The following is a 57,671-nucleotide window of genomic DNA, read 5'->3' on the forward strand; positions in this document are numbered from 1 at the left end:
TAAAAGCTAATAGTAATTTAATCAAAGGCAAGGGAAAAGAAAATAAGAGGTAGTCAAAGTTTTTCTATATATGTCTAGCTTTGTCTAGTTTATTGGTTACTAGTAAATAGCTCCCAATCTAAAGTCTAAAATAGTCACGGTCATTACACTAGTCAATCAACAGGGTTTAAGTATAGTAACAGCGTAATTTTGCGGTGAAAGATACTTTTTAGCTAATTTTTGCAGTTCTTGGGCATCAAAGGACAAAATTTGCTGGGGATAGGTAACGGCTAACTCCACTTGGGAGATCGTATTGTAGTAACCATAAAGCCCAGTGAGTTGATTTGGTGTTTCCGTAGAAAAGGCATACTCATTACACAGCAATCTGCGGATGCGAGCAAGTTCTGGCTCGGTAATCTCTGTATTTTGCAATTTATCCAAATGAGCGCAAATCAAGAACTCAACACGCTCCAAATATTCAGGCTCCAACCAAGCAGTGATTGTAAATAAACTTGATTCTTGTTGCAGGGAAACATTACTACAAATTCCCTGTACCAGTTGTTTTTCTTCCCGCAAATCGCTGACTAAGCGGGAAGTCCGTCCTTCTGCTAGTAACACCGATAGTAATTCTAAACCATAGGATGTGCGGAGTTCCTCTGCTCCTGGTGCTGTCCATGCTATCAGTAACCGCCCTTGCTCTAGCCGGGGTAAAATCAACTCATGGCGGCGAATTCCTGTAATGATTGGCTCTTGCACCTCAACGCACTGGGGACAATCAGCGCGAGGGGCAAAATCTGCAAATGTGCGATTTACCAGTTCCCAAGCCGGCTGTTGAGCAATTCCCCCCACAATCACCACCGTCATGTTTTCCGGTTGGTAGTGGGCGCGGTGAAAGCAGCGCATAGCTTCTGGTGACTGCTGCATGAGTTCTTGCTCAGTACCCAGCACAGAACGTCCGTAAGGGTGGTTTCGATAGATGCTCTTGAGGAGAGATTGGAATCCTAGCCAGTCGGGATTATCATAGCAAGAGCGGATTTCTTCTAGCACCACATCTCGCTCGCGGATAAATTCATCTTCAGGAATTGCCGCATTCAGCAACATTTCCCCTAGTTGGGGTAGAGTATCTGCTAAGTAAGGGGCTGCTGTCGTCAGGGAATAATGGGCGTAATCATAGCTTGTAGCGGCATTACTCATACCACCACTATTTTCAATAGTATGATCGAATACTCCAGGGGCTAAGGTTGCCGTACCTTTAAAAATCATGTGTTCTAAAAAGTGGGCCATACCAAACCAGGGTTCTGGCTCCATGGTGGCTCCAGCACGTACCCAAATATCCGCCACAACTACAGGGGTAGTGGGAATCTCTTGATGAATAAAAGTTAAACCGCTGTCTAGTTGGAAAACCGAGGCTGGAAACACGGTATTAATTATTTGTTGTGTCAATTTTTTGTAGCTTTAAGCACAATTTAACCCAGCTTTGCTGTCTTAACGCTGAAGGCTAGTTAAATTAAGAGTTAATTTATACAGATTATATACTTTATCTTGCCGCACCTTTCGGCGATATTTTGGTGAACTGGCGCCAAGGATATTGAATTTGCAATCTTTAATAATTAAAGCTCTCAAGTTTGACTTAACTTCGAGAGCTTAAAATTTTGAGTTCACCGCGACGCCGTCTTGCCGAAGTTTATGACCTGGTTAAACCAGGTGGGAACTGATCTTTCTCGTTTAAAGTTTCCGGGTACATGCCCGGTATACTGCCACGAAAACTGTTAATTCCCTTTTCTTTAAAGACATAGATCAAAAAACTTGTTGGCAGTCACCAACGTCGTAGTGCAACTAACTCATTATAGCTTTCAAAAATGGGTTGTGTGTTGAATAGGGAAAATTTCTGGAAAATTTAAGCTGGATACCAGATAGATTCTATAGTTTGGGCGATGGAGATGGCATTCTCTGTTTTCCGGTTTTGCTGCTCTAGCAAGACGGTGACGTGTCCCAACTTACGCCCAGGGCGAGATTCTGCCTTCTCGTACCAGTGGACATGAGCGTGGGGAATCTCGGCTAGTTGTTGGCGTTGGTGTTGGTAGTCGCTGTGGGAATTTTCGTACCCTAGGAGGTTTACCATCACCGCAGCCGGACAATGCAAAGCAGGAGAGGTTAAGGGTAAACCACAAACGGCTCTCAGCTGTTGCTCAAATTGAGAAGTTTCACAAGCATCAAGGGAAAAATGCCCAGAATTGTGAGTCCGGGGGGCAATTTCATTTACCAGCACCTTACCATCGGCGGTGAGAAATAGCTCAATGCCAAAAACTCCCACTACTTGCAGGCTATTTAATAGAGTATGGGCGATCGCCTCAATTACCGCTATTTGATCGGGTGTAATATTCGCTGGTGCAATCACCCGCCGACATACCTGTTGTTCTTGTAGGGTTTCCACAACTGGGTAAGTGACAATTTCCCCATTTACAGAACGGGCAGCAATTATTGCCAATTCCCTTTCAAAGGGGATAAATTCTTCTAATAAAAAAAGTGATTGATTCACACTTGAGTTTGTGTTGCCCGAATTCAGCTTTTGCTGTAATTTAGCTAAATCATCAATTATGAAAGTACCCTGACCATCATAACCGTGGCGTCGGGATTTTAACACAACTGGAAAACCCAGATATTCTATTTGATATTTGATGTCTTCCTGCTGTTCAAGGGCGAAAAAATTGGGTACAGGCAATCCCAAATCCCGTAAATAGCAGCGTTGGTGATATTTATCTAGCAGCGGTGCTAAAGCTGTCAATCCGGGACGGAAGCAAACGCCTTGAGCTTCTAGAACTGATAAAGTATTGAGATTAACAAACTCATTTTCAAAAGTGATGACATCGCATTTTGCGGCTAAAATTTTAGTGGCATCGGCGTCATCAACTGCGGCGAAAACCGTTTCCTGAGCAATGGACACAGCTGGATCATCTTTACTAGGAGTCTGTACTATTAATTCCACTCCCAGCTTTTTTGCTGCATCCCCCATCATCCAGGCAAGTTGCCCGCCGCCAATTATACCAACAAGTTTCATCGACATCCCAAAGAATCACGAGTTTCCACACCAGTTTTAGAATTTACACCACTGGCTTTTTCACATAGCTCCCTAATCTGCGCCCGATCCAAAATTGCATCGGTGAAATCTGCATTTTTGATGTTCACATCGGTAAAGATAGCGCGGAGTAAAAGGGCTTCTGTCAAAACGGCATCACTTAAATCTGCCCTAGTCAAGTTTACCTGATCAACCATCGCATTAGTTAAATCTGCCCCGTGGAGGTTCGCTCTTGTCATGACTGAAGCACTAAAAACGGCTCCCCGCAAGTCAGCGCCTGCAAAGTTGGCTAGTTCCAGATTAGCGTTAGAAAACTCAGCAGCTTGCAAAGTTTGACCAGAAAAGTCGTGTCTTCCCAACTCTGCATTGCTAAATGACAGTGGATGAGTCCAGTCTGCTAGTGCGGGAGCAGCCACGCACCAGACGATAATTCCTAAAAGTAATGCCAACCCTTGCCGCCAAGACATATTCTGTAGCCGATTTGGTGTTTAATGCTTTTAAGCTTAACCCATTGTATCTAGTTGCCAGTGCCATCACTTGCTTAACATTTTGTAAGAAACAACTTGGCTTGTTGTCAAAGAGGGGCTAATTAAAATCTTTAGAAAAATATAATAAATTTTCTTCTTAAAAAATGATATCACAGATCCGCTGATGTTTTAGATTAAAAAGCATGGTTAGATTTTACACAATATAAAGGAGGCTATAAACCTGATGAAATCGGCTTTACTTAAATGATGTCGGTTGATTTTTTGCTAAGAAAATGTTTAATATTGGGTAAACAAACGCTGCTCAATTCTGTTTACATTTCTTGACTTGAAAATTTGATTCTGAAGTTATATGTATTCAGAAATCCAGCATTTAGCAATCACTCAATAACTTATTTACAATTATTAATATAGCTATTTTTAGGTAAAGTTTATTGTCGTTTCCAGCAAACAGCTACTCTCAACTGTTAGTCTGTTAATTAAGGTAAGCAGTGTTTGAGCGTGGGTAATTTATCTGGATGTCTCAACTGCTTAACGAAGCTTAATAATTGTCGATTTAGTTTGAATGTTATAGCCGTCAGTTAATTATATTAACCAACTACACAAATTCAACAACCGCAATTAGTACGAACGATGATGAATCATTACTCTCTCAAGTGGATCGAAGACTGGTGTCAAGAAAATGGCTGGACAGAGTTATTTGTCGAGCGGCGTAACAACTACTGGGCTTTCCCTCCTGGAGGAGTAATGCCTGAACCAATTCCGGTTCATGTTCTGAGATTGATTAAAGCGGAAAACGGATTAACTATTGAAGAAAGATTGTGGTCGATGTCGGCTGTAGCTATCACAGTACTATCTGTCGTTTCTACATTTTTGCTCAAGTGTCCCATGCCCTTAGTTTTGGCTTTCGCCGTTAATGCGGTGACGGTGGCTCAACTTGAACTAGAGGATGCCTAAATTTATTAGTTGGGAAATTTTTCTTTAAAACTGCTCTTGTCTACAGCTTCAGAAAGAGCAGTTTTTAATTTAAATCATAGATTTTGATTTGATATTCTTGCGTTCTACATAATAAGAACCCAAAGCTAGGGCATCCATCTGCGTTCTTAAGAAGCACTGGATGGCTTCTGTCGGAGTGCGGACAATGGGTTCATTTTCATTGAGGGATGTATTTAAAATCAGGGGAATGCCAGTGCGTTGAGCAAAGGTATTAATCAAGTCCCAATAGCGGGGATTAGTTTGGCGACTAACACTTTGTAAGCGCCCAGTGCCATCAACATGGGTGACAGCAGGAATTAGCTCTCTTTTTTCGCGCCGAATTTTAAAGACTTTTTCCATAAATTGCGCCGGTGCGTCAATTTCAAAATATTCACCTACTTTTTCTTCGAGAATACTGGGGGCGAAGGGGCGGAACTTTTCCCGGAATTTGATTTTGAGGTTGATTATATCCCGCATATCAGCACGACGCGGATCAGCAATGAGGGATCTATTGCCTAATGCCCTGGCACCAAATTCCATCCTCCCTTGAAACCAGCCGACGACTTTACCCTCACAAAGGGCATCAACAACCTGGTGTAGTAGTGCTTCTTCTTCTAGGTGTTTAGGTTGCAGATCGTGAGACTGCAATGCTAACAAGCATTCTTCATCAGAAAACTCTGAACCCCAATAGGCATGATTTAAAACAAACTGACGTGGTTGCTTGAGTAATTGATTCCAAACAAAGAAGGCTGCACCGATTGATGTGCCATTATCAGCAGCCCCGACTGGGGTGTAGACTTGCTTAAAGGGAGTATTTTGAGTAATTTTGCCATTGGCTACGGAATTCATCGCCACACCGCCGGCTAAACAAAGATTTTCACTTTTGTAGCGATCGCTTAATTGGTTGAGTATATGAAAAATAATCTCTTCTGTCACCGCTTGCACAGAAGCTGCAATGTTCTGATGCTTCTGGGTAACTTCCGCTTTTGAATGTCGCGCCGGGCCCAATAATTTTTCTAGTTCTGGGCTGTGGAATGGTTCAACCCTGGGGGCGCCATTTTCCCACTTCATAGCAATTCCTTGCTCATGGTGAGTGAAATAATCCAGATTCAACTCAAAGCTATCTCCTTGAGGATAAATAACTCGCCGGAAGGCTTCTAAATATTCTGGTTCTCCGTAAGGAGCCAATCCCATGACTTTATATTCATCTCCATAAGCGGGAAAGCCTAGGTAGAGGGTGATGGCGTTGTAAAGATAACCAATGGAGTGAGGATAGTGGGTGCGAGAGAAATACTGTAGATGGTTCCCTTCCCCGGCTGCTGAAAGTGTACTCACGAAGTCTCCCATACCGTCAACAGATAAGATGGCAGCTTTTTCAAAGGGAGAAACGAAGAAGGCACTAGCTAGGTGAGTTGTGTGGTGTTCCAGTGTATGGATAGTAGCGTGAATCTCGGAGGGTGAACTATGGCAAGCCTCTGCTAACTGTTGCTGGAGGCTGGCAGATTTACTTTGTTTGTTAAACCGATCCAGAAGTGACGATAGAGAAGGACGTTGTTTGAGGGTAAAAAGAAGTTTGCGATTAAGGTTGGCTTTGGGGTTGAAAGATAGTGCCACATGATCTAGTTCTGCTCCACTAATACCACCAACTTTCAGGCAATAGCGGATGGATTCTGCGGGAAATCCAGCCCAATGTTTAACTCTATTAAAGCGTTCTTCTTCAACTGCGGCAATCAGTTGACCGTTTTGGACGAGGCAAGCTGAAGCATCACCGTGATAAGCGTTAATTCCGAGAATATTCATCTGATTAATTTTGATAAATTTATATTGCTATTTATTCAGCCGCTGGCCAACGAAATCTAGAGCAGAATTAGCGATCGCTAAAACATTATTTCCTTGTTGTTGATCAAGTGTGATTGCATGAATTTGGTTGGTTTCAGGATTATACCTGTACAAGCCGTAGCCATATTCTTGGAGAAAATTTACAATGTCCTGCTTCTGGTAACCAAAATTATTTACAGCATCATTAATCTCCATAATCCAAACATGAGGACGCTGTTGTTTTAGCAGAGAAATTGCCCCTTTCATTGCTAAGAGTTCTGCTCCTTCAATATCTATTTTGACTAAGGTTAATTCAGGGATAATTTCAACTGGTAGGAGATGATCAAGTGTATCTGTAGGAACTGTGATTGTTTTGTTAGTTACACTTGAGGTAATAAATGGCATGGAATTTCCTTCAGCCAGATTCAGGGCAGTATTTCCGGTAAAATCAGAAATGGCGATCGCATAAGGTTTAACTTGCCGAAATTGGTTGAGTGTGAGATTTTCTTTCAACCGTGTGAAATTTTTGGGGAGTGCCTCAAAGCTGTAAATTGAACCAGATTTAATTTTAGAGGCAGCTAGCAGGGTATAGATACCCACGTTAGCCCCAATATCCACAAATGAGTCTCCTGTGCGTAAGTATCGCAGCAAAAAACTCATGTCGTCATAGTCATATAGCCCACAATAAAGTGCGGTAGCCGCAGAGTAACCATCTGGATGACAGCGAATTTTTACCCCTGGAATAATTTGAATATCAATATATCGCCGGGTTAGGCGTTTATAAAGTTGCCAACCAATAAATTTGAAAATTGACTGGATTTTTTGCTGTTTACAGTTAGGATGTGACCAGATATATTTAATAGTATCTATGGCAAATAGGTTGGAAGTCATGGGTAATTCTTCTATTGGTTCATAACTTAATTTCACACATCTGACTTTGGCAATTTTTCGTATTCAAATAGTCTAATTGCCAGCAGAATTTCTGCTAGAACACGCTGAAATGCATAGTACCAACCTTGCCAACCGTCAAGAATACCGCCTTTGATGATCAGGCAGTAGACTAAGATGATTAAGGGAGCCAAAATTTTTTGTTTGCGGATGCGATCGCTTAAGCTAAGTTCACTCACTGGTGTTTCGAGGATCTTTTTAGCTTCAATCACCATGTAACGATCTTGTGCCCACAGCCAGCGGCTTAAAGGTTTGCGATCGTCATGATGAATATAGGCATCGAGCATTCTCGACTCACCCTCAACACAAACCCGATGGGCGTGTCCATCATCTTTATAAATCGCTTTATCTCTTTTGTACAGTACCTTCCGAGGTGGAAGTAGAGTTCCCCGCAGAGGACTACCAAAGATACAGTACTTGAATCTGACGCTGTAACTTTCTACATCTGGCACTGCTGACAGTGCAAGAATTTCGTTAATTAAATCATCAGTGACAACATAATCAGCATCAAGGGAAAGTACCCATTCAGATGTAATTTTTTCCAATCCATAGTTACATTGAGTAGCAAAGGAACCAAAATGTCTTTGAAAAACTTGTACTTGAGGATATGAGTAAATAATCTCTAAAGTTTCATCTGTGCTGAAACTGTCAATGACAACTATTGTTTTTGCCCAGTGGAGACTTTGGAGGGTGCGATGAATATTTGCAGCTTCATTGTAGGTGAGAATCAGTGGTGTAATTTTTTCTTGTATGGATGTCATATTTTTGCTGTGAGATTAGCTCTAATAGTTGAGGAAGCATATAAAGGTGATGTTCAAAATAACTACCATTTATGTAGGAATATTCGTATTGGTTGGCAGGAGTTTGCATAGTGAATTTGACTAGTTTTTAAATTTTGAGTAAAAGGCTTTTTTCTGAGGATATCTATGTAGGGATGGTGTATTTTAGAGGTATCTATCGTTTCCTTGAAAATAACCGAGACTCACAATATGTTAGAATATAACTAAACAATACAATACTTGACAAGTAAATGAGCGTAGTTACCCAATAATTTTGGATACCAATAGCTTTCATGGCACTAAATGCTGGACGAATGGGAGGGCTATGAAGTAGATAAAAGCTATAAGAAATACTACCTAAAAAAGCCAATATCTGATAAATGTAAGAAATATAGCTAGACATCAAAGCTATGATTGTTAAGCCAGTAAAGGCAGCAATTGCTAAAATTAAATCAAAGGCAATAGTCTTAATTTGTAATACTGGTGTCCAGTAAAGAAATATTCCTCCTACTGTGGATACCAAAAAAGTTATCCAAATAAGTGGATTTTTGAGAGTTATATTTTGGATATTCAAACCTTTATCTATCGACGTATTATAGGCGATTGTCATGCCCAAACAAAATTCTGCCAAGCGATTAGGAGCTAGCCCTAACATTAATACATAATTGTCTACTGAACCAGCAGTGATTAGCCTTGAAATTGCACAGATAAAAAAAGTAATTAATAAAAACTTTTTAATATTTATTTTTATCATTAACAAAAATAACACTGGAAATAGGAAATAAAACTGCAAAATTAAACCAACGAACCAAAAAGCATCGGGCCCATACCAAAAATACTTGGGAAAAAATACTCGCAAACCCGTTATGCTTAATAAAAAACCTATGTCTAAAGGCATATCTGAATATTTACCAACAAGCGCTCCGGTGATAAAAAATAGAATATGAGCAACTATATATAAAGGATATATTCTCAGAAAACGTCGAAGAAAAAACTTTTTCCAGGGAAAGTCACTCCAGGCTATTGCAGAATCTATACGCTCTTTTTTCATGCCTAATGTCAAACCAATTCCACTCAATAGCAGAAAGATATTAACGCCTGAATAACCCAAACTTGCTAAAGTTCTAATGCTAAAAATATTTTGATTTATAGGTAGTATTAGTTGGTCTACATGATACCAAGCAATCCAAATAATTGCCAATGCTCTAATGACCTCAAAAAGCTGAGAGCGGGAGCTATTGAAAAACTGGTTTTTGTCTTCTGATACTGGTAGTCTAAAATTCATTGTGATAAATTTTAATTAGCTGTTTCATTAGTAAATATGTAGGCACAAGTAATTAGATGATAGTGTACTCTGTGTTATGGCTTCTGTAAGGAACTCATAACTTGGTCAACCCCTTCCCTACGGGACGCCAAAGGCGAACGGGGAATTAAAAATTAAAAATTAAAAATTAAAAATTAAAAATTAAAGACAATTAGTTGCTATTAATAATTTTTCCGTAAAGTACAACCATTTCCTGAGCTACACGATCCCATGTATAATTTTCCATAACTACTTGACGGGCGCGATCGCTCATTTCCTTAGTCTCTTGGGGATGGCTGAGATATTGTTCTATAGCAGAGGCGATCGCTAAGACATCCAGTTCTGCAATGTAACCCAATTGGTGTTGTTGTACAACAGAAGCTAAAGCCACACCAGGGCTAACAAGAACGGGAACACCTACAGCCAAAGCCTCTAAGACTGCGAGTCCGAAGTTTTCTGCGTGGGATGTGAGAGCAAATAAATCTGATCCTTGCAGGAAAAGGTTTTTGGTCTCCCCGGCCACAAATCCAGCAAAATGAGTGCGTGAGCGAATGCCGGTTGAAATCAAAAGCGATTCAATTTCCGCTTCGTATTCTTGTGAACCACTACCTGCTAAAACGAAGGTAAAGCGGTGATGAGTGAGTTTACCTAAAGCGGGAATGAGATACTCTAAACCTTTCTTGGGATGAAGACGAGACAAAAACAAAATCACAGGTTCATCTGCTGGGACGTTAAGGTGTTGTCGAAGTAGATAGCGGACATGGGGAATGGGAGGAGGAATAGAGAGTCCGTGGGGTAAAACAAAGCTAGGGGCACTCAGAGCTAAACGGTAAACTTCTTGCTGTTCTTGTTGAGAGGTAAGGTGAAGCGCCCGACTATGGTTGAGGTTAGTCCGTTCGATCAAATGGAGATAAATCTGTTTTTTACCAGCGCTTTGTTGAAGTGACCATTCGCTGAGTTGTCCTAGGGGGCGGACAATATAGGGAATATTCTGAAAACGTGCGATCGCCATTGCAGCCGTAGAAGCATAGGAAAAAATAGCGTGGACGTGTAGTAAGTCGTAATTAGAGACATTTTGCCATAACCATCTCGTTAGCTGACTAGAAAAAGCAAATTCTCTGATGGAGTTAACTTTAGGAGAAAAGCGAGGAAAAAACTGAACTGGTACTTGTTTGTAATCTATAAGTTTGCCAAGAGGTAAATCAAGTAAATCATTACCATTATCATTAGTGGTAGCAATTTCCGCATCAACACCTTGATTTCGCAGTGCTTTAACTGTTTCCAGTACTGCTTGACTGGGCCCACCTCGCACTGATGCTACTGAAGGAATGATATGTAGGATTTTCATAATTACCCGAAAATTTGACCTTAGATGCAATTACATTAATTATGTAAAGCATGAGATAGTTTAATATAAATAATGTGATTAAATTCTATTTGATTTGTGAACATAAAGGGACTCAGATACCCGACTTCTTAGAGAAGTCGGGTATCTTTGTGTTCAACCATGATTTAGGACTGCTATATAATACAAATATGCGATATTTTCGGTTATAATCCATCCTTTGGAGATAGAATAAAAACTATCTATAATCTGTAACAGCTTGTTTGATTAATCGGATATATCTAGCTAGATTGAAATTCATAGCTAACCCTTTTTAAATTACTGTTATTGACTGATTAAGCTATTTTACCCAGTTATTTGCTGTAACCAATGGTCAAGAATTGCCAGACTCCAACGGCGATACCATAGTTTTAGGTCTATATCTTTGCTCAGTTCATGGGATGGAAAATAATCACTCCACTCTTGATCAATCCACTGCTGAAAAGGAAAAAAGAATCCTCGCTTTGGGCGATCAAGCAACCAACTTGGTAACTCAGAAACGGCTTGGATTAATAACTGTTTACTTGGCGCCAGGCGCATTGCACTGGGAATAGAGGCGATCGCTTCGAGTAAAACACGATCAACTAAAGGTACTCGCAACTCTAAACCATTAGCCATACTCATAACATCGCTGTCTCGCAACAACTGGTTACGCATATAACAAGTCAATTCTAACACACTGACTTCATCTTCTAAAGTAGGCAGATTTGTGGTTAGGTTTATATCCTGCAAAATACCTCCTTCCCCAATTGGGGGTTGAGTCCAGGAATCTTTGCAGTAATGCTGAGTAATCTTCGCGGCTTCTCTTTGGGAGAAAATACCCCTAAAACTGCGGTAAGCTCCTACAGTTGTGGGCTTTTGCTGTAAAAAATCTCCTAACCGCTTCAGCCGTGGCGATTTTCCCCAAGAAGCTAAACTCCTACCAAGGCTGGTGCTGATTGGTTTAATCTTCTGTAATTGCTGACCCCAACGGAGCATTTTTGGTATTTGTTGAAATGTTTTATAACCACCAAATATTTCATCTCCTCCTAATCCAGATAATACTACTTTAGTCCCATCTTTATGGGCAACTTGGGAGACACAAAAAGTATTGAAACCGTCAATACTAGGTTGATCAATACTAGCTAAAAATTGAGGTAATAATTCTCGCCCTAAAGATGCTGTAACTTGATATTCTGTATGATGTGTATCAAATTCTTTAGCAATTCTTTGAGCAAGTGCCCCTTCATTCCACTCATTTTCTTCAAAGGCAATTGAATAAGTACGTAAATCACCTTTTTGAGTTTGGCGTGCTAAAGCAACAACTGAGCTAGAGTCAATACCACCACTGAGAAATATCCCTACTGGCACATCACTAATAAAGTGATTTTTAATAGAATCAATAAGAGCATTACGAACTTTTACCTTTGCCTCTGTTAGAGAAATTGTTTCATTCGTAAAATTAATTTTCCAATACTGCTGCTGGGTTAGTTTATCTGCCTGCCAATGTAACCAATGGCCAGCTTCTAAACAGCGAATTCCTTCAATTAAGGTATCAGGTTCTGGTACTGTCCCACTGAGCAGATAACCATATAAACCCTGTGGATTTAAGGCAATAGTAGGCAGCTTAGAAGCTAGAATTGCTCTAATCTCTGAAGCGAATACTAAAGTTGAGCCAGATTGCCAATAGTATAGTGGTTTAATGCCTAAAGGATCGCGGGCAATAAAGCAGGTTTGTTTTTGGTTATCCCAAATAGCAAAGGCAAACATACCACGCAAATTATTTACACATTCTGCTCCTTGACGCTGGTAAAGTTTTAGAATAACTTCAGTATCTGTATGTGAATAAAACTGCTCTCCTTGGGATTCTAAGGAATTTCGTAATTCTTGAAAATTGTAAATTTCCCCATTAAAAGTAATCCAGTAGCGTCCGTCAGGTGTAGACATCGGTTGATGTCCTGCTGTACTGAGGTCAATAATAGAAAGCCGAGTATGAGCAAAAGCAACTTGTTTATTTGGGGAGATATAAATTCCTTGGTCATCAGGCCCACGATGCTGTAGGGCGGTTTGCATCCTCAAAATCAAGGGTTCCAAGTTGTTTTTTATTTCCCTTGTAGTTAAAACTCCGGCAATGCCACACATAAATTTAAGTAATTATAATTTTTCGTATTATCTGAAAGGATGGCTTGGTAAACTTCAATCAACCTTGTGGCTATTCTGTCCCAAGGATATTGTTGAACAGCAGAGGCGCCAGTCATTAATTGTGGTAATTGCGGTATCTACTTCCCTTTGTCCACAGGTTGATATTCATCAGTCCTACAAAGAACAGTTGGATATGGTAAGTTTCTCACCCCAGCAAACTTTTTTGGTAATTGACATTAGCTAGACTGAAAATAATTTTCTAGATAACCACTAAGAGTGTGTTGAAAGCGGTCAAAACCAAATTGATCAATTACCTTGCTTCTCAATTGTTCTGGTTGATAGAGTAAGGGATTGGGATAAATTCCCTGTACTATTTGAATCAAAGTTTGGGCAATCGCCTCTGTATCATCCGGATCAACAAGTGCGCCTAATTCTCCCTGACAGAGGGCATCTAACGCCCCATCTTTGTTACCTCCAAGGGTAGGTTTACCACAGGCAAGTGCTTCTAGATAGACAATTCCAAACCCTTCACCTTTGCTAGGCATCGCAAAGACGTCACAAAGATTGTAATGGTCACCTAGTTCTTTATCACCAATGTAGCCAGTTAAAGTTACACAATCTTGGAGTTGAAATTGAGAAATTAACTGTTCAACTCGGAGTCTGTCATCTCCCTCACCTACCAAAACATAATGAATATCGGGGATAGCTTGACGAATTTGGGGTAAAGCAGTCAGAATTTTGTCGTAGCCTTTGTACTGCTCTCTCGTGGAAAGGCGAGCTACAGTGAGGATAACAGGCTGTTTAGGGTTTAAGCCATATCGTTTTAGAAGGATAGTCGGCTTGGGTGCAATCCTAAAATTATCGGCATCAAAGGTATTGGGTAGAACTACAACTTTGTCAGGATCAAGGTCTTGTTCTTGGAGGAGGCGATCGCGAGTATAGTGACTAACAGCTAGAATTCGGTCAGCGTGCTTGAGAGCTATTTGTAAAGTCGATTTCTGAATATTCCAAGCTTCAATTCCGTGAGCTACAACCCAGTAGGGGATGCCGATTAGCTGTTTCAATAGGTAAGCAGTAACACTAAAGTTGAGATGAGTCGAGAGGATCAGGTTTGGACGCTGCCAAAAACTAAGACTAATTATTTGGGTTGCGAAAGCTGGAGTGCGTAGGAATAAGGGCCAGTTGCCAGTCGGATGAAAGCACAGATTAGGTGATTTTGTTGGGACAACAGTATCGTGCTTAATCAGAATGTCGTAGGTAAAATTGGGGTAGAGAGTTTGGAATGCGTTTAAACAGAAGCTGGAGTAACGTTGAATTCCTCCAGTATTGTTAAATAAGTCGGGTAGCCAGAAGTGGCAGTGGTATCTAGACTGAGGTTGGTGCATGACTCCAGCTTGTTCTCTATATATTTCTCGTCAAGTTGAGCTTGCTTTTAGTCATAGTAGGTATATGGCTCAGGTGAACTCCTCTGTTCTCCACTAGCCTTACTTAGGTAAAATTGATTAATAATATAAACTAATACTACTGATGCGGATGTAGTAGCTACAACTTCTGCCAAGGCACCTCCTGGCTGAATCATGCCTAGTCCAGGTAAAAACCAGGATGTAAAGCCTACCCAATTACCACAGATTAATTTTTTCCCAGCTACGATATCGATGATACGTATCACCGTGCCCAAGATGACAAATCCTAAAACTACGCCCCATGAACCAAAGTTAATATAAAACTCTAAAACCGAACCAACCCCTACACTGGTTCCATCAGCAAACTTCAGGCCTGTATATGTACTCACCAAATCCCCACTACCTCCTACTACTGGCTTATCTGGCCAAAGGAGACGAGGAACTACTGATATTGCTGCCTGCCAAAGGGTTTCGCCACCAGCATAATTCACCTGACCAGTAGACATATAATTGACAGCTTGGCCCACCAGTACATTCTGATTCAGCCGAATATCAATTAATTCTAGATGTTCTTGCTTGAACAGATTAATGAACTCAAAACTACTAGCTGTTTGCCACAACTGTTCAACCCGTGAAGAGGCACTTTCTCCACCCCAAACTTTCGCCCGAATTTGATTGCGATCGCGGAAATAGGTAACAAAGACGGATAAACCAAACACTAGAGCCAGTAATGCGATGATTATGACTTTCCATCGCGGGCGATAAAAAATGAACACGAAAATCAGCACAACCAGAGCTGCTGCTGCACCAAAACCTATAAAGCCTAAAATCAACACGGTAAATAAGGGCAGACAGCAGGTAACCGCTAGCCAAAGTTGAAGGGCTTGCTTATCACCCATGTACCAAGCTTTCCAGCAAGCCAAACATAACCCCACAATGAACAGTGAGATGCCTGAAGTTGATAGGGCAGAGAAGCTAGGGATTCTAGCCAGAATAGGGTATAAGACAAAAGTGAAGAATAGCCCTAGTTCAATATAGGCTTTGGCAAGTTTTAAGTTCGGTTGGCGAGGAATCTCATATAACCAGCTAGGTTGAAGCACTTTTAGCACCCAAGGCGCCAGGATAGTGCTGCCCAATCCAAATCCTATGACACCATAAACAGTTTGGTTAAAACCAAGATACGTATTAGTCAAAGAGAAACCAGAATTTAGTATATAAGCAGAATCGGGTTTATACCAGGGGAAAGAATAGATCAGCCCTCCAACAAAGTGGAGCATGGATAGATTGAGCAAATAAATCAGTGGCAAACCCACACTTGGTAATTTTTTATTCCAAAGACTGCCGCTTACTAAAATTACAACTACAACCCAAATGAATATCCAAAAACTTAACCACTGCTGCTGTTGCTCTGCTGTAAGCATATTCACCCAAGCTTTTTCTTCAATAAATCTGTATGAATACTAACAAACTCAGCCGCCACCTCTGTCCAATCCCTTGGTTGAAAGTCCTGATAAATTCTCCATACCATTTGTGCCAATTCTTGCCGATGTTCATCACACCAATGTAATCGTTCTACAAAGCTTTCTGGGCTACGAATTGGCAAAACCCAGCCAGTTTTTCCTTCAACAACTATGTCTGAACCTGAGCAATTTGTTGTTGTCAGAATCGGTAGACCAGTAGCTTGAGCTTGGGATAAAACTACTGCATAACCATCTTCAATAGTTGTAAAAATAAATATATCTGCCCAACTGTAAAATTTGGGCAATTCAAATTGAGGTTGCTTGGGAATAAACTCAATGTTTCCACTATTACTTTGGGCAAGGTCACTGGCTTCACTAGTAACAGTACCCACAAATTTAAATTGAAAATATCTAGCTCCTAATTCAGCTATTTTCACAAAATCGAGAGCGCCCTTTCGATATGAACAAGTACCAACCATCAACACACGTAAGGGTAGTTTAGAGACAATTCTGTGACACCGCTCTGCAATAACTTGCTGAACTGGACGAAATCTCTCTAATTGAGTACCTAAAGGTAAAACTTTGAGTTTCTCTGGAGTAATATCTTGATGGATAAAAGATTGTTGAGCAAAGGTGGAGAGTACAACAACTACATCAGCAAGCTGATATTCTCGCTCTTCCCTCGCAATCATCCAGTTACTTGGCTTATCAACCGATACACCAGCCCGTTTTTCTTCATCTAAGAGAAGTTGAAATTGGGTGCGAATATGGGCAGAACCTCTCACTAGAGATTTCACCACACACTTATCTGAGAGCGCCTGAAAAATCTCTTCCGCTACTCCGCTAAAAACATGTACACTATCATAGTGATACTTTATGAGATTCCGAGCAGCCCACTTAGAGAATTCACAATGAATAAAAGCCTCAAAATCTGGAGTACCTAAAACTTCATGAAGTTTATGAAGAACACGAGTTGAAAGACCATGTAGCAAAAATGTTTGGACAAATTTTTCGGGAATCCCAAATTTTTCAACAATGTTTTTGGGGTAATTTGTCAACAAAGTAACATCATGACCCTGGTTAATTAGCTCCCGTGCCAAATCAAACCCATGAAAGCGACCATGCACTACAATTGCAATCTTAAGGCTCATAGCTTAAACAGCATTTTTTGTGTCATAGAAAGCATCATCTCTAGCCTGTCTTTGTAGGTGTGGTTACCATGAAAAATCAATAAGTGGGCGTTCTGAGCCAGGCGTTGCCGTTCAGCTTCGTGGTTGAGCAACCACTGAACTTTATCAAGCATCTCTGAAATAGTTTTGAAGTAAACAACTGCTTTTCCCTCTTCACCAAAAATTTCTCGATGTTCCTGGGTATCTTCAGTTAGCATACAAGCTCCTACAGCCGGAACTTCAAATGTTCGCATACAGTTTCCATCCCGATTTGCCTTGCGAACTAAGCAAAGGGCAATTTTTGCTCCTGTGATGGCAAGGCGCAATGTCGCAATGTCAGCTATACCGCGACTATGAGCTTTCGTTTCCGGGTAGCGTTCCCAATATCCTCCATAGAGATTTACATTGATTCCTGATTTAATTAGAGCAGAAATATAATCAACTCGATCACGATCAGCACCACCGGCAAAAGTCACATCACAAGCATACTGAAGTTGTTCTTCTGGATTGATGGACACTTCAGGATAAAAGAACTCATGATCAAACCCAAATGGTAAATACTCAACATTGGAGCAACCAGCCTGCACAAGCTGATCAATATTGGCACGGCGAGGGGAAAAAACCATGTCGTAATGAGGCAATGCTTTAAAAAACCAAGGGGCATAGTGGGCTGGATTCCAGGGGTCATCAGTGAGGAAGTTGATTTTCTTGATGCCCATAGTTCCCATCTGAAGTAATGCTTGTTGATTAATAGGAGCAATGCCAGTAGAAATAAATAATTCAGATTTTAAATTCCTACATTCCCATACAACTCTCTGGCTCAAGCTTCGTAATTGTGACGGGTATTTTCCTCGGAGATGCCAATTAATTCGCTGTATCCATTTTGGACCTGCATAAGCTAATTTAATATCAAACAATTGAGGGTTTAAATCAAGACATTTAGCAGCCTTAAAAAAAGCGCCTCCTATATGAGTTCCATCTAACAAGCCAGCTATTAGGAGTCTCATGCTATTGTCTCTTTATATGCTCTTGCAATACCTTTGGCAGCTTTTTCTACAGAATAAGCACTTACTCTCTGGCGGCATTGTCTCTGAATGTCAGGTCTGCCGATAAGTGACGGAGTAGAGGCAGATCCCCTCGTCCCAATACATCGCTCAATTGCTTGAGCCAGACCTTGAGCAGAGCCTGTCTCAAAGATATCTCCAGTAACACCAGGAGTAACCAAGTCTGGTGCACAACCAACAGCCTGGGAAACAATCGCAGGCAATCCGTGATGTAAAGCTTCATTCACGACAAGACCCCAAGTCTCAGAATTCTGACTAGGCAATACGAGGAAATCAGCTGTGTGGTAGTAGCGACTGAGCTGAGTCTGGTTCTGAAAACCCAGAAAATGAGCCGTTACTGCTGGTGAGCTACATGCCAAATCTTTTAAAACTGTTCTCAACTCTCCATCACCAAGAAAGAGAACCACAATTTGACTACGAATTTCTGGAGGTAATTGCTTAACTGCTTGCAGCAACAAATCTGGTCTTTTCCTGGTACTCAGTTTTCCACTAAAAAGCAGCACAATCTGTGTATCTGTAATGCCTAGACTCTGACGAGTGACCTGACGGAGTTGATCTCGATCAGCTTCATTGCACTGAAAGGGACTAGCACTGATGCAATAGGGTGAAAAAATTAGTTGTTGATCTGAACAGCCTAAGCGTTGAAAATGAGCTTTAGACTGTTGACCAATGTAAAGTAATTTAGAACATCTACGGTAAGTCCAGTGTAGAAAACAATCCCGTAGCCTAGCTTTCAAGGGATTTCTCTGTTGAGCATGATCGGTTGTCTCTCCACGAAACAAAATAGGATACTTGCCTATCAACGCATGATAAAAAGCTGCTTGATAGAGGCGGTGGTTGTAGCCTGTAATTAATAATGCTTTTGGTTCGATTTTTTGTAAGACTGCTGTCAATCCTTGAGAGGTGACTGTTTCAAAAGACTGCGCTCCGCCCATTTTTACTTGAGACAAAAATTGTGATGGATATCCCGATATCAGATCAATATCCCAAGCAAATTTTGTCCCAAATTCTTTATCTTCATATCCTATAATACTGAAGTCTGAACCATAAATTACAATTATTGGAATACCAAACTGATTGCTGAGAGTTCGATATACAGGAGCACGATACTGTATTGGATGTGTATCTATAATTGCCAGCATTAGCTTTAAAATTATATTTGTTAGATAAATTCAACTACTAGGGAGTTTATTGTATTAATTTTACGGTAATTTAATTATAAATCATATTATTAAAATTTATTTAATTTTTGAATATAGACAACAACAGATAGGAGGTATGGGTGAATATTTACTATCTATAAAGTAATTGTTTCACAAATTAGCAAATGATGTTCCTTTGTATTGGAGAAATAATTGATCCACTGGAGTAGCTTAATATTAAGTTAAGGATAATTTCAACATGGACTAGATACCACATATCTTAAGTCTAAAGTAGCCAAGTTTAAAATTGTGTGTGAATGTTTTAAGTTTCAGAATTCTGAGCTTTTAAATTATTTAATTTTTGTTGAGATTTCTTGAGACTAGTTAACAACATAAACAAGACTTGACAAGCTAGGTAAAATCTTTCAGTATTTAGGGTTATTAAGGATTTTATTAATCTTCTGGAGATAAATTTCATTTGTTTCATATAAATATCAAGTAGTTCAGTCGATTTTAAATAATTAATATAGTTAGGTAGAATTTCCATAAATTCCCTAATATCCCGATGGGTCTGAAATGATTGAGAAGAAACACTTGTATTACTCTGTCTATACAAAATTAATGTTCTTGGAATGTATTCTACAGACCAGCCATTATGGAGACAACGCAATAACCACTCCCAATCACCTAACTGGGAAAATTTTGGATTAAAGACTCCACAATCCTCAAAAGCTTTAACTCTAATAGCACAGCCTGATATATGCCACCAGCAACCTTTTAGTAAGGTTCCTTTAACAGATGCATCATTACCCTCTATAACTCCAATCGGTATACTAGGATTATCTTCTCCTGGCACTATAGAACCATCAGGCATTAAATTTTCCCAACTTGAGCAAATACTACCAATATTTTCTGAACAAGTTTCTATCCTTGATACCATCATCTCTAGCCAATTTGCCTTGGCAATGTCATCAGAATGTAAAATGATAAACCAATCTACATGATCTTTAATCGCATCTATTGCCTGGTTTACATTTTCCCATTGACCTAGGTTTTTATCTCTTGGAAAAATATTTAATGGAATTGAATTCATCCATAATGTTTTGGCCAATGATACAGTGCGATCGCTTGAACAATCATCCGCAAGATACACACTAGAAATTTTATTCAGCCAGGCACCTTGGGATTGAATAGATTCCAGCGTATAATTTACAGTATTTTCATTATTAAAACTTGGAACTAGAATGGCAATTTTTATCATTGTCATTATTTTTTAATAAATTAGTAACGACATCTAGATTGCACTAACTGACTTACGAACAGAGTTTGAAATCAAGTTTTCGTAATAATTTCTAATATTTTATATCTATATACTTCCTTTGATGAAGGTTTGAATATCTTTAATTCTTTCAGGTTCAACAGCTACAAAATTTGAATAAGAAAAATATTCCCCATAACGATTATAATTCAACTCAAATAATCCAGATTCTTTTAACAAGAATACTTTGTAACCAAAAGACTCAAGCATTTTATAAGCTTCAGATAGTAAGCTACCCGCAGTTGCCCAAGGTGCATTGTACTCAAATTGAAGTACACCTATTTTATGTTGACTCAATAAGGTACTTGCACCTCTTAAAACATGAAGATCATAGCCTTCAGTATCAATTTTCAAAAAGTCAACGTACTCCCATTGCCGCTTTTGTACTTCAGCATCAATGGTAGTGACGTTAACCAATTTTTTGAGTGCGTTCTTTTGGCTAAAATTTCCTACTAAAGAAGATGTTTCACCTGCGTCTGGTTCTTCAAAAAAATACATTTTTCCAGGAGAGTCTGAAACAGCTGCTTTAACCAGATCAATACATTCTACTTGCTCAAAGCGTAGTCTCAGTTGATGCATTGCATTATCAGATGGCTCGAACAATATAGCTTTACTGTTTTTAGGCATGGAATCAAGAAATATAACCGACCAGTCTCCTATATTGGCACCCACATCAATGAAAGTAGATGATTGGGGGGCTATTAGATTAGCCAACCAGGCTTCACCATTTTTGGAATGATTGTTAGAGCTACAAAGATAATATTGGATTATACAGTTGCATTGATTTCTTAATAAAAGGGCTAATCTAACTGCTAAGGGATAACGACTTAGCGTTTTTTGTAGCTTACCTAGGAGCTTACGTACATTCATATTCAATCCAGTATTTTGGTAGGCTCTAGAACTATTGTTAGTTCTAGATGACTTTTACTGTGGCAATAACTAACTGTCTGTAGAAATTTTGGATGAATACATAAATGATATTAAAGGAAGTTTTGAGGTTTTGCTCAAGATTGGCATAACATATCGTAAATTTTCATAAACTGTTGCTCATAATTCCATTCATCCAGGATACGCTGCCTGCCGCGATCGCCCATTTCTCGCATTTCAACTGGATGCTCTAGATACCATTTTAGAGCAGCAGCTATGCTTTGTGGATCATTTGGATTACAAGCTAACCCATAATTAGGCTCCACATACATTTGTTTCCATTCAGGCAAATTAGAAACTAAAAGTGGCAGCCCACAAGCAAGGTAGTCAAAGGGTTTGTTGGAAGCACCAACCATAGATTGTTGGTTGATATCGTTGCTATTTGTAGGCATGAATGCCAGCCCAACATCACAGTCCCGACACCATTTTAAAAGTTCATATCTGGGCATAGCAGCAATAAACTCTACCTGGTTGGCGATCCCAAGTTGATCAGCAATCTCTATCAATTGTTGGGTATAGCTCTGATGCCCTACTGTGTCATAGCCAATCACACGCAATTTGACACTGGGCAACATTACCAGGGCTTTCAATACCTCTGTTGGTAGTCGCGATGGCACGATGGAGCCATGATACAAAATGTGTAAACCGTCTTTTTGAGGAGACAGAGGCTTGGTGGTAGCCTCTACTTGAGTGGGACAATTCCATACACAGAAAATGTGGCGATCAGTTCCTGTGTCCAAGGAAAACTGCTCTACCCGTTGTTGATTTGGCAGAATGCAAATTTTAGCTCTATGAGCTAACCATCTGCGAGTGGTCAAACAGAAGCGAATGAAGGAACTCTCAGACGTACTGTTGGGGGAATCATGTTCGTGATAGATGAGGCTGATATTTGGTATAAAACTCAAGAATACAGCAATGGGGCAGGATAATAAATCTGAAGCATATATCCATCGGGGTTGCCAGCGTATTGTCCAGATCAGCACCCAGAGACAAAATTGCAAGTAATGCAACTTCTGCCGCCAACCACCAGGACAAAAGGGCATCAGTTGTACATTGATGTGGGGATGGGGTGGAAAACATAAATCGGATGCACCATAAGCTCCAGTGCCCAAAAACACTACATCCCAACCATCTTGTGCCAAAATGCGGGAACTGTGTTCTAAGGGTGGGTAACCTCCAGGGTTAGTGTATTGGACGTAGATAATTTTTTGTCCTTGGAGCATTTTTATCAGAATTTTATCTAGTAAACTTAGTTTTTTGAGCGATCGCTTTATTTTGTAATGCTTCACTATAAATTGACAGCATCTGGGTTGTTACTGTCTCCATACCTTGGGGAGGCTGAATGCCAGATGCTAGCCCCATGAGTAGAGGTCTGTCCTGGGATAGTCGCTGCAAAGCCTGACTCCAGTCATCGACAGAACCAGATTCTACCAGAATGCCATTGATTTCGGACTGAACTAGCTCGGCAATGCCGCCTAGATTAGAACCTATGACAGGAACTCCAGCAGCAAATGCTTCTAAAACTACCATTGGCCCAGTCTCCAACCACTGGGATGGGACTGCCAACAGGTCATAGTCTAGCAGGGTTGTGATCACTTTTTCAGCGGGAACTGGAGGTTTAAAACAGATTCGTGGGTCATTTTTTGCTAGCCTCAGCAATTCCTGTGAGTAGGCATCACTTCCTTGGGAAATGCCATAAATGTCTAAACTAATTGGTAACTGAGGCAATGTTCGCAACGCTGCAATTAAAATATGGATTCCCTTAGTAGGGTCAAGCCGACCCAAGAAAGCTATTTTTAAGGTTGATGTATCACACCGCAGGCTATAGTCAGCTTTTTCTGTTGCTTCGTGGCAAAGTCCTTGGCGGATAATGGTAATTTTGTCAGATGGAACGTGGTTGAGTAACAGGACATCCTTGATCCAGTTGCACACTGCCACAATGTGATTAACTTCAGAGAGTAGGGAATTTAGAGTTCCATGGCGAAGACTAACTAATTCTGTCATTCGCAAGGCCGTCCAAACTCCTCCCTGTAAATTCAAGCTACCTAACCAATGTCCTATTTGGGGTGGTAAACTGCCGATCGCCTTAGCACTAGTTTGATTTAGTCCCAATCCTTGTAAGGTACACTGGCTGCACTTTTGTAAATCCACCTTACCGTCACAGATTTGAGTACCCCATTGCATTAGCGTTCCCCGTTGGCAGCTGACAGTGGGGGTATGGTAGGTAAACACCACGGGGATTTGCCGTTGTTTAGCAGCTTTGACTAACCGCAGGGAAACGCCGCTTGTGAAGGCATGGAGATGCACTAAGTCAGGTTTTTCAGCGTCAAGAATTTGGCTGAATTCTGAGGCAGCAAGGCGATCGCCTTCTCCATAGATTTCTCGGATATTTTTTACTTGATGTGATACTGCAAAGCGGCGTACTCTTAGCTGGTGATGTAGGTAGGACTGATTTTTCTCCCCTGGAGCAGCCACCAGTACCTCAACTCCCTGTTGCTGCAAGTAGCGCGATAGAGCTTCAACATAGACCTCTGTACCACCTACAGGGTCAGGATAGAAACCGAAGGGGACTTGGATAACTTTCACTTTAGGTTGAAGTGATGGGAAACTTCTGGGTTGGGCTGTGAACTACGTATTTGATGAGAGAATTTTGTCATCATCCTAAAAATTTAGATTTAAATCTCTTTATTAGCCACAAAAAATAATCCTTGATTAGCTTATTTCTTAATTTTTCCCCTTCTGGCGTTTTTATTTTCCGTATAGCCTGCCAGTTAGGCTGTCCACTATGTAGCAAGCCATTCAATACACTTGGCCAGGGATATTCAGAAACATAGTGTTTATCACCCAGGACAATTCTTTCAAATTGCCAAGGATCTAAAATTGAATTATCTAAAGCATATTCGCACACAGACAATAGATGCTCCATATTCCATATAGCAGGCTGAAGCTGGCTATAGAATGGAAAACTCTGAGGAACACTATATAATTTCAGATTATCAATATAAACCCGTTTATCTTCCCAGTCAGAATTATATGTTAAAAAACTGACACAATTCAGTTGGTTTTTATAAATTGTCCTTTCCAGTTTTGATAAATACGATTCAGATATTTTATCTAAAGGGATTAAATCTTCTAACAACAAGTAAGCATAGTCTAAATTGCTGTATTTATCTTTTAGGCATTTCAAACCTGAATATAAAACAATCAACCATTTATCTGATTCAACTGTAATTACGTTCGGGTGATTAATATTTTTGCCATCTGTCAAAAACCAAATTTCTGGGTGATTAGGCCAAGCATAGTTTAGATATTCTAGAAAATAGTTGCAATATTTTTCATATCCATGATACGTAACTATAATTAAAAGCATTTATCACCTTCCTTTAACATAATAAAAAACACGATTTAAATGGAATTTAATAGTTAATTATGACTAGAAAATTCTATAAATCGGACAGACTTGTAGTTCATCTTGCTAAAATTCTTTTAGTTTGTCGGTAAGCTAAGGCAATCGCCTCTGCCTGTTCGTATCCTAGCCATTTTGACAACTGTCGCAAAGTTTTTGGACTGGAAGGAAGATAATTTGGGTTCAGGTGATGAATTTTGGCAAAAACCTCGGAGAACTTTGGACGGTTATACTCAAAATAGAATCGGGCTATTTGTCCGTAAACTTTTTCTAATGCAATAAGACGCTCTGGAGTTATGCCACCATTAGCTTTCCAAATATCCTCTACTTGGCAAGCATTCAGGAAGCAATCCTGAACAAAGTTAGCAGGGTGACGACGCGATAAGCTATTATTAGTTTTTTGAACTCGATAATCTGCTTGCACACCAGGTACATAAACAAATTTACCTCCCACTAAAGCTGCATCTAAAAAAAAGCGAGCATCCTGAATAATTGGCAGAGATTCATTCCAACTTCCAATCGCTTCAACAATCCGGCGGTGGTAAACTAAAGCAGCAGGCGGTGCCCAAAAATCTGTAAACAAAGCAATCTCTGGATTAGGATTAATATCTTCAATCTGCCTCACTACAACTTCCCCTGGATAAAAGTTGTTATCTTCCCCTTCTTCTAGTTTTTGCCAGTCTGAATAGGCTACATCTGCACCAGTTTTAACAAGAGCATTTACCCGCTTCTCTAATGCATCTACTCGCAAAAGGTCATCTGCATCTAAATACTGAATGAATTGACCCTGAGCCAGTTTTGTGCCTCGGTTACGTGCTGCACTAGCACCTTGATTAGATGTAAACTCTGCTCTGACTTTTGATCCCAATGAGCGAATCAAAGTTGCAGTATTGTCAGTTGAACCATCATCAATTAGGATAATTTCATAATCTTTTAGGTTTTGATTAAAGACACTTTCTAGGGTGGCTGATAAAAATTTTGCTGCATTGTAGCAGGGAATTATTACCGAAACTAAGGGCATTTTCAGATCCTAACTTTAATTTAACTAAAGATGTTCAAATATAATAAGTGTTCAGAAGCAATTAATTACACAAACTATGAACTAAAAGTCTTGCCTAATAAAAAAGCAGTATGTCATTAATTATGTGTAACTACTTATTTTGTTAAATTTTAGTCAAAAACATTAACGAAAAAGTAAAGAAGACCGCGCTGGAACTAATTTAAAATTACCTGACATTCGGTCAAACAGAGCAGCGCTCCAATTTCTTGAGTAGGGCAACACGTCATAAACTATAGCTAATAGCAATATAGCAGTCAAGAATCTAGATAGTCTAGTTCTTAGTAATCGATGAATCAGACGATGACTTAAAGGAAGCTTTTGAATATAAGCAAGTATTGCTGTAGATTCTGAGTGAATATTGACACTATTAGCTGTTTTTTGTAAATCATGCCAACGCATGGCTGAAAAAATAGCAGTAGTTAATAGAGGTTTTTCGTATTGCATTAGCTGAAAATGGAAAACGGTATCAAACACGTTTTGATAACTTTCAGATAATCTGATATTCATTTTTTTGATAAATTCCAAATTAACAAAAGTAGCATCTTGTGGAAAGTCAACAATTCCCAGACCTATTACACTTGGGTCATATCTCCAAGCAGCACATATTTCTCCAAATGAACCTGACTGATTAATTTCAATTCTCATGCCACTAATCCATTTGGGATTGTCTATAAGTTTAGATATTTCTGCAAGTGTTATTAAAGAATTTTGTAGTAATATGTCATCACTATTCAGCCAATTGAACCACGTACCAGTCGCTAATTCAATGCCTTTATTAATTGCACTTGCTTGCCCCTGGTCTTTTTCACTCACCCAATATGTCAGCCAAGGCTCATACTTTTTAATAATGTCAACTGAATTATCAGTACTCCCGCCATCAATAATAATATATTCCAAATTGGGATAGCCCTGAAGTAATACTGAGCGAATAGTTTCTTCTATAAACTGACCATAGTTATAATTTGGTGTCACTATGGTGATTTTGGGCCATTCTGACCCATCTGGCATTTTTTCAGGTAATTTCTGAGTTTCATCTGTCCAGGGCCAGCCAATTTTTCCTGGCAGTGGTAGAGGAAGTGTACTTAAGTTTTGGCCACTCATTTTGAGGCTATCCTATAATTAGTTAAAGTGCTTATAAAGATTCTTTATCATCTGCTAATAAAATGAGCCATAGCACACTTTTATTAAAAAATAACTAGCCAATCCTAATAATTAACAAGTATAACTAGGTAATCTAGGTCAATTTTGATATAGCTGACGATATAGCTCAATATATCGCTGGGCTTGTAGTTCTAGTGGGTATTCTTCTAGGATGATCGCTCTACAGTTTTCACCCATAAGATCGCGTTGTTGGCGATCTTCTAAAAGCTGGACAATACCGTTACAGAAATCTTGAGCATTTTCTGGTGACGCCAAGTAACCTGTGACACCTGGACGCACTAGATCGGGAACGCCGCCAATTTTGAATGAAACTATTGGCGTTCCACAGGCCATACTCTCTTGCAGCACCAAGGGTAGATTGTCAGCACGGGTGGGAAAAATGAACAAGTCAGCAGCAGAATAGGCAATACATTTGAGGCGATCGCCACTGACGTAGCCCAGATTTAGGTTTCCCATCCCCACAGATTGCGATATCGCTTCACCACCATCACCAATAGTAATCAGTACAGTTTCGGCTTTTAGAGATTCTGGTAAGCTTTGTAGAGCTAAAAGAAGCAAGTCACTACCCTTACGAGTATCTTGAAGGGATTGAGAGGCAAACATCAAGACCTTTTGATTGGGCAGTATACCCAGAAGCGAACGGCATTTTTGAGGATCGAGGGGCTGATAGGCTTCTGTATCAATACCGTTGGGAATGCAATGAATTGGCAATTGGTTGAGCATGCTCTGCTGCACTTGCTCAGTCAGCCAATGACTGAGAGTAACAATAGTTAAATGAGAGCGACTATAAACCCAATTTTTCAGCTTCCACTCTAGGCTGGTATTATCTCTGGCAATAGCTGGATAGATATTCGGATAAGGACATTTGCCACATCCACTTTTCCAGCGATCGCAATCATAACTATAGGCACAATGCCCAGTAAAGCTCCACATATCATGAAGCGTGAATACAGCAGGTTTACTTTCTGTCAATGCGGGAATCGCCAGGTAGTTAAAAAAACCTGTATGCAGGTTATGAAAGTTGAGAACATCAGCCTGTTGGTAAAAGCTATGCTGGGGAATATCAAAGCTGCTGAATAGGTGGATATAATTTAGCCCAAAACGCCCAGTAAAGCGATAAAGCTGGTTTTCCATGCGGCGTTTAGTGGTAGGAACTGTCGCCACGCGATCATTACTATTTTTAGCTGATCCCACGAGTAATCGCGAATTAACACCCTGTGCTAGCAAACCTTGGTGTAGTCGGTAGCCTGCGATCCCTGCACCACCACCAGTATCTGACTGATTTATGTGTAGTATATTCATACTACTATTTGATAGCCTCCATAAAAATAGAGTCAGGTTTGTAAACACTTCCGTCAACTTCTGTATCAAGATTAAAACTAGTCCAGTTCGGGATATAACTGGCAGTAGCTGTTTGCTGAATAATATTCTGAAAACCGCATTTTTCTAAAAGAGTTTTTAGTGAATAGTTGTCATACATCCATTGGTGAATCTCACCCCCTTGGCGAAAGCGCCCAATTTCTAAGGCGATATATTCTTTACCCAGCAATAATTTGAGTAATGTTTCCCATCGGTAGGTCGGATAGCGGAAAAAGCGATAAATTTTCTTTAAAAATTGCTTTATTTCACTTTCTGAAATTGGTTTATTTTGCATATTTTTTCGACGCTGTTCAGCAGACAAAATAAAATTTTTACCTTCAGCACCTATCCTCTGGATAACAAATTCTTTATTGGTGATCAACTCTTTAGACAAATATTTTCCCATTTCTCCACCAGATTTATTTCTAATGGTTTGATCATACATTTCTAATAATATCCATTCATAGTTATCAGCCCATTCCTGGGAGCCATATCTAGCTTTCTCTAGAGCTAATAAATAGGTTATGGCTATTTGTTCTAAATCTGGAACGACTACTCTTATTACGCCTTGAGGGGATAAGACACGATAACATTCCTGCAAAAAAAACTCAGCGGATGATTTAGTAAAATGTTCTAGAACATGAGAGTGGTAAACTACATCAAATGATGCATCTGGAAACGGAATTCCTTCGACTAAGTTATGGCCAATTATACTTTCATCTGTTGAAGTAAAGTCTATATTAGTCCAAGCATGATGAAAGCGACGACCACAGCCAAGATTCAAATAATTAAACGTTTTATTAGAAATCAACATATTCTATAGACAGCGCCGATAATTTTCATAACCAATACTATTTAGCCAAGTTTCTCAAAACAAACATATAGCGTATGCCCTGGAATCAAATTTCGCAGAAAAGAAGAATTTTTTAGTATGGGTTTTAGAATATGATGGGAAACTCGACGGGTTATTTTTTCCAACAAGATTAGCTTTGGCATCGGAAATAATTGATCTGACAAATAAGAATCAACGTGGTAAGTAGCCAGAGGTTCTATCCTGAATTTCTTAACTCTAAGAGGAAAAATAGAGGTAAGGCTATCGAAACTTTTTTGACTCCATCGAGTCATATGATGAGGTGGCTGATCTAAGAGATGATTTTCTATTCTTTTCAGGAAAGATTCAGCATTCGGTACAGATATGATTAAATTTCCCCCTGGCTTAACTAGCTTAATCAACGATTCTAAAAAAATATAAGGATCTGAAATATGCTCTAAAACTTGAAATGAACAAACGGCATCAAAGTAGTTTGCCATATCAATGGAAAAATCATGTACGTCTAATTTTAAAACAGGAATTCCCTTTTTTTGGGCATATTTAACTGCATTTGAATTTAACTCAATGCCCTGGGCATCTAATTTTAGTTTTGTACATAGACGTTCTACAAAAGCACCTCTTCCGCAACCTACTTCTACTACTTTCTGACAATTTTCTAAATCTTGCAGAGCAACATTATGCTCCCATTTTTCAGGCATATAATACCAATCATACTTTTCAAGTTGCTCGTAGAGCTTATCAGAACCAGCAATATCAAAAGGTACAAAAAACATTAGATTTGTCTGATTACAGCGATACAGATAAATTTCTTCCTGTTCACCAATTTCCTCTGTAATATCTATTTGAAATTGCTGATGCCAAGCTTCAATTATCTGACTTCTCTTCAAAATAGTTAGTATAGTGACATCGCTAGATTTATTAATAGGACTAAACACAGTCATTGTGTCCTCACTGAGAATTAGTTAGTTGTTAGCTAAAACAGGGTTTTGTTCTTCCCAAGGTAAATCAATCATTACCACACCAATATTATTATATTCTTGATACCTTGCTAACTTAGTTCCAGTTTCGTTAATCGAAAAACTAAGTATATGTTGGTGATAATCAAAAGTCTGGATCATTGGCTGGTGAGCACCAATGCTAATGAAGTAATGATCTGGCATTAAAAACATAGAGGGAATTTTTATCGAAACCTGATGAATCCCCACATTCCTTTCATTGATTTTTTCAGGTTGGCAGTCTGATTGGTGACTAGTAAAGACTACTTTGCCATCATGAGTTTCAACCCGAAAAGATAGCTCTATGTCTTTGATCAAACTTGTAACTTCATAAAGTATTTTGATATAAAATGGATAACGAATATCTATTTCTGAAGAAATTTCATTATGATGATCAACAATTGAAACTTCTCTAAAAAATATGGGCTTATTAGTACTAGGCGTTAGCTTTTTAATGGCACTACTATTACTATTACTATATGATGCTAAATAGTTATAAACTACTGAATTAACATTTCCAATGCTATCAATCTGACCGGAGTTAAGCAATACTCCCTTAGTGCATAGTTGTGTAACAATGCCCATGTTATGGCTGACAAAAATAACTGTTCGTCCTTCTTTACCAACACTCTCCATTTTGCCCAAGCATTTCTTTTGAAACTGAGAATCTCCTACTGCCAGAACCTCATCTACAATCAATATTTCTGGTTCTATATGAGATGCAACAGCAAAGGCAAGACGCACATACATTCCAGAGGAATACCGCTTCACAGGGGTATCTAAAAACTTTTCTACCTCGGCAAAGTCTACAATCTCATCAAACTTGCGTTGAATCTCTGCCTTACTCATGCCCAGAATTGCACCGTTGAGAAAAATATTTTCCCTACCAGTCAACTCTGGGTGAAAACCTGTACCCACTTCCAATAAACTAGCAACTCGCCCTTTAATGTGAATTTTTCCTGTTGTTGGTTCCGTAATCCGGCTGAGAATTTTCAGCAGGGTAGATTTCCCTGCACCATTTCGGCCAACAATACCTATTCTGTCACCTTGCTTAATCTCAAAGGAAATATCTTTTAATGCCCAAAACTCTTCGCGAGTGGAATTATATACTTCTTTGTCAACAGGTTGGAAGATTTTTTTACCCAGAGACTTCGCGCCATTGCTGATTGATTCTCGTAAAGATTTATATTTGCCTTGCCTGTCTTGCTGATGGCTGAGAACGTACTTTTTACTTAGATTTTCTATTCGGATTACTGTATCTGACATTGGCGCTTTACTCTGTCAAAATAGCGTTTTCATCAATATGGATCTAGTGAGGGTTGAAATTTTCTGTTAGATCACATCCGCAAATGTCCGTTCCATCCTGCGGAAGTACCAGATACCACTCCAGAGTAACAAAACCACTAGGGCCATAGAAAGCCCAAAACCAGGTAAGTACAGCTTCGACTCTCCGCCTAAAATCGCCCAGCGGAAGCCATCTATTACCCCTACCATTGGGTTCAAGCAATAAATTAAGCGCCACTGTTCCGGCACAATATTACTACTAAAGCCTACGGGGGATATATATAGGCCAAACTGAACTATAAACGGCACTATATAGCGAAAATCTCGATATTCTACATTTAGTGCTGCCAACCATAGCCCTACTCCCATGGAAGCGGCAAAGGCAATGGCAGTGAATAATGGCAGTGTTAGTATCCGCCAACTGGGTACATAGTTAAACCAAGCCATCAGCCCTAACAGAATCATGCCAGAAACCATAAAGTCTACAAAGCTGACAATTACTGCACTGGTGGGCACAATCAGACGGGGGAAGTAGACTTTTGAGATCAAGTTGGCATTGCTAATTAGACTGCCGCTACACTCACCAAGGGCATTGGCAAAAAACTGCCAAGGTAGCATGCCAGCAAATACCAGAATTGGATATGGTACGCCTTCTGAGGGTAAATTTGCCAATTTTCCAAAGATTACGGTGAACACTACCATTGTCAAAAATGGTCTGATTAGTGCCCAAACCATGCCAATTGCAGTTTGCTTGTATCGGACTAGAATGTCACGCCAAGCTAGAAAGTAGAATAGTTCTCTATATTTCCACAAATCTCGCCAATACTGGCGTTCTGTGCGTCCGGCTTCTATCACCAATTCTTGCTGGGAGGCAATTTCTTGACTACTCATGGTTAGTATTCATCGCTTAACGCACAAACTGGAAATCTTTGATGCCGTAATAGCCAACCTGCCCTGCTTGCCTGCGAGTAAATTCTCCCACAGAAGGGTTTCCTTGGGGATCGATGACTCCTGTTGCTTGCTGCCACAGTTCTTGTGGCGCTAGTGAAAGTTCGTAGGTGCTATGGTCGCGCTTACAGACGTGATACCACTTTGTTTGCTGGCACTGAGGACACCAGAAAGCTTCTAACCATTCTTTTTGTATAAGAACTGTGGTTTGGTTGGCAACTAACATTAATGCGCTCCGGCGGCTCATGCCCCGTTGCTCTAATTGTCCTGCTTGATCGGCAAACAGATGATATTTCTGACTCCTGCTATCGAGATAGCAGTTATGAACTGGACAGTAGATAGCTCGGCGTTTTGAACGTTTCCGATTTCGGTCACACCTTCTCTGCAATTCGACCTCCCACATCAGTCTGTAGACAACAAAGTCTGGAAGGTTACGTTAGAAGGACTGAGATCAATAAAGACCATCGAAGCCCATCTTTTGAATTAGAAACTAGCTATTTAATATAGCTGATGCTGCAAGCAAGGCTATACCCTAGTAAAGGGTAGCAGTCTGTACTTATGCTGTCAAACTTATTTTGTCCGACTGGGAGACATGGTTCTCACCTCGTCAGCTAGTATCGCTTGTTGTAAAACTTCTAAGTATTGTTGAGATATTATTCTGGGTGTGAAGTGCGATCGCAAATACTGACGACCGGCTCTCCCCATCCGCTGCCCTAATTGCTGATCGTAAATCAACAAGCGAATAAATTGGGCAAGACTATAACTGTCTCCATTATCAAATGTGGAACCACATTGAGCTTCAGTAATTAGTTGTTTGAGATAGGAATACTGAGAACAAATCACTGCCACTGGTCGTCCTGATGCTAAAGCTGAGTAAATCTTACTAGGTACGACCAAGTTTTCTGTAGATGCATCCACGCTCACTAGTGACAAATCGCAAGCTGTTAGGGAATAGGGCAGTACCTGCTTGTCTTGATACGGTAGAAATAAGAAATTTTTCAAGCCGAATTGCTTCACTTGGAGTATGGCATCATCACGTTTGGCGCCACTGCCAATGAAGACAAACTGAACTGGCTCATCTTGCAGTTGTTTTGCCGCTTCCAGGATAGTTTCTATATCATGACAGCGGCCCATATTCCCTGAGTAGAGTACGGTAAATTTTTTAACTAGGTCGTACTTCCAGGCAAACCAGTTTTCTTGCTTGGCAATTGGGACAATCACTTCTGGGTCTGACCAACTGTGAATCACAGAAATCTTATCGGCTATCTGCGGACAAATGGCAGTCACCTGCTGTTTCATCCCCGGACTGAGTACCACAATCCCCTTAGCTTTTAGCCAAACCTGTCTGTTAATTGCCTGCCAAACCCGTGTGATCCAGTGATCCTTTGAGATTACTCCTAGTGCGATCGCAATATCGGGGTAAAGGTCATAGAGTATGCAGATATAGGGCAGTCGGAACAAGACATACATCAGATATCCGATAACTGGCAAAAATGGGGGAGCTGTAGTTAGTAACAATATGTTGCGACGACGGCAATTTTTGAACAGATGGAGTGCAGCCCGCAAGGTGTATAAGACACCATTGACGGCTTTACCACGAATTCGTCCTGGCCATAATTGAGCAGTGCGCGATCGCTGAATTCGGATTCGACCCGCTTGTTCAACGGCTGGAGCATTAGGAGAGTTAAATGCATATCCAGGCTGGCTGGTAAATACCTCAATATCTATGCCTTGCTGCCCTAACTGTTTTACGAGTTCCTCAATCAACTGCCCCGTAGCAGCATAGTCTGGAGGGAAAAATTGGGTGATTACAGACAATTTGATGGATTGCTGAGTTTTTATAGAATCCTGATTTTCAGGTTCTAGTCTCGTAGAAATGGATGGTGACAGTTTTTGATTAATCCATTCATTAAGTCTCATTGGCTGTATCCTACAGTAGAAATCTTGTTGAAGATGCTGCTGAACTACTCAAATTTAGGCTCTAGTTTTTGAAATAAATTTGATGTTCTGCGTTCAGTCCTACCTTATTGCTTGAAGGGCAGCTAAAGTAGCTGAACTTTCGTTCTATATTCTTGATGAATTTAAGCCACATCAAACTATCACTTTTTGAAAAAAAGATGGAAAACAATATCACCAAATAGCCCATAGACTAGATATACAGGGCAATCTAAACAGTGAATATACCCCAAAAGTAGCAGCCCGACAACAAAGAAAATCACTGCTATTGTTATTAGTAACCACAGATAAGCACATATTTTAATAAAGGTATAACCACGCTACTTGACACAGTGCTGTAGATGCAAGCAACAACCTAGTACTTAACTACTTTATACACATTGCACGATAAAAATTATCATGCAATGTTCGCGATGTAGTTCCATTCAAATTTATAAAAACAGTTGGCATGACGGCAAGCAGAACTACCTCTGCCAATATTGCGACGCTGAATAGTTATGACATCTACCAGTCCTTTATTGATCACCTTGACCATCTGAACTAGTAAAACTTTCATGACCTACGTTGAGGGTAAAAAAAGATACACACAGCAATACTTAGCTTGGTTGTCAGACCAAACTTTTAGCGACTTCAAGTCTACGGTTATTATTAAAGCACCAATTGGATTATTGGCGTACTACTTGAATGACTATCATGTTCCTATTCTCACATAAATTATCTTTTTGTTATGCAACGCCATAGAGATGGCACAGAGAGCTTGCTGTCAGTGCTTGCTCACTAATAGTGAAAAATTAAACTTTAATGCCTGAAAATCTACACCTCATATTCGATCATTTGCGTCAATGCATACGTTCTAACATATTATCTCTGCACAAGAATGCCAGCCTCCCATACTATTCGACAGTTTACAGGCAAAGAATTTTTTACCATTATTCACTACGTCAAGATTTACACACTCTTACCCACTACGTCAAGACTTACATACTGCAAAGTTTTTATGCAAAGTGTTCTGGATTTCCTCTTGACCTCGATGTTTATGTAACTCTATACAAGCTTCGCTAATTACATAGCGGTAATTACTTAAGCAATTCAAAATTATTACTTCAGCATTTAAAATTTTAATAAATAAATAATCGTGAGTTTAGAGAACATTGAATTTTTATGCATTAATTCCGATATATCTGGCGGCACAAAAAATCTTACTCTGAGAAACTAAAGCGAGCAAGGCAAAAACATGGCTGCAGCCATCGTTTGCAGGAATAGTTTAGCTCAACTTTATCCATAAAAAGATTAAAAAATGTGCCTGTTTTGCACAATGAAGTAAAACAAAGACATCAGATAGTAGTGACCCCTACCGCTTGGGAAAACATGAAAACCGAGGCAACTAACTAGTAGAGGTATTAGTATCAGTGAGTTAATAGAAGAATTTGGAAAGCGACTAAAGTCGCCTCCGACTTATCCCCATGTCTGAAGCCACTTGCTCTGCGTCTGGCTTTCCGGTCAAAATATTTTTGCAAACTAATCGTGCTTTGAAGAGTCAGGCATAATTGTCTCCTGAAGATTCACTCCGCTGAGGTTAGCCCCTCGGAGATTTGCACCTCGGAGATTTGCACCTCGGAGATTTGCCCCTGTCAAGTTCGCTTCTTGGAGATTAGTCCAACTCAAGTCAGCCTTGCTCAAGTCAGCCTCCCTCAGGTTAGCGCGCAACAGGTATGCACTATTGAGGTGAGCCTGGCTTAGATTAGCTTTGTACAGGTTTGTTTTATAAAGGTAAGCCCCCATCACTTCCGCCTCATATAGGGTTGCTTCACTTAGGTCAGATGCAATCAAGTTAACTGCAACTAGGTTGGCGAAACAGAGATTAGTCCGGCGAAGCGTCGATGTACCCAAATCGGCATCTCTCAAGTTAGCGCCTCTGAAGTCAGCCCCAATCAGGTTAGCATCAGCGATAACAGCGCCTTTGAGATTTGCCTTACTCAAATCAGCTCCAATCAGATTGGCATAACTTAGATTTGCGTATGTAAGTATGGCATCACTCAAGTTAGCTGCACTCAGATTAGCTGTACTCAGGTTAGCTTCAATGAGCTTGGCTCTGTAAAGGTTAGCGCTACTGAGGTCTGCACCGCTGAGATTTGCTCGCACCAGTAAAGCATTTTCTAACTCTACCCTACTCAAGTTTACTCCTTGGAAGTTAGCTCCTCTGAGGTTATCCCCTTGTAGATTCGCGGCGCTGAGGTCTGGTGCAATCTGGGGATTTTTCTCTCTCCACTCAATCCATGTAACTGCACCTGCTTTTAGTAAAGCCAGATGCTCTCGATTTGCCATTTTCTCTCCTTTATTCCTGACGTCCACTTTGGGGATTTGCCCGGCCAGCGACTCTTTCAATCGCCGTTAAGGCTCCTGCTGCACCTGCAATAATATTCTGTTCTTGTCCACCTAAGTAAAGGCGCCCAAAGCTGCCTACAGCCTGAACCTCAAGGATATTAATCGCTGCTGCTTTCTCTGCTTCATTCGCAGCCAGTGCGGCGTAAGCGGCAGGCTCAACTTCTAATACATACAATGTTTGCCCTGCTAGTAGTAGCTGTCCCCGTCGCGTGCGATTGATAAGTTGTGTTTGGTAAGCATCTATGTTGCGTATGATCTGACTAGAAACGACACGAGGTTTGAGACAATCCTCTTTGTGGACTCCTAGTGCCGCTAAAATGGCTTGACCAGCAGCACGGGTTTCGCCTTGGGAGCTAGAATGAATTTCCAATAGACCGTATAGTCGTTCGACTACCTGGACACCCGGTCGGACAGAGGCAGCTTTGAGGGCGATATCTGTAATTCGATTAATTTCGATGCCAGGAGAGATTTCAATCCAAAGTGATGTATCCCCTGGTAATGGCAAGAAACCTTGGGCTACTGTTCCCATATATGCGGCATGTTGAGGTTGCAGGCTGTCGAGAAATACGAAACTGCGTAGCTCTATTCCCAAGATTTTGCTCTCCAGTCATGAGGTAAAAGTTATCTCTTGCAATACATGAGTGTACCGTTAAACTAGGCGTAAGGCTAAATAGTCTTAATAATAACTGGAGTTGTACTTTTGACCGTTGCTAACCATACCTAAGATATTCATTCGGGAAATTTTCAGGTTATCTAAAGCTCGCTTCAGTACGGAGGTGTCGGTTTTTTCAATTCTCACTAGTATCAACATACCGTCAGTTAGGGGTGCTAGCAGGCTAGCATCAGCTAGTCCCATCAAGGGGGGAGCGTCATAGATTACTAAGTCAAAGTTGTTTTGGAAGTCTGCTATCAATCCCTTTATCTTGTCAGACGAGAGCAATTTTGTCGGATCTAAGGGTATGGGCCCAGCAGTGAGTACAGATAATTGGCTCATGGAAGGTAGCTGCCGGATTGCTTCCTCTACTGGCAAGTTTGTAGAAATTAAATTACTCAATCCCCACAGGTTATTTAAATTTGATAAGGTGTGAATCTTGGGTTGGCGTAAATCGGCATCCACAAGTAGTACTTTTTTGCCCATTTCTGTAGCTATTTGAGCGAGATGGAACGCAACCGTAGATTTACCGTCACCAGGCATAGCTGAACTGATGATTATCGAGCGAATCTGGCGCTCATTACCTAGTAGTTGAATGTTGGTATGAAGTATCCGTAAAGATTCTAAAAATTCTCCTGAATATTTGCTGAAGTCTTGCTCTGTTAATCCAGGCAAGCTGGGAACATCATCAGGAAGAGAATTTGAGGTTTCTGCTAGAGATTTTTGTGTTTTTTGTGAGGCTAAATTGCGGTTTTGAAGTCGCTTTTCAAATGGAATACTTCCTAATAGGGGCAGCCTGATATTCTCCTTCAAAATATGGACGCTATGATAGGTATTATCAGTCCTTTCTTTCAGTAATGCTACACCAATTCCTAGGAGGATACTCGCGCTCAATCCTGGTATGAGGATATTTATAAGATTTGCAGAAGATATAGGTTTGTCTGGCTTATATGGTGCCTGAAGTATTTGCCAATCAAGTTCTGTCTGGGATATCTGTATTTGGAGATTTTCACGGGTAGAAAGAAAGCGATTTAAGCTCTCATTGGCTACCTGTAATTTTCGCTGGATTTCGCTGTATTGTCGTGCCAAGATTGGCAATTGCTTGCGTTGTTGTTCAAGTTGATTTTCAGTTTTAGCCAGCTCTTGGCTTTGCACTTCTAATATCTGAATTTTAGTTACTAGTTCTGCTACTTTTATACCCAAGTAGCGCTGTGACTCTTGGTTTAACAAGGACAAGATAGTTTCCCGTTTCTCTTTCAATACTTGCATGCTTGGGTTGTCTTCTTGCAAGCGAGTTGACTCCATAGCAATCTGAATGTCTAATTGACGCTGATAAGCAATCAATTGCTGATAGACAGTTGCGTTATTCAGCGCGGCTAGTGTCCCATTTTGTCCCTGTAGGAGAGCTAAATTTTCCTTATTATCTACCAACTGTGAATTAATTATTTGTCTTTGCTGACTCAAATTTCCAAAGGCTGTAGTAATTTGTGCTATTTGATTTTCTGGATCATTAAATTTATACTTTTGTCGGAAAATTTGCAGTTCTTTTTGGATCTGATCCACTCGATTTTGGATAAATGGTAGTTGTTTTTCAACAAATCTAATTCCTTGACGCAACCTGGTTTGGCGTTTTTCTAAACTGTATTTTAAGTAATCCTGAGAAATGCGGTCTAGAACTACTTTAATTCTGTCTGGATCTTTACTACGATAGCGAACTTCTATAATTTTGGTTTCACCTAAACGAGTAATAGACAAATTTCGTAGGAGAGAGTTATAAGTAATGTTTGGATATAAGATTTGCAAATTCTTGAGAATGTTTTCCATCAGTTCCGGACTTTTAAGAACCTGAATTTGACTTTGATAATCTAGATTAGACTTGCCTGAATTAGGATCGTTGACAATATCTACTTCTTTGGAGTCGTTATTCACAGATTCTACTAACAACTGAAAACTGCCTTCATATTCTGGATTCCTTTGGCTGAACATCCAGCCTAATAGAACAGTTACCATTACAGTCGTAGTTACTCCTGTAATGAGTAGCCATCGTCGGCGGACAACGCCTAGAATTTCTGGGAGCCTTGTACCATTCCCTTGGGCTTCGTCCCACGGTAAAGGTTGGGAGGGAAGATAGGGATGTACGAAGTTTTTGTTCTGAGGAGAACTTGATGATTGGAAAGAATTATTCTCGATCATTGATTAATATTTGCTTGGTTAAGCCAGCTAGTATTTGGAATACTGATTGAGAAATCCTACAGGAGGATGTAACTAAAGTCGAGTTTATTGTTATGAGGATTGCAAAAATAAATTAATTTTTTCAGAGAGAGATAGAACTATTCATTGAAAAATATGCTGGCCCAATACTATCCGACTTATTTTTGTAATATGCCTTAGCTGGGAGAGTGATAAGATCCTGGTAATGCTTATGTAGCAGTTAAGCTTAAGTAATTTTAACATAATTTTAAATATGGCTGTGATGATTCTTTACTTCGCTAACTACAGTTCACTAAGATTACTTGAGCCTATAGCATGATAGCAAATTTGTATTTGCTGAAAATGAAGGTATGCTCATTAGATTTGCAGCCAGAAATTATCAACCTTGACAATAAGGAGTCGATTTGACAACGTCAACTGGCAAAACGCATTGGTGTGAGTCTGAGCTTAATTCAGACGCTGTTGCAATGTTACTGCAAAGAAAGAACAGTAGCTAGAGAGGCCTATGGTAGGGCAAACCATGGCTGTTGAACAAAGCAAGCGCTGTAATTGGTGAGTGACCCTGGGACTCAAGCCTGCTGGAGATAGTAATTGAACCGCTCCCGGAGTTGTTCAACTGTCAGATTCTGAGTCCAGTATTCCACCAAGGCGTGACCAAATGCCCAGGCGTTGCGGTCTGGTGAGGCGGAGTTTTCTAGTAACAATGGCCAGAGGGATAGTAGGTCGAAGTTGAGCGGGTTAGTAGTGTCTGTATGCAAAAGTGAGAATAGTTCATAAGCCATTTGTAGCTTGCCAATGACTATGGGCAACTGTTCTACGGGAATTTTTTCTGCTAGCAGATAGGCCAGGGTGGGTGTTCCGGTTGATAGGGTGGAAATGAAATGAAGGACGGGACTTTTGAGGAGTGCAGCTAGTCCTTGGGTGGTTGCCATTTGGAATGTGTAATGGTCGATGATTTTAGCGGCGGCGATGGTTCGGGTTTCTAGGTTACGCAAAAACCTGGTGAGACGCAGTTGCTTGGCTGGGGCGATCGCATCTACTAGTCCCCAAGATAACGCCTCTACTCCCCAAGGGGTTCGACCTGTTTTTATATCTCCGGTGACGATGGGTAAGACTAGATGGCAATATTCTTTGAGAAGCTGAGTGCGATACTCTGTGGCTTGTCGGATAGCAATTTCTTTTGGGCGATCGCCTGTTTGCCAATCATAGTTTGCCTCCCACTGGCGTCCGGGACGCAGGCGATCTACTTGGGTAACAACGGTAATTACGGGTAAGTCTGCAACTTCTGCTTTGATGTCTTGCAGAAAGTCTACATCCATTTGCAAGGCTGGATCGAGGGCTGGGGTAACTAACAGCAGTAAATCGGCGTTGGTGGCGTAGTCTAGCACTAAGTCGCGTAGATTCCCACGATTCACTTGTTCGTAACCTGGGGTATCCCACAGGGTCAGGGTTTCGCCGCTTTGGGTCTGCCAGTGGTAGCTCTGAATTTGGTCGGTGCTGGGCAACACATCGACGGTTGCTAAATCTGCGGTAAATAGTGTGTTAATTAGGCTACTTTTTCCTGAACCTGTGCGTCCTGCCAATAGTATATTTACGGGTTTTTGTTCAACTACTGCGGTTGGTTCTGCTTGGCTGAGGATGTCTCGCAGGGTTTGGGTTTTTGCTTGGGGTAGGGTTGGTGTGGGGGAGGCGATCGCTGAAGCATTTTTACCACTATAAAGTGCGATCGCCTGCCGACATAAATTCCCCAGGGCAGCTTCTCGCAACAACTGGCTCAAATTCATCAGTAATTCCTGAGTTGCTTGGTTGCTGTAGCCCTTGGTGGCTTGCTTTGCCACTGCTGCTACTGGATTTAAAAGCCACTGCGCCCAGTTCCAAGCTTGCCAGAATTTACGAGCGGATGGCTCTAACCGTCGGTAGACTTCATAAGCTTGGTATGCTTGCCCGACTGTGACTTGATTGAGGACAGGTGATAATTTTTGGATCCACTGATCGAGATCGTCTACTGTTCCCCGAATCAACCCATAAGCTTGGGGAACGTAAATGTTAAGTAGGGGATATTTAACTTCGGGATAGTAGATTTGGGCGATCGCTATGACTAAATCTTGGCATCTTGTCCAAAAGGTTTGCCAATCTTCCCACATGGGGCGATCGCTTAGGGAGGCTTTCAGAATCTGCTGTAGTGCTGATTCTGCTTGGCTTGTGGCGTCTTTTACTGCTGATGGTGTTGTAGTATTTTCTGCGGTTGCTGCCAATTCTTGGCGAACTTCTGCTAATACAGTCTCTATCTGGTTTACCGCTGGTTTAGTCCATTTTACCAGTAGCGATCGCCATCCTACAAAAATGAGGGTGAATACAGCCCAAATCCAACTAATGCCCCAGGTGTGGATTTGCAAACCTGCGGATACAAGTAAGAAAATGACGATTGTGGCGATCGGTGTTGCTAATACAATCGACTGCCATATTTTTAAGCGGACCATTGCTTTATACCTGCTTTGGGCTGAGTTCTTATATTGCTATTGTGGAGGTAAATGCTTGTGTGGTGCGTGATGGGTTGCTGGTTTATCATTCATGCTATCAAGGAAATAACATCCTGTACGGATGCCAATATCATTGAATGATAATTACGCAAGATATTTTAAACAATGGAGAAGAAAATCCAATCAAGGAAAGGTTACGGGAATCTGCTGCTCAAATTAGAGAGAATATTCTCAACAAACCAATTCGTTTAAAACCATTTCTTCAAGTTAAAAGTAATGTTGCAGTTGCCGAAGTACACATCCAAGGTAATGTAGTTTTTCGTCGAGAAGCAATATCTAACAATAAAAGTCCAATTCCTATACCCACACCAAAGTCACAAGGAGGGCAATTTGAGCCAGGAATTGACTTCTATAGTCAACGCCTTATGAATACTGATGCTGAATATAAAGTATTATCCACAATTGCAGATGCTCTTGAGATGAACTACGATCTGCAAGTAGAAGGGTATCTCTATCTTTATACAGAACTATACCCTTGCGAAAGTTGTCAAGATGTTTTCAGACAGTTTGAGGAAAAGTTTCCAAATATGAAGGTACAAGTATTCTGGTGCTACCCCTATCCTTAAGAGGAAAAAAAGTTTTAGTACTAGATATATCAAAGTAATTTAGGGAGAGGAAGACATTATGATATCAACACCAAGTCTATCTACAAATTTTAACCAGTATGCACTGAATACAACACCTGAGACTCTTCAGGTTTTATTTAACAAAATTAAGCTAAAACATTATGAAGAATTATATGAACCAGAGGCAGATGGAACTGCTTTACTAGAAGATGATTTAAATGCAGTTATAGAAGTGCTTGGTGACAGCGATAAGCCACTAAACCATCTTAGATATATCTGGATGACACTAATATTAAGTCTAGCCGTAGAACCTACTTTAGAATACTATGATCCAAATAATTCATTACCAAAAATCATTATTAAATTACTGGAGGAATTGTTACGGACAACCATTAATAGTTCAAGTAAAAGTATCAGTATTATTCCCGATAATCTTGATTATTTAATTAATAATATATTTAAATCTCATAAATGTTATTTTCAAAAAGAAGGAGCTAATTTTCAGGCAATCAGTGAGGCATTAGATGTTTTTTATAATGCGATGAGAGTTATCAACTATAACCAAGCAGTAGAAGCAATTTTAGAACTTTTAGATGATTGCTTAGAAGGTTATGCTGTTTTTCCAGGTTCCTATGGGAGACGTGAGTTATTTGACTGGTGGTTATTAGATGTTGTACCAGCCAGCTATAATTTATTGCCTCCTAAATTATTTTATGTGGTTGAAGGAGTAAAAAATAAAGAAGAGATTAAATTACGTCAAACTAGGTTATTAAATAAAATAAGCAATGAAATAAAGTCTTCTATGCCAAAATTAATATTAAAGTCGCATATCCCATACAATAACAATATCTTTACTCCTCCTGTAAAAATGAATATTGGTTCATTTGAATATAGCCGAAAGATAAATAATCTATCAGAAATTACTCAATTAATAGGAATTAAATAATAACTGATTATGAGCGAACAAGAAAAGACTAGCAAAGACCTAATAGGCACATTAATACAATCTCTTCAATCTGGAGAATCAGTTGATGAAGAGAAGGAAATCAATGAAGAACAGAAAAGCTATGGAGAAGAACATATTGCTCAACTACAGGACGCTTGCAATAATTTTCTCAAGAAAGATTTATTTCAAGTTGGGCAATTAGTGAAATGGAAACAAAATCTCAAGAATAGAAAACTACCTTACAAAAATCAACCGGCTATTGTTGTGGAAATACTAGCTGAACCGATTATAAACAGTCAAGAAGAATCTGGTAGTCCCTATTTTCGAGAAACCCTTGACATCATCTTAGGAATATTGGTTGATGATGATACTTTTCTAACTTTTTACTACGATAGCAAGCGATTTGAGGCTTACTAAATCACAGTAGATACAAAAATAGTGTTATCTCAACCTTGCAGAATAATTTTAGCTGCACTCTGGCGCGGCGTAGCTCATCGCAAATGACAACTGTACTAAACTGCTAATATACAAACTTTCTATATAGAAATCCATAGCAGGTTAATATGCAGATGAACCAAAAACTAACCCTCCCCAGCATGGGTTGTGGAACTTGGGCATGGGGAAACCAACTGCTCTGGGGATACAATGAAAGCATGGATGACCAGTTGCAAGCCGTCTTTAACTTGTGTGTAAGCAACGGTGTCACCTTATTTGATACTGGTGACTCCTACGGGACTGGAAGATTAAACGGACGGAGTGAGCAACTTTTGGGGCGATTTTCCAGAGAATATCAGGATTTAGGTAAAGACAATATTTGCATTGCTACCAAGCTAGCTGCTTACCCTTGGAGATGGACTAGACAAGCGATGGTATCGGCTTGCAAGGCTTCGGCTCAACGTTTGGGCAAAAATGTCGATTTGGTGCAGATGCACTGGTCTACAGCGAATTACGCACCTTGGCAAGAGACAGGACTGTTAGATGGTTTAGCTGATCTTTATGAACAAGGGTTAGTTAAGGGGGTGGGACTATCCAATTACGGGCCAAAACGGCTGCAATATGTGCAGAAAAAGTTTGCCGAAAGAGGTGTACCAATTACTTCTTTGCAAGTTCAATACTCTCTGTTGTCTACCTATCCTGTGACGGAACTAGGGTTAAAAGATGTTTGCGATGATTTGGGAATTAAACTAATAGCTTATAGTCCTTTGGCTTTGGGGTTGTTGACAGGCAAGTTTTCGGAAAAAGGCACTTTTCCTAAAGGTATTCGTGGCTTATTGTGTCGGCAGTTATTACCAGGAATGAAACCGCTTTTAGGATGTTTGCGTGAGGTAGCAAATTTCCGAAATAAAACTATGTCTCAGGTGGCAATTAATTGGTGTATTTGTAAAGCTACAATTCCTATTCCTGGAGCCAAGAGTTTAAAGCAAGCAGAAGATAATATTGCTGCTTTGGGTTGGCTGTTGAATGATGGTGAAGTTGCAGAGTTAGATCAAGCTGCTGCGAGTGTGGATAAAAAAATGGTGCAGAATATTTTTCAAACTAAGTGAATTTTCTCATGAACTCAGAGATATTTTTTTATGGACTACTTATTTGATTAAAATTTAAGGATTGCTTTTGATTTATTGACGCATTGACTATAATTGTGAGGTAATTTGTTTTTCATCAGCTAATAACCCTCTTCTGTCACTCTCCGAAAACATTTGCCATTTCTGAATTCTAGAGCTTTTATCTACCAAGCGATTGCACAATTTGTTTCTAAGAATAAATACAACACCCATTTTTTTCTAATAGGATAGGTTGGATTGATTGGTTGATAAGGCTTTCAGAAATTGCCCTCCCGGAAAGTGACAAAAGAGGGATAAACTGTTCATTAAAATCAAAATTTGAGAGAATAGTAATATCCCTTCTATATAATGAGCATGAAACTAGACCGGATTACCAGCAATCCTGCTCGGATGAATGGACAGCCGTGTATACGCAATCTGCGGCTTACAGTTCGTCGGGTAATAGAGTTACTAGCAATCTATCCTGAGCGTGAAGAATTGCGTCAAGAATTTCCTGAACTGGAAGACGAAGATATCCAGCAAGCCCTAATTTATGCTTCTACTTATTTGGATGATCGCATTATAGAACTATCCCCAAGTTATGAAACTGTTGCTTGACCAGGGATTACCGCTGTCTGCGGCTGCTTTATTGTGCGAAGCTGGTATTGATACTATTCATGTTGGTGAGATTGCTTTATCCGCAGCAGATGATACAGAAATACTCCAGAAGGCTCAAGAAGACCAGCGCGTTGTTGTCACCCTAGATGCAGATTTTCACGCTTTGTTAGCTCTCGCTGAAGCGATTTCTCCCTCAGTCATTCGCATTCGTATTGAAAAATTACGCGCTCAAGCACTGACTGAATTATTACTGACAGTTATTAGTGAATGCGAGAAAGATTTAGAGCTAGGGGCAGTTGTAACGGTTGAACCAAGGCGTATTCGTATGCGCCGTCTCCCGTTATTAACTTGAAAGGTGTAACAAAATATGTCGTTTACATCTAATCTGCTCCAGTTCGCCTAAAACAATCGCTAATGCCTGTTGTGCGACTGAAAAATCTCCTAGATGTCAATACTATTTGGTAATAATTAAGAAACAAGCTAAACTCCAACTTCTGGAGAGCGAATAATAACACTTTAAGTATCGGGAATGCAGAGGGGATTATAGCGTGGCTGATGGTGAAGGTGCTGTCAAAATCGAAGAAATTCATCCCAAAGACTTTTTATGGCCGTTCTGGCCTGTTGTGCCAATTTACCCTTATGGCAGACGCCGGACAATCCGTAAAGAAGTAATTAAGGATAGTATCTGGACTTTTGACCAGTTGCAGGGGATTTTTTACGTTGTCGTGCCGATTCGCATGACCGTTGTTAAGCTGGAAAAAGGCGGTTTGCTGGTTTACGCGCCGGTTGCACCAACGGCTGAATGTATCCGACTGGTAAATGAGTTGGTGGCAGAACATGGAGATGTTAAGTATATCATTCTGCCAACTATTTCTGGTATAGAGCACAAAGTTTTCGTTGGCCCTTTTGCTAGATGCTTTATCAATGCACTGGTGTTTGTTGCACCTCATCAGTGGAGTTTTCCGTTAAATCTGCCTTTGAGTTGGTTGGGGTTACCTGGTAAACGGACTCAGATATTGCCTGAAGATAGTCATAAAGCGCCTTTTGCTGAGGATTTTGATTATGCGCTTCTGGGGCCGATTGAACTTGGCCCTGGTCGGTTTGCAGAGGTGGCTTTTTTCCATAAGCGATCGCACACTCTACTTTTAACAGATACCATAATTGCGGTTCCAGAAGATCCCCCGGCGATCGCCCAATTCGACCCCTACCCCTTGCTATTCCATGCCAAGGATAAAGCCTCTGATAGGGTTGCAGACAATCAGGCAAACCGCCGTAAGGGATGGCAGCGGATAACTCTATTTGCTTTGTATTTTCAGCCCAGTGTGTTGAAAATACCGGGGTTTGGTGAGGTGTTTCGCGATGCCTGGAAAGCGCCAGAACGCTCACGGCAGGCTTATTTTGGGTTGTTTCCTTTTAAATGGGAAAGGAATTGGATGCGATCGTTTGCAGCTTTGCGAGGGGATGGGCGTTTATTTGTTGCCCCAATTTTACAAACTTTAATTCTCAATCGCGCACCGAGGGAAACTATAAATTGGGCTGATAAAGTAGCGAGTTGGGATTTTCAGTGGATTATTCCCTGTCATTTTGATGCCCCAATTAAAGCAGAACCTCGGCAGTTTCGCCAAGCATTTTCTTTCTTAGAAAAGCAGCCGGCTTTTACTGCGGGTTTATTTAATAGTAATAGTTATCCTTTACCGGAGGATGATTTTAAAGCATTGAGAGATATTGATGCGGGGTTGAATAGGTTCGGTATTGTCCCGCATCCTAGGGAGAAGGTATAAAACAAGTATGTTTTACCCTAACATACCACTACTAAGAGTATAGTATATTTTGGTTATTGATAATGCTGACATCCATCCGCCAAAGAGATAATTGTAAGGTTCATGCACAAGAAGTAGATAAATTTGATGCCCCATTTACTTGTCCCAAATGTGGCTGCGAGACAATTCTTCGTCAAGGTTCTGTTAAAGTTCATCATTTTGCTCACAAACCACCTGTCTTTTGTGAATATGGGCAGGGAGAGTCTGAAGCACACAGAATTTGTAAACAAAGCATATACGATGAGTTAAAAGATGCTCCAAACGTTACTTTATGTGAGCTAGAAAAAGATTTCGGAACTGTAGTAGCTGATGTGTTTTTTATGTTTAGTGGTGTGAAGGTTGCTATTGAAGTTCAAATTAGCAACTTGACGATGACCAGAATAATTGAGAGAACAGAGGAGTACGATGAGCTAGGAATCTATGTTCTTTGGCTTTCAGTTTTTGATAGCAAATTGGATGAAAAAAAATATGCCCCCAAGCAATGGGAAAAATGGCTGCACGCAACTTACTTTGGACGTGTTTACTATTGGCTAGAAGAACTTGAAATAATACCTATTCACTTTGATGAATACTTACTTTGGGTGGAGTCAACTGACTATGGAGGTGGGTACTATCGAAAGTCTAAAAGATACAGAACGCCAACAGAAGGTTCTATCCTTAATCTTTTGAGCGATTTTAAGTTTAGGGAGCAAAAGGGCGGAACATTTGGCAACATGTATGTTCCTAGTTGCAAGATATTAATTGATAACACAGATGCTTGGTGGAAGTAATAGACTGTAGGTAACATAACAAATCACTGCACTATATGAAAATTGAAACCTTGAAACAACGCTTAGACAAAAATCGTCCCATGACTACTGTTACTCTGCGGATGCCGGAAGATGTGATAGATGACTTGAAGCGAATTGCACCAATACTTGGTTTTTCTGGTTATCAGCCATTAATTCGTGCATATATTGGACAGGGACTCCGGGTAGATTTAGAAAAGGTAGAAAATAATACAATTAATGCTTTAATTGCTAGTTTAAAACGGCATGGTGTGAGTGATGATGTAATTCATGAAGCGTTAAATGAAATCGTTAATGGCTGAGTTTTCCACATTTATTTGTATTATCTATCCAAGGAGAAATTGCTGTGGCTGCTATCACTATTAACATTGCAGACGAGCAATTACAAAAACTTCAAGCAATGGCACAAGAGAGCGGGATTTCTGCTGAAGAGTTATTACGCGCTAGTATAGAAAATTGGCTCAATCATTCCAACAACGATTTCGTACAAGCAGCTAGTTATGTACTCAAGAAAAATACTGAATTGTACCGTCGTTTAGCATGATACGTTTTGCTTTTTTTTCAGTTGAAAAACCCAATAACTACCCCTAACGCTTCATCCCCTTAAACCGTTCTTTCGCTTCTGCAAATGCTTCTTGCATCACCGCTTGAATCTTCTGCGGATCTGGTTTTTTCCCACCCATCAAATCACCAAAGTAGACGCAAGCACCTTCACCTAAAGACCAAGTGTAAGCAGCTGCCCAAGATGCAGCAATTACACTGCCGAAACCGGGGATGAATTTGATTAACTCCCGTGCAACAGCTTGGGCGAGAAAACCACCTGCGATCGCACTCACAATACCCCCAGCTTGGGACGGTGTCAACTTTTGCCCATATAATTGACCCAACAAACCCACCATCGAAACTTGCAACGCTGTCAGAACAGGCATTGTAGCGAAAGGCAGAGGCACTGCGGCGAGAGTTGCTGCCATAATCGCAAAAGGCAAAATATAACGCCTTGCAGCATCCCTGTAGAGGTTGCCGATTTTCTCACCTGCTTGCTGATCTAACAACTGATAAATTGTCTTAGCTTCTGCCTCTGGGAGGAGTTCTGCTAAGTTATCTCGCAACGCCTCTAAGCCGTAAAATACTGGGTTGTAGCCATCCTCTTCTAGAGTAAAATCGATGAGGACAGAACGGTCAGAGATTCCAGCAAAAGCTAGCTGCATCGCGGCAAAAGCCCGATTAACTTCCTCATAATTTGGGGGATAATCAGGATGATCAGCAGTAGCCAGCGGATAAACTTCATGCAAGCAAGTTACCACCAGCAAACAGGGAATCTCTGGATATTTTTGACGCAACTGTTGAGCAATTTGTCGCAGCGTATCAGTTGCGAAATCGTTAATTTTGACAGTGAGAATTAAGACTCTAGCGCGGCGAGTTTCTTTTTGCAAATCACCAACCAACTCCTGAATAATTGCTTCAGTATTTTGGTTAACATCACCTAATCCCACCGTATCAGTAAAAATCAATAACGGCAGATCATTAGAAGGATAAGCGTAGCGTTCGGTGTGTTGGGTGTGAGGGCGAAAACCTTGACCGACAATTTCCGCAGATACCCCAGTCAGCCCCCGAACAATGGAACTTTTACCAGCTTGGGGTTTACCAATTAGCAAAGCTTCTGTAGTTGGTAATTCAGCGCGAACAGTCTCTAAAATCTCGGCAACTTGCGCTTCACTAACACTAAACCACTGCACCACCGTTTGGGCTACTTGGTCTACAGGTAAAAGTTGCGTTAAACTGGCTGTAGCTTTATTCCAGATATCAGCAATCCGATTTTTCCAAGAATCATCAACCGACTCTGTTGTGACAACATCAGTCGGTGTACTCAATTGGGGAGAATCAGCTGAAGGTAAATCAGCGTTACGTTGCTCAGTCATGGGCATCAAAACCGCAGATAGATTCTAACTACATCCTGACGGAGCTTACTATTGAGGTTGTAAAATTCAGCAGCCCCTTGGATTCATTTTAGCTTTGTTATCCCTGTTGCTGCCTCAGAAGACTAAATACTATTCCAACCAACCCCAGCGAGTGCCTTTTTTAATCTCAGTAATTGTATTTTCAGCTACCCCATACTTCCGAGCTAATTTGGCCTGTATCCCTCTGATACCAGCATTAATCTTGAGTTCTTGCTTAATCGCTCTGACACTATCCTCGGTCAATTTTGAGTTACCATTCTCGGAACCCCAAACCTTGCCTGTTCTGTCTTTTCTTGCCATATCAGCTTGATTATCAGCATGAGTACCTGGACTGAGGTGATTGGGATTTACACATGATGGGTTATCGCACTTATGTTGTATGAGAAGTGCTGAATCTAGAGAATTATGTGTGATGAAATAAGCTATGCGATGGGCTTTGTAAACGTTTCCGGCGATTTTTACTCTGCCATACCCTTGGGAGTTTTTAGTCGCCTGCCATTCCCAGCATTCATTGGGGTTATTTGTCTTATTCACTTTTTGCCAGAATCTTTCAATACATTCTGGCGTAATAATATCAGGTGATAAAACTTGATACACTATTCTAATTTTGGTTACTTTTAGTTACTATTACGTATGGGCGATATTGGATTTGAACCAATGGCCTCTCCCGTGTGAAGGGAACGCGCTACCCCTGTGCTAATCGCCCGCAAACAATCATATTAGCATAAATATCATTAAATTATAAGTAATATTTGCCCATTTTTCTCAATCGCCTTGAGGGCAATCATTCCACAAGGTTGTAATTTCGCGCAAACTCTGGTGAGTGCCATTACCTAAGATTAAATGATCTAACAGTGGAATGCCCAAAAGCTGCGCCCCTGATAACAATTGACGGGTTAATTCTATATCTGCATCGCTGGGTTCCAAGTTGCCTGAGGGGTGGTTGTGTGCCACTATAACCCTTGTTGCTCCCTGACGAATGATTTCGCGGAAAATGTCACGGGGAGAGGCTAGGGTTTCGGTGGCGGTGCCAATGGTAATCACTTTTGTACCAAGTAAGCGATTTTTCACATCTAACAGCAGCACTGCAAACCGTTCTTGATTTTGCCACATTAAATCTTGACTCAGTGCAGCAGCGGCAACAACTGGGCTATCAATCATTGTACCATCTGAGGGACGGGAGAGAAAGGCGCGTTTACCTAGTTCAATGGCTGCTAAGATGGTTGTCGCTTTTGCTGGGCCAATTCCGGGAATTAGCATTAACTCAGCGGGGGTAACTTCCCGCATTACTGCTAAAGGGTCGCGTTGGTGTTTGCCTAATTCCTGCAATATATATTGTCCCAACCCTACTGCGGAGAGTTTTCCGGGGCCTTGACCGGTGCCTAGAAGAATGGCGATTAATTCCGCTGTGGCTAAAATTTTTGGACCGTGGGTGATTAATCGCTCTCGCGGACGTTCATTTTCTGGTATGTCGGCAATTCTGAGGCAGTAAGTCATAGAAAAACGCAGAGATTAGACGCCATCGTGGGAGCTATCTTTATTTATCCCTTGTTTCGTCTATAAATTATGCCTATTTGGCAAAATAATTAATATTTTTTGCCTCTGATGAAAGTTGGCGTATTTTCAACATTTGTCGTGCGTTAGGGAACGCACGCTACGCATAGGATGTGTAAAGAGACGCATCAAAAAACAGAAGGATGTAAATGAGTATTCGCATTTTCTATCTGGGAACGATAAAAACATTAATTACTTATTGGTAAATTTGCGTAGCTTTGAGCATATGGTAGGTAATAATTAACTGAGTTAGAGCGAGGGGATAACTTTGCAATGTTTCCCCGGTTGTGCCGGCGATTTTGCCGAGTTCGGGGTTACTTTCGCGATCGCATATATTTCTTAAATAAGGCATATCGGAACACATAATATGCTCTAACTTATTCACCTGTTCCAAGGTGGCATGACCATCCACTTCTAAGACATCTACCGGTTTACTCATATCCCTGTCTAGTCCGAGGCGAATTGCTGACTGAGAATGATCGCTGGTAGAGTTGATAATCTCAGTAAAATCTGGGTGGGGAATTGAGGGACGGAGTACCAACCGCACATTCAGATGGTCATTGGTTTCATCTTCTGCTTCGTTGGGGGGATAGAAACTCACGACTATATCCGACCATTGTCGCTGAGGACGGATATATTGCTCTGAATCTGGTTCGCGTTTTTCTAGTTCTGCCATCACCTGTTCAGGGGTGTAGCCGCGCTTTTGTGTGTCCCGCTTAACTTTCCACTTGGCCCGCAGTGGTTCAGGAGGTGCTAGGTAAACTTTGACATCGTAAGAATCGCGGGCAGCACGGGTAGAATAACCGAGTAATCCCTCAATAATCACGAATTTACTCGGCTTAATGTATTGCGGTGGCTCAAATGTCCCGGTTTTGTGGCTGTAAACTGGTTTGAGTATTGGCTGTCCCGTCCGTAGCAGCGAGAGATGTTGCTGCATAATATCTAGATGGTTACAATCGGGGTGAAGGGCAGTGATGCCAATTTCTGCACGTTGTTGGCGATCGTAACGGTGGTAGTCGTCTGTACAGATGAGGGTGACGTTTTCCGGCCCAAGTACCTGAGCAATCCCCCTAGTCAGTGTTGTTTTTCCAGCGGCGCTGTCACCGACGATACCTAGAATTATTGGACGGCTCATCATACCCCCTCTGACAAGAGCAAGTTTATTACTGTAATTTTCACAGAATAGCTTTAATTTTATTCGGGAAGTAGGTAAGTAATTCAAAGAAAGACGTTGGATGCAACATCTCTACACATACAACGTCCTTACGCTCGTTTATTCCAAAATTACAAACTCCATCGGTTCTAGATCCAGCTGTACAAATAATGCTGTATTTCCAGGATCTGTGTGTTTTTGGATGGTAACGGGTCCCCCTTTACCGTAAAAAAACTTCATTGTGTCGCCACTATGGTGAATGGAACTGTCTACAATGACAAAATCACTCCTTCGCTCAGTGGTTGAGGTATTGTAGGCAATCAAAATCTCGTGATCGTCCAACATTCGAGAAAAAGCTAGGGTGCAATCCCTACCCCAAGGTAAACCAAAGTCGCGGCCATTGCCAGAGATTTGCCGGAAGTACATCCGACCGAAGCGCAGGGCTGGTAAATTTTTAAAGAGGGTGGCAATTTGAGCAATTTCTCGGTAAATGTTGCAGTTTTGATTGAGATAACTTTTCTGGTCATCTTCTAGGTCAAACAGCGCTTCCCGGATCAACTCATCTCCATTGCCTTCACCAGAAAATCCTTGCTCTGTACCGTAATAAATGCAAGGTGTGCCAATAGCACACAGCAAATAACCAATACCTGCAATCACCTGCTGATCAAAGGCACCTGCACCAAATCTCCGTTTATAATTTTGTCCGATTTGGTCATGGTTATCGACGAATGTTACCAGGTAACGCCCCAATTCTCCACGACTTAAGGCTCGACCTCTCAGGGCCTCGTAGCGATTGATTAAATATGTTGGTGCGGCTAGATTCTTGATGGCATTAGGTAAATTTCCGTAGAGGGGAAAATCTAATACTGAGTCCAGTCCAAAATAGACTGTTTGGCTGTCAGTTGATGGGGTATTTGGGCCTGTGTAACGATTGATGGCATCATCATTACCGATTAATTCACCAAACAAGAAAAACCTGCGTTTTCCCAAGCTGTATGCATATTCACGAATTGCCGAACAAAAGTGGGAAATTGATAGTTCGCCAACATGCTTGACAGCATCCATGCGGAAGCCGTCAATGTCAGCTTCGCGCATCCAGTAATAATGGGCTTTTATTAAAATATCCAGAACTTTTAGCCCATCTGGATTGTTCTCGTTGTTGAAGCCTTTGAGTGATAAAAAGTCTCCGTGCTGTGTTTCTGGATAACTATCCCAATTCCTAATTTGACCCCGACGGTGATAGCAATTTTCGTTTCTCAATTCTGTGGGAATTGGTCTATCTTCTCGTCGCCATCCACCAAAAGGAAACTGAATATCGTTGTAATAATAGTAGGGATAATCACCAGGGTAAGACCAGTTGTCTCCTGAATGATTAATCACTATATCTAGAACCACTCTCATTTCTCTTTGATGAGCTGCTTCTACTAAATCAATCAGGTCTTGTTTACTACCAAATCGGGGGTCAATACTGAGATAATTTTGAATCGAGTAGCCGTGGTATTTATCTGAGTCGCGATTTGGGGCGTCGTTGTTTTCAAAGATTGGGCTTAACCACAAGGCAGTGCAGCCTAAATTCTGAATATAATCTAAATGTTCTTGAATTCCTCTGATAGTACCACCGCAAAATTTCTTGAGTTGTTCTTGAGTACCACTACCTGCGGATCTGTCAGGTGTAAAAACTGGACTGCGGTTGTTGTCATCGTGAAAGCGATCAACCATCAAGAAGTAGATAAATTCTTCTCGCCATTCGCGATCGCTATTCCAATATCTTTTACCGGGAATTGGCCGAAAGTCAATCTCAGCGATTGAAGTTGGATCAGTCATAAATACCTCACCTATTTGTAAAATTAGCTCTACTGGGCTAGTTTTGTAACTGCACCCAATAAAGCTAAAACTGAAGCATTGGCTGAAAAATGGATATGGGTAATCCGATTCTTCTGAAACAGAGCCAATTTTTCCTACAACCTGAGAGAGATTTAGATCATTAAAGAGGGAGAATTCATGCCGAAACAAACACTGGGTCTAGAACAAAATGTTTATGATTATTTACTCTCTGTTTCTTTGCGAGAACCAGAAATCTTGACTCAACTGCGGCAGGAAACCGCCCAACATCCGAGGAGTATGATGCAAATTTCTCCTGAACAAGGGCAGTTTATGGCATTGCTGGTGCAATTGTTGGGAGCAAAGAAGACTTTAGAAGTAGGGGTTTTTACGGGTTACAGTTCTCTGGTGGTGGCGTTAGCTTTGCCAACGGATGGCCAGGTGGTAGCTTGTGATATCAGTGAAGAGTTTACAGCGATCGCACAACGCTATTGGCAACAAGCTGGGGTGGCGGATAAAATTGACCTGCACATCGCCCCGGCTATCGAGACTTTAGATCGGTTGCTGGCAAATGGTGAGGCTGAAACCTTTGATTTTGCGTTTATTGATGCTGATAAAAGCGGCTATGATGACTATTATGAGCGATCGCTAAAATTAGTGCGTCCAGGAGGACTAATTGCGATCGATAATGTTCTCTGGTCAGGGGCGGTAGCAGATCCCCAAGTGCAAGATAATCAAACTAAAAAAATTCGCGCCTTGAATCAAAAGCTACATCAAGACCAGCGGGTGAATATCAGTTTGGTACCAATTGCCGATGGTCTGACTTTGTTGCGGAAGATTTAGGTCAAGGGGCGCTGAGGTAAGAGGAGGAATCATTTTTCTCGCTGGATTTTTAATTGCTGCTGTCGCCATTTTTCTTGCTGACGCGCTCTTTTTTCTTCTGTAAGGCTATCAAAGCAGTAGTGGCAAGAAATACCTTCTTCGTACTGTGGTAAAGTTTTATCTTCTTCAGAAATTGGGCGTCCGCAACTCAGGCACAAGTCGTAATTTCCTGCTTCTAAACCGTGACGGACAGCAACTCGCTCATCAAAAACAAAGCATTCACCTTCCCACAAACTTTTTTCTGGGGGGATTTCTTCTAAATACTTGAGAATGCCGCCTTTGAGGTGATAAACTTCGGCAAAGCCTTGGGACAGCAGAAAAGACGAAGCTTTCTCACAGCGAATACCGCCTGTACAAAATAGGGCAACTTTTTTGTTTTTGGTCGGGTCTAGTTCTTGGCGTACATATTCTGGAAACTCCCGAAATGAAGTAGTTTGCGGATTTTGTGCCTTTTGGAAAGTGCCGATATTCACCTCATAATCGTTGCGGGTGTCAATCAGGGTCACTTCCGGATCTGCAATCAAGTCATTCCATTCCTGGGGGTTGACATAAGTACCAACTTGCTGATTTGGGTCAACTTCGGGTAATCCTAAAGTGACAATTTCTGACTTTAACCGCACCTTCATCCGTTCAAAGGGCGGTGTAGCTGTGAAGGATTCTTTGTGTTCTATGTCTGCTAGACGGGGGTCAGCTTGTAAAAATGACAAAACAGCGTCAACTGCCTGACGAGAACCCGTAATTGTGCCGTTAATCCCTTCTGGTGCTAATAAAATCGTTCCCTTAACACCTTGTTCAATACAAAAAGATAATAGGCGATCGCGTTTGTCGGCAAAATCCGGTAGACTGACAAATTTATATAGTGCTGCAACAATTTGGCTATTTTCTGACTTCATCCCTTTCGCAAAAGCACAATCCTAAGTTAATATAACAACAGCAGCTACAATTACCTGCTTTTCTTATTTTATTTTTGAATTTTGAATTTTGAATTTTGAATTTTGAATTTTGAATTGTTTACGGGGGTTTAGCTCAGTTGGTAGAGCGCCTGCTTTGCAAGCAGGATGTCAGCGGTTCGAGTCCGCTAACCTCCATCAAAAATTTGCAAAACGTTGAAACACAACTGAAAGATTATTTGCTGGCATTTGGTAAGTTTCTTTTAATCTGAGGTTTTGTGCTTTAGCCGCTGCCACAACATCCTCTAAATTCCGCACACCCCAATCTGGGTTTTGTGCCTGTAATGACTCGTCAAAAGCTGCATTACTCAGTGCGGTATGTTCTCCGCCTTCTTTAAACGGGCCATATAAATAGAGAATACCATTTGCTGGCAAGATCCGACCAGCCCCCGCCATTAGTCCCAGACAAGCTGACCAAGGGGAAATGTGAATCATATTAATATTGACGATGGCGACAATTGGCAAGTCAGGTAATGCTTCTTTCTCCACTGGCCAAACTGGCGTGCTAGCATCAAGTTCCAGGGGTGGATAAAGATTATCAGCAGGAAAGTATTCAGCCCAGGCGGTGATACTAGCCCTTAATTCCGGGTTTGGGTCAGAAGGCAGCCATTGGCGAGGGGCCAGGTACGGGGCAAAAAATACGGCGTGTTCGCCAGTTCCACTTGCCACTTCCAAAATAGTGCCAGTCGCGGGTAGTACTTCTAAGAGTACCTCTAGGATGGGTTCACGATTGCGCTGTGTTGCTGGTGCATTGTGTCGCGCATCTGCTGGTGTGTTCATATTCTCGTCTTTGCTTGAATACATAAAAATAAAAGCGTTCGTAGTCAGGACTTTAGTCCTTAAAATCCTCTCCCAAAGCGATAAATCCCTCACTACGAACAAAATTTTCATTTTACATTTTATTGTGTCTACCTTAGAGACCTCTCTCCTGCAA

General features: G+C 40.7%; 52 protein-coding genes, 2 tRNA genes and 1 other RNA gene. 14 read left to right on the forward strand and 41 right to left on the reverse strand.

Annotation, left to right across the window (positions count from 1 at the left end):
* Window positions 1–156: 156 nt before the first annotated feature.
* From H6G32_RS07770 to H6G32_RS07785, 4 genes are all read right to left on the reverse strand, one after another.
* Window positions 157–1,398 (reverse strand): M16 family metallopeptidase, encoded by a 1,242-nt coding sequence (locus tag H6G32_RS07770; RefSeq protein ID WP_190457041.1) that lies wholly within the window; start codon window positions 1,396–1,398, stop codon window positions 157–159.
* A 235-nt stretch (window positions 1,399–1,633) separates the two neighbouring features.
* Window positions 1,634–1,816: non-coding RNA, 6S RNA (gene ssrS, locus H6G32_RS07775), on the reverse strand.
* Between the two features lie 60 nt (window positions 1,817–1,876).
* Window positions 1,877–3,037: a 5-(carboxyamino)imidazole ribonucleotide synthase gene (locus H6G32_RS07780; protein ID WP_190456794.1), complete on the reverse strand. Its 1,161-nt coding sequence runs from the start codon at window positions 3,035–3,037 to the stop codon at window positions 1,877–1,879.
* A complete protein-coding gene (locus tag H6G32_RS07785; protein ID WP_190456797.1) occupies window positions 3,034–3,522 on the reverse strand; it encodes a pentapeptide repeat-containing protein in 489 nt (162 codons plus the stop codon). Before H6G32_RS07785 ends, H6G32_RS07780 begins: the two co-directional genes overlap by 4 nt.
* Window positions 3,523–4,173: 651 nt before the next feature.
* Between H6G32_RS07785 and H6G32_RS07790 the strand changes: the two genes are divergently transcribed.
* Window positions 4,174–4,497, forward strand: a complete 324-nt coding sequence (locus H6G32_RS07790; protein WP_190456799.1) for a hypothetical protein — start codon at window positions 4,174–4,176, stop codon at window positions 4,495–4,497.
* A gap of 69 nt (window positions 4,498–4,566) precedes the next feature.
* Here the strand turns inward: H6G32_RS07790 and H6G32_RS07795 are convergent, their stop codons facing one another.
* The 25 genes from H6G32_RS07795 to H6G32_RS07915 all read right to left on the reverse strand — a co-directional run bounded on the left by H6G32_RS07795 (window position 4,567) and on the right by H6G32_RS07915 (window position 34,316).
* Window positions 4,567–6,315 (reverse strand): carbamoyltransferase family protein, encoded by a 1,749-nt coding sequence (locus H6G32_RS07795; RefSeq protein WP_190456801.1) that lies wholly within the window; start codon window positions 6,313–6,315, stop codon window positions 4,567–4,569.
* 27 nt (window positions 6,316–6,342) lie between these two features.
* Window positions 6,343–7,224 (reverse strand): FkbM family methyltransferase, encoded by an 882-nt coding sequence (locus H6G32_RS07800; protein WP_190456803.1) that lies wholly within the window; start codon window positions 7,222–7,224, stop codon window positions 6,343–6,345.
* A gap of 32 nt (window positions 7,225–7,256) precedes the next feature.
* Window positions 7,257–8,042, reverse strand: a complete 786-nt coding sequence (locus tag H6G32_RS07805) for a glycosyltransferase family 2 protein (protein WP_190456805.1) — start codon at window positions 8,040–8,042, stop codon at window positions 7,257–7,259.
* A 193-nt stretch (window positions 8,043–8,235) separates the two neighbouring features.
* A complete protein-coding gene (locus H6G32_RS07810; protein WP_190456807.1) occupies window positions 8,236–9,345 on the reverse strand; it encodes an acyltransferase family protein in 1,110 nt (369 codons plus the stop codon).
* A gap of 190 nt (window positions 9,346–9,535) precedes the next feature.
* On the reverse strand, window positions 9,536–10,711 hold the full coding sequence (locus H6G32_RS07815) for a glycosyltransferase (protein WP_190456809.1): 1,176 nt from the start codon (window positions 10,709–10,711) through the stop codon (window positions 9,536–9,538).
* A gap of 342 nt (window positions 10,712–11,053) precedes the next feature.
* Entirely contained in the window at window positions 11,054–12,868 is a 1,815-nt protein-coding gene (asnB, locus tag H6G32_RS07820; RefSeq protein ID WP_190456811.1) for an asparagine synthase (glutamine-hydrolyzing), read from the reverse strand.
* Between the two features lie 236 nt (window positions 12,869–13,104).
* Window positions 13,105–14,253 carry a glycosyltransferase gene (locus tag H6G32_RS07825; RefSeq protein WP_190456813.1) on the reverse strand — a complete coding sequence of 383 codons (1,149 nt, stop codon included), beginning with the start codon at window positions 14,251–14,253 and terminating at the stop codon, window positions 13,105–13,107.
* 47 nt (window positions 14,254–14,300) lie between these two features.
* Window positions 14,301–15,692, reverse strand: coding sequence for a hypothetical protein (locus H6G32_RS07830; protein ID WP_190457043.1), 1,392 nt, complete (start codon window positions 15,690–15,692; stop codon window positions 14,301–14,303).
* A gap of 2 nt (window positions 15,693–15,694) precedes the next feature.
* Window positions 15,695–16,882 carry a glycosyltransferase family 4 protein gene (locus tag H6G32_RS07835; protein ID WP_190456815.1) on the reverse strand — a complete coding sequence of 396 codons (1,188 nt, stop codon included), beginning with the start codon at window positions 16,880–16,882 and terminating at the stop codon, window positions 15,695–15,697.
* On the reverse strand, window positions 16,879–17,907 hold the full coding sequence (locus H6G32_RS07840; protein ID WP_190456816.1) for a CgeB family protein: 1,029 nt from the start codon (window positions 17,905–17,907) through the stop codon (window positions 16,879–16,881). Before H6G32_RS07840 ends, H6G32_RS07835 begins: the two co-directional genes overlap by 4 nt.
* Window positions 17,904–19,106: a glycosyltransferase family 4 protein gene (locus H6G32_RS07845; RefSeq protein ID WP_190456818.1), complete on the reverse strand. Its 1,203-nt coding sequence runs from the start codon at window positions 19,104–19,106 to the stop codon at window positions 17,904–17,906. The genes H6G32_RS07840 and H6G32_RS07845 overlap by 4 nt, the downstream gene beginning before the upstream one ends.
* Window positions 19,107–19,428: 322 nt before the next feature.
* On the reverse strand, window positions 19,429–20,367 hold the full coding sequence (locus H6G32_RS07850; protein WP_190456820.1) for a glycosyltransferase family 2 protein: 939 nt from the start codon (window positions 20,365–20,367) through the stop codon (window positions 19,429–19,431).
* A 105-nt stretch (window positions 20,368–20,472) separates the two neighbouring features.
* A complete protein-coding gene (locus H6G32_RS07855; protein ID WP_190456822.1) occupies window positions 20,473–21,294 on the reverse strand; it encodes an FkbM family methyltransferase in 822 nt (273 codons plus the stop codon).
* 134 nt (window positions 21,295–21,428) lie between these two features.
* Window positions 21,429–22,640 carry a glycosyltransferase family protein gene (locus H6G32_RS07860; RefSeq protein WP_309232572.1) on the reverse strand — a complete coding sequence of 404 codons (1,212 nt, stop codon included), beginning with the start codon at window positions 22,638–22,640 and terminating at the stop codon, window positions 21,429–21,431.
* Entirely contained in the window at window positions 22,588–23,937 is a 1,350-nt protein-coding gene (locus H6G32_RS27255; protein WP_190456824.1) for a glycosyltransferase family 4 protein, read from the reverse strand. Before H6G32_RS27255 ends, H6G32_RS07860 begins: the two co-directional genes overlap by 53 nt.
* 70 nt (window positions 23,938–24,007) lie before the next feature.
* Window positions 24,008–24,721, reverse strand: a complete 714-nt coding sequence (locus tag H6G32_RS07870) for a hypothetical protein (RefSeq protein WP_190456825.1) — start codon at window positions 24,719–24,721, stop codon at window positions 24,008–24,010.
* 97 nt (window positions 24,722–24,818) lie between these two features.
* Window positions 24,819–25,778: a glycosyltransferase family 2 protein gene (locus H6G32_RS07875; protein ID WP_190456828.1), complete on the reverse strand. Its 960-nt coding sequence runs from the start codon at window positions 25,776–25,778 to the stop codon at window positions 24,819–24,821.
* Between the two features lie 162 nt (window positions 25,779–25,940).
* Window positions 25,941–26,918, reverse strand: coding sequence for a glycosyltransferase family 2 protein (locus tag H6G32_RS07880; RefSeq protein WP_190456829.1), 978 nt, complete (start codon window positions 26,916–26,918; stop codon window positions 25,941–25,943).
* A gap of 138 nt (window positions 26,919–27,056) precedes the next feature.
* Window positions 27,057–28,280: a glycosyltransferase family 4 protein gene (locus H6G32_RS07885; RefSeq protein ID WP_190456832.1), complete on the reverse strand. Its 1,224-nt coding sequence runs from the start codon at window positions 28,278–28,280 to the stop codon at window positions 27,057–27,059.
* Between the two features lie 4 nt (window positions 28,281–28,284).
* Window positions 28,285–29,151: a class I SAM-dependent methyltransferase gene (locus H6G32_RS07890; RefSeq protein WP_190456835.1), complete on the reverse strand. Its 867-nt coding sequence runs from the start codon at window positions 29,149–29,151 to the stop codon at window positions 28,285–28,287.
* Window positions 29,152–29,192: 41 nt separating this feature from the next.
* Complete coding sequence (locus tag H6G32_RS07895; protein ID WP_190456837.1) at window positions 29,193–30,110, reverse strand: class I SAM-dependent methyltransferase; 918 nt, start codon at window positions 30,108–30,110, stop codon at window positions 29,193–29,195.
* 21 nt (window positions 30,111–30,131) lie between these two features.
* Window positions 30,132–31,430, reverse strand: coding sequence for an ABC transporter ATP-binding protein (locus H6G32_RS07900; RefSeq protein WP_190456839.1), 1,299 nt, complete (start codon window positions 31,428–31,430; stop codon window positions 30,132–30,134).
* A gap of 66 nt (window positions 31,431–31,496) precedes the next feature.
* Entirely contained in the window at window positions 31,497–32,339 is an 843-nt protein-coding gene (locus H6G32_RS07905) for an ABC transporter permease (RefSeq protein ID WP_190456843.1), read from the reverse strand.
* Window positions 32,340–32,355: 16 nt separating this feature from the next.
* Window positions 32,356–32,784 carry a hypothetical protein gene (locus H6G32_RS07910; RefSeq protein ID WP_190456845.1) on the reverse strand — a complete coding sequence of 143 codons (429 nt, stop codon included), beginning with the start codon at window positions 32,782–32,784 and terminating at the stop codon, window positions 32,356–32,358.
* Between the two features lie 182 nt (window positions 32,785–32,966).
* A complete protein-coding gene (locus tag H6G32_RS07915) occupies window positions 32,967–34,316 on the reverse strand; it encodes a glycosyltransferase family 4 protein (RefSeq protein ID WP_190456846.1) in 1,350 nt (449 codons plus the stop codon).
* 435 nt (window positions 34,317–34,751) lie between these two features.
* Here H6G32_RS07915 and H6G32_RS27530 point away from each other — a divergent pair, with 435 nt between their 5' ends.
* Window positions 34,752–34,847: an IS1/IS1595 family N-terminal zinc-binding domain-containing protein gene (locus H6G32_RS27530; protein ID WP_441306993.1), complete on the forward strand. Its 96-nt coding sequence runs from the start codon at window positions 34,752–34,754 to the stop codon at window positions 34,845–34,847.
* 1,023 nt (window positions 34,848–35,870) lie between these two features.
* Here the strand turns inward: H6G32_RS27530 and H6G32_RS07925 are convergent.
* From H6G32_RS07925 to H6G32_RS07940, 4 genes are all read right to left on the reverse strand, one after another.
* Window positions 35,871–36,677 carry a pentapeptide repeat-containing protein gene (locus H6G32_RS07925; RefSeq protein WP_190456850.1) on the reverse strand — a complete coding sequence of 269 codons (807 nt, stop codon included), beginning with the start codon at window positions 36,675–36,677 and terminating at the stop codon, window positions 35,871–35,873.
* A 10-nt stretch (window positions 36,678–36,687) separates the two neighbouring features.
* Window positions 36,688–37,329 (reverse strand): hypothetical protein, encoded by a 642-nt coding sequence (locus H6G32_RS07930; RefSeq protein WP_190456852.1) that lies wholly within the window; start codon window positions 37,327–37,329, stop codon window positions 36,688–36,690.
* Window positions 37,330–37,413: 84 nt separating this feature from the next.
* Window positions 37,414–39,582, reverse strand: coding sequence for a GumC family protein (locus H6G32_RS07935; protein WP_199328039.1), 2,169 nt, complete (start codon window positions 39,580–39,582; stop codon window positions 37,414–37,416).
* 587 nt (window positions 39,583–40,169) lie between these two features.
* Window positions 40,170–42,080 (reverse strand): GTPase family protein, encoded by a 1,911-nt coding sequence (locus tag H6G32_RS07940; RefSeq protein ID WP_190456854.1) that lies wholly within the window; start codon window positions 42,078–42,080, stop codon window positions 40,170–40,172.
* 137 nt (window positions 42,081–42,217) lie between these two features.
* Here H6G32_RS07940 and H6G32_RS07945 point away from each other — a divergent pair, with 137 nt between their 5' ends.
* The 10 genes from H6G32_RS07945 (at window position 42,218) to H6G32_RS07990 (ending at window position 48,963) form a co-directional block, all read left to right on the forward strand.
* Window positions 42,218–42,706: a deaminase domain-containing protein gene (locus tag H6G32_RS07945; RefSeq protein ID WP_190456856.1), complete on the forward strand. Its 489-nt coding sequence runs from the start codon at window positions 42,218–42,220 to the stop codon at window positions 42,704–42,706.
* Window positions 42,707–42,764: 58 nt separating this feature from the next.
* Window positions 42,765–43,652, forward strand: a complete 888-nt coding sequence (locus tag H6G32_RS07950) for a hypothetical protein (RefSeq protein WP_190456858.1) — start codon at window positions 42,765–42,767, stop codon at window positions 43,650–43,652.
* Between the two features lie 9 nt (window positions 43,653–43,661).
* Window positions 43,662–44,069: a hypothetical protein gene (locus tag H6G32_RS07955; protein ID WP_190456860.1), complete on the forward strand. Its 408-nt coding sequence runs from the start codon at window positions 43,662–43,664 to the stop codon at window positions 44,067–44,069.
* Window positions 44,070–44,215: 146 nt separating this feature from the next.
* The gene (locus tag H6G32_RS07960; RefSeq protein ID WP_190456862.1) at window positions 44,216–45,196 is read left to right on the forward strand and encodes an aldo/keto reductase; all 981 of its coding nucleotides are present in this window, start codon (window positions 44,216–44,218) and stop codon (window positions 45,194–45,196) included.
* A 366-nt stretch (window positions 45,197–45,562) separates the two neighbouring features.
* Complete coding sequence (locus H6G32_RS07965) at window positions 45,563–45,811, forward strand: DUF433 domain-containing protein (protein ID WP_242046525.1); 249 nt, start codon at window positions 45,563–45,565, stop codon at window positions 45,809–45,811.
* Window positions 45,795–46,163: a DUF5615 family PIN-like protein gene (locus H6G32_RS07970; protein WP_190456866.1), complete on the forward strand. Its 369-nt coding sequence runs from the start codon at window positions 45,795–45,797 to the stop codon at window positions 46,161–46,163. The genes H6G32_RS07965 and H6G32_RS07970 overlap by 17 nt, the downstream gene beginning before the upstream one ends.
* Before the next feature lie 196 nt (window positions 46,164–46,359).
* Window positions 46,360–47,592, forward strand: a complete 1,233-nt coding sequence (locus H6G32_RS07975; RefSeq protein WP_190456868.1) for a DUF4336 domain-containing protein — start codon at window positions 46,360–46,362, stop codon at window positions 47,590–47,592.
* A gap of 62 nt (window positions 47,593–47,654) precedes the next feature.
* On the forward strand, window positions 47,655–48,401 hold the full coding sequence (locus H6G32_RS07980) for a competence protein CoiA (protein WP_190456871.1): 747 nt from the start codon (window positions 47,655–47,657) through the stop codon (window positions 48,399–48,401).
* Between the two features lie 35 nt (window positions 48,402–48,436).
* Window positions 48,437–48,721 (forward strand): hypothetical protein, encoded by a 285-nt coding sequence (locus H6G32_RS07985; RefSeq protein ID WP_190456873.1) that lies wholly within the window; start codon window positions 48,437–48,439, stop codon window positions 48,719–48,721.
* A gap of 44 nt (window positions 48,722–48,765) precedes the next feature.
* On the forward strand, window positions 48,766–48,963 hold the full coding sequence (locus H6G32_RS07990; protein WP_190456875.1) for a ribbon-helix-helix protein, CopG family: 198 nt from the start codon (window positions 48,766–48,768) through the stop codon (window positions 48,961–48,963).
* Window positions 48,964–49,006: 43 nt separating this feature from the next.
* On the opposite strand, the gene H6G32_RS07995 is transcribed toward H6G32_RS07990, so the two are convergent.
* The 6 genes from H6G32_RS07995 to H6G32_RS08020 form a co-directional block, all read right to left on the reverse strand.
* On the reverse strand, window positions 49,007–50,338 hold the full coding sequence (locus tag H6G32_RS07995) for a YcjF family protein (RefSeq protein WP_190456884.1): 1,332 nt from the start codon (window positions 50,336–50,338) through the stop codon (window positions 49,007–49,009).
* Window positions 50,339–50,467: 129 nt separating this feature from the next.
* Window positions 50,468–50,974, reverse strand: coding sequence for an HNH endonuclease (locus tag H6G32_RS26675; protein WP_206757960.1), 507 nt, complete (start codon window positions 50,972–50,974; stop codon window positions 50,468–50,470).
* Between the two features lie 37 nt (window positions 50,975–51,011).
* Window positions 51,012–51,083: transfer RNA gene (locus H6G32_RS08005), tRNA-Val, on the reverse strand.
* A gap of 59 nt (window positions 51,084–51,142) precedes the next feature.
* Window positions 51,143–51,874, reverse strand: coding sequence for a RadC family protein (radC, locus tag H6G32_RS08010; RefSeq protein ID WP_190456887.1), 732 nt, complete (start codon window positions 51,872–51,874; stop codon window positions 51,143–51,145).
* A gap of 253 nt (window positions 51,875–52,127) precedes the next feature.
* Window positions 52,128–53,066 (reverse strand): phosphoribulokinase, encoded by a 939-nt coding sequence (locus H6G32_RS08015; RefSeq protein ID WP_190457050.1) that lies wholly within the window; start codon window positions 53,064–53,066, stop codon window positions 52,128–52,130.
* 138 nt (window positions 53,067–53,204) lie between these two features.
* A complete protein-coding gene (locus tag H6G32_RS08020; RefSeq protein WP_190456889.1) occupies window positions 53,205–54,908 on the reverse strand; it encodes an alpha-amylase family glycosyl hydrolase in 1,704 nt (567 codons plus the stop codon).
* A gap of 177 nt (window positions 54,909–55,085) precedes the next feature.
* Between H6G32_RS08020 and H6G32_RS08025 the strand changes: the two genes are divergently transcribed.
* The gene (locus H6G32_RS08025) at window positions 55,086–55,748 is read left to right on the forward strand and encodes a class I SAM-dependent methyltransferase (RefSeq protein WP_190456890.1); all 663 of its coding nucleotides are present in this window, start codon (window positions 55,086–55,088) and stop codon (window positions 55,746–55,748) included.
* Window positions 55,749–55,777: 29 nt separating this feature from the next.
* On the opposite strand, the gene trhO is transcribed toward H6G32_RS08025, so the two are convergent.
* Complete coding sequence (gene trhO, locus H6G32_RS08030; RefSeq protein ID WP_190456892.1) at window positions 55,778–56,680, reverse strand: oxygen-dependent tRNA uridine(34) hydroxylase TrhO; 903 nt, start codon at window positions 56,678–56,680, stop codon at window positions 55,778–55,780.
* Between the two features lie 122 nt (window positions 56,681–56,802).
* Here trhO and H6G32_RS08035 point away from each other — a divergent pair.
* Window positions 56,803–56,875: transfer RNA gene (locus H6G32_RS08035), tRNA-Ala, on the forward strand.
* Here the strand turns inward: H6G32_RS08035 and H6G32_RS08040 are convergent.
* Window positions 56,876–57,517 carry a DUF938 domain-containing protein gene (locus H6G32_RS08040; RefSeq protein ID WP_190456894.1) on the reverse strand — a complete coding sequence of 214 codons (642 nt, stop codon included), beginning with the start codon at window positions 57,515–57,517 and terminating at the stop codon, window positions 56,876–56,878.
* Window positions 57,518–57,671 lie beyond the last annotated feature (154 nt).

Source organism: Cylindrospermum sp. FACHB-282 (assembly GCF_014697195.1).
Classification (GTDB): domain Bacteria; phylum Cyanobacteriota; class Cyanobacteriia; order Cyanobacteriales; family Nostocaceae; genus Cylindrospermum.

Excerpts from the sequence above, each read along its gene's own strand:
- H6G32_RS07970 (WP_190456866.1), top strand. The coding sequence starts at position 45,795 with ATGAAACTGTTGCTTGACCAGGGATTACCGCTGTCTGCGGCTGCTTTA.
- H6G32_RS08025 (WP_190456890.1), top strand. The coding sequence starts at position 55,086 with ATGCCGAAACAAACACTGGGTCTAGAACAAAATGTTTATGATTATTTA.
- trhO (WP_190456892.1), bottom strand. The coding sequence starts at position 56,680 with ATGAAGTCAGAAAATAGCCAAATTGTTGCAGCACTATATAAATTTGTC.
- H6G32_RS07800 (WP_190456803.1), bottom strand. The coding sequence starts at position 7,224 with ATGACTTCCAACCTATTTGCCATAGATACTATTAAATATATCTGGTCA.
- H6G32_RS07965 (WP_242046525.1), top strand. The coding sequence starts at position 45,563 with ATGAGCATGAAACTAGACCGGATTACCAGCAATCCTGCTCGGATGAAT.
- H6G32_RS08015 (WP_190457050.1), bottom strand. The coding sequence starts at position 53,066 with ATGAGCCGTCCAATAATTCTAGGTATCGTCGGTGACAGCGCCGCTGGA.
- H6G32_RS07960 (WP_190456862.1), top strand. The coding sequence starts at position 44,216 with ATGCAGATGAACCAAAAACTAACCCTCCCCAGCATGGGTTGTGGAACT.
- H6G32_RS07845 (WP_190456818.1), bottom strand. The coding sequence starts at position 19,106 with ATGCTGGCAATTATAGATACACATCCAATACAGTATCGTGCTCCTGTA.
- H6G32_RS07935 (WP_199328039.1), bottom strand. The coding sequence starts at position 39,582 with ATGATCGAGAATAATTCTTTCCAATCATCAAGTTCTCCTCAGAACAAA.
- H6G32_RS07945 (WP_190456856.1), top strand. The coding sequence starts at position 42,218 with ATGATAATTACGCAAGATATTTTAAACAATGGAGAAGAAAATCCAATC.
- asnB (WP_190456811.1), bottom strand. The coding sequence starts at position 12,868 with ATGTGTGGCATTGCCGGAGTTTTAACTACAAGGGAAATAAAAAACAAC.
- H6G32_RS07795 (WP_190456801.1), bottom strand. The coding sequence starts at position 6,315 with ATGAATATTCTCGGAATTAACGCTTATCACGGTGATGCTTCAGCTTGC.
- H6G32_RS07900 (WP_190456839.1), bottom strand. The coding sequence starts at position 31,430 with ATGTCAGATACAGTAATCCGAATAGAAAATCTAAGTAAAAAGTACGTT.
- H6G32_RS07955 (WP_190456860.1), top strand. The coding sequence starts at position 43,662 with ATGAGCGAACAAGAAAAGACTAGCAAAGACCTAATAGGCACATTAATA.
- H6G32_RS07835 (WP_190456815.1), bottom strand. The coding sequence starts at position 16,882 with ATGAGCCTTAAGATTGCAATTGTAGTGCATGGTCGCTTTCATGGGTTT.
- H6G32_RS07780 (WP_190456794.1), bottom strand. The coding sequence starts at position 3,037 with ATGAAACTTGTTGGTATAATTGGCGGCGGGCAACTTGCCTGGATGATG.
- H6G32_RS07810 (WP_190456807.1), bottom strand. The coding sequence starts at position 9,345 with ATGAATTTTAGACTACCAGTATCAGAAGACAAAAACCAGTTTTTCAAT.
- H6G32_RS07890 (WP_190456835.1), bottom strand. The coding sequence starts at position 29,151 with ATGTTGATTTCTAATAAAACGTTTAATTATTTGAATCTTGGCTGTGGT.
- H6G32_RS07880 (WP_190456829.1), bottom strand. The coding sequence starts at position 26,918 with ATGAGTGGCCAAAACTTAAGTACACTTCCTCTACCACTGCCAGGAAAA.
- H6G32_RS07825 (WP_190456813.1), bottom strand. The coding sequence starts at position 14,253 with ATGCACCAACCTCAGTCTAGATACCACTGCCACTTCTGGCTACCCGAC.
- H6G32_RS07995 (WP_190456884.1), bottom strand. The coding sequence starts at position 50,338 with ATGACTGAGCAACGTAACGCTGATTTACCTTCAGCTGATTCTCCCCAA.
- H6G32_RS07850 (WP_190456820.1), bottom strand. The coding sequence starts at position 20,367 with ATGATAAAAATTGCCATTCTAGTTCCAAGTTTTAATAATGAAAATACT.
- H6G32_RS27530 (WP_441306993.1), top strand. The coding sequence starts at position 34,752 with ATGCAATGTTCGCGATGTAGTTCCATTCAAATTTATAAAAACAGTTGG.
- H6G32_RS07925 (WP_190456850.1), bottom strand. The coding sequence starts at position 36,677 with ATGGCAAATCGAGAGCATCTGGCTTTACTAAAAGCAGGTGCAGTTACA.
- H6G32_RS07940 (WP_190456854.1), bottom strand. The coding sequence starts at position 42,080 with ATGGTCCGCTTAAAAATATGGCAGTCGATTGTATTAGCAACACCGATC.
- H6G32_RS07885 (WP_190456832.1), bottom strand. The coding sequence starts at position 28,280 with ATGAATATACTACACATAAATCAGTCAGATACTGGTGGTGGTGCAGGG.
- H6G32_RS07805 (WP_190456805.1), bottom strand. The coding sequence starts at position 8,042 with ATGACATCCATACAAGAAAAAATTACACCACTGATTCTCACCTACAAT.
- H6G32_RS07855 (WP_190456822.1), bottom strand. The coding sequence starts at position 21,294 with ATGAATGTACGTAAGCTCCTAGGTAAGCTACAAAAAACGCTAAGTCGT.
- H6G32_RS07915 (WP_190456846.1), bottom strand. The coding sequence starts at position 34,316 with ATGAGACTTAATGAATGGATTAATCAAAAACTGTCACCATCCATTTCT.
- radC (WP_190456887.1), bottom strand. The coding sequence starts at position 51,874 with ATGACTTACTGCCTCAGAATTGCCGACATACCAGAAAATGAACGTCCG.
- H6G32_RS07785 (WP_190456797.1), bottom strand. The coding sequence starts at position 3,522 with ATGTCTTGGCGGCAAGGGTTGGCATTACTTTTAGGAATTATCGTCTGG.
- H6G32_RS07830 (WP_190457043.1), bottom strand. The coding sequence starts at position 15,692 with ATGCTTACAGCAGAGCAACAGCAGCAGTGGTTAAGTTTTTGGATATTC.
- H6G32_RS08040 (WP_190456894.1), bottom strand. The coding sequence starts at position 57,517 with ATGAACACACCAGCAGATGCGCGACACAATGCACCAGCAACACAGCGC.
- H6G32_RS07950 (WP_190456858.1), top strand. The coding sequence starts at position 42,765 with ATGATATCAACACCAAGTCTATCTACAAATTTTAACCAGTATGCACTG.
- H6G32_RS07840 (WP_190456816.1), bottom strand. The coding sequence starts at position 17,907 with ATGAGACTCCTAATAGCTGGCTTGTTAGATGGAACTCATATAGGAGGC.
- H6G32_RS07980 (WP_190456871.1), top strand. The coding sequence starts at position 47,655 with ATGCTGACATCCATCCGCCAAAGAGATAATTGTAAGGTTCATGCACAA.
- H6G32_RS08020 (WP_190456889.1), bottom strand. The coding sequence starts at position 54,908 with ATGACTGATCCAACTTCAATCGCTGAGATTGACTTTCGGCCAATTCCC.
- H6G32_RS07895 (WP_190456837.1), bottom strand. The coding sequence starts at position 30,110 with ATGACTGTGTTTAGTCCTATTAATAAATCTAGCGATGTCACTATACTA.
- H6G32_RS07985 (WP_190456873.1), top strand. The coding sequence starts at position 48,437 with ATGAAAATTGAAACCTTGAAACAACGCTTAGACAAAAATCGTCCCATG.
- H6G32_RS07905 (WP_190456843.1), bottom strand. The coding sequence starts at position 32,339 with ATGAGTAGTCAAGAAATTGCCTCCCAGCAAGAATTGGTGATAGAAGCC.
- H6G32_RS07815 (WP_190456809.1), bottom strand. The coding sequence starts at position 10,711 with ATGAAAATCCTACATATCATTCCTTCAGTAGCATCAGTGCGAGGTGGG.
- H6G32_RS07875 (WP_190456828.1), bottom strand. The coding sequence starts at position 25,778 with ATGCCCTTAGTTTCGGTAATAATTCCCTGCTACAATGCAGCAAAATTT.
- H6G32_RS07790 (WP_190456799.1), top strand. The coding sequence starts at position 4,174 with ATGATGAATCATTACTCTCTCAAGTGGATCGAAGACTGGTGTCAAGAA.
- H6G32_RS07870 (WP_190456825.1), bottom strand. The coding sequence starts at position 24,721 with ATGCTTTTAATTATAGTTACGTATCATGGATATGAAAAATATTGCAAC.